Raw genomic sequence first — 57671 nt, 5'->3', positions numbered from 1 at the left:
GGCGCGACAGGAGTAGCGTGGGTCCTCGTCTGCCACCCGATGCGCCCACACAACCCGGTTGTGCGGGGGGTGAGCCGCAACCTCCTTCTTCCGGCTGATAATGTTCGCCCCGTCATGGCCGATGACCAATCTTCCAAGCCCCCCGAGCCTTCGGGGGCTGATGCGGGTTGGGCTGCCCTCGGTTACCTGCTCGGCGGAATGCTCGTGTGGGGAGGCATGGGGTGGTTGGTCGACCGTTGGCTGGGCCTGCCGAACGTCGGGCTGCTGATCGGACTGATCGGTGGCACGGCGGCCGGGGTGTACTTGACCGTGAAGAGGCTGGGCGCGTGACCATGCCCGACCGACGGAGGATGCGAGTTGTCTGAGCTGCCGACCGTTCTCGCCTCGGAGTTCCCTCCGGGCGTCGAGAGCTTTGACTATCCCAGCCTGATCTCCTCGCTGAACGGCACAGAGTGGGCCTCGGCGTTCACCAAGATCACGCTGCTGGTCTGGATCGCCGCCGCGATCACGCTGGTGTTTTTCCTGGTCACCTACCGCAACCCGCAGTTGGTGCCGTCCAAGAAGCAGTGGCTCGCCGAGTCGGTCTACGGCCTGGTGCGGGACAACATCGCCAAGGACATCATCGGCAAGGAGGGCGTGCGCTTCGCGCCGTACCTCACCACGCTCTTCGTCTTCATTCTCATCAACAACCTCTGGGGCATCTTCCCGTTCGCGCAGATCTCCCCGATGTCGCACATCGCGTTCCCGATCGTGCTGGCCGTCGCCTCGTGGCTGCTCTATAACGCGATCGGCATCCGCAAGCACGGCTTCTTCGGCTACATCAAGCACAGCGTCTGGGTCCCGGGCGCTCCGCTCTTCGTGCAGCCGATCCTGGTGCCGATCGAGTTCGTCTCCAACCTGCTGCTCCGCCCGGTCACCCTGGCGGTGCGACTCTTCGCCAACATGTTCGCCGGTCACATGATCCTGCTGGTCTTCACCCTCGGCGGGGTCGCGCTCTTCCAGGCGCAGTCGGTCTTCCTCAAGCCGGTCGCACTGCTGAGCTGGGGCATGGCGATCGTGATGACCCTCTTCGAGCTGGGCATCCTGGTTCTCCAGGCATACGTCTTCACCCTGCTCACCGCGACGTACCTCCAGAGCTCGCTCGCCGAAGAGCACTGATCTTCCGCACGGCACGAGCTCGCGCAACATCACCGATCGACAACTAAACATTCAACCTAAACGTGCGCGTGATGGTCACGCGTTCAACGCAGGAGGAAACAACATGTTCCTGGCCGAGATCCAAGGCAACCTCAACGCCATCGGCTACGGCATCGCCGCCCTGGGCCCCGGCATCGGCGTTGGTCTGGTGTTCGCCGCCTACATCCAGGCGACCGCACGTCAGCCCGAGAGCGCCGGCCTGACCCGCGTCTACATGTTCATGGGCTTCGCCGTGATCGAGGCGCTGGCGCTGCTCGGCCTGGTGCTCGCGTTCGCGCTCAACACGTCAGCCTGACCGGGGTCGAGTACGAAGCTGACTCGGCGACCGTCCCGCAATGGTCGGTCACTGGCGAAGGGAAATGTCCATGTACGTAGCCGCGGAGGGCGGCGGGCACGGGAATATCCTGCTCCCGCCTCTGGCTGAAATCATCGTCGGTCTCGTTGCGTTCGGCGTCGTCCTGTTCATCCTGGTCAAGTTCGTCTTTCCCCGCATGGAAGCGATGTACCAGGCGCGGGTCGAGGCGATCGAGGGCGGCATCAAGCGGGCCGAGGCGGCACAGGCCGAGGCCAACAAGCTGCTCGAGCAGTACAAGGCACAGCTCGCCGAGGCGCGCACCGACGCCGCGAAGATCCGCGACGACGCCCGCGCCGACGCCGAGGGCATCCGCCAGGACATCCTCGCCAAGGCTCGGGAAGAGTCCGACCGCATCATCGCGGCCGGCAAGGAGCAGCTCGCGGCCGAGCGCCAGACCATCGTCCACCAGCTGCGCACCGAGGTGGGCACGCTCGCGGTCGACCTGGCTAGCAGGATCGTCGGTGAGTCGCTCGCCGACGAGGCGCGGCGCAAGGGCAGTGTCGACCGGTTCCTGACCGAGCTCGAGAGCTCGGGGGCGCGCTGATGGAGTCCGCCACCAGCCGGGAGTCGTACGCGGCGGCGGCCGAGCGTCTGGCCGCCTTCGCGGGCGGAGCCGACGCGCCGGCGATCGCCGCGGCGGCCGACGAGATTCTCTCGGTGGCCGACCTGCTCCGGCGTGAGCCGCGGCTGCGGCGGGCGCTCTCCGATCCGGCCCGCACCGGCGAGGAGCGCGCGGGGCTGTTGCGCGGTCTGCTCGCCGGCAAGGTCGGGCAGGACGCCGGCGAGGTGTTGAGCGTCATCGCGGGCGGCCGTTGGTCGGCTCCGTCGGCGGTGCTCGACACGACCGAGCGGATCGGGGTAGAGGCGGTGCTGGCCGCGGCCGAGCGCGCCGGCGAGCTGGCCGAGGTGGAGGACGAGCTCTTCCGCTTCGGGCAGATCATCGACGGTGACCCGCAGCTGGGCGCGGCCATCGGCGACGCGACGGCCGACCCGGACCGCCGCAGCGAGCTGGTTAAGGCGCTGCTGACCGGGAAGGCCAGGTCGGCCACGATCCGGCTGGCCGAGCTGGCGGTGCGGGGCTTCGGCGGACGTTCCGTCGGCGCGGCGCTGAGCCGGCTCGTCGAGCTCGCCGCGGAGCGGCGCGACCGGCAGCTGGCTCACGTGACCGTGGCGACCCCTCTCACCGAGGAAGAGGAGCGTCGACTGGGCGCGAAGCTCACCGAAATGTACGGTCGAGAGGTCGCCCTGAAGTTCACGGTCGACCCGGCGGTCCTCGGTGGGATGAGCGTGCTGATCGGATCCGATCTCTACGACGGAACTGTGCGGCGCCGCCTCATCGACACCCGCAAAGCGCTCTCCGGGCGCTGATTCTGACCACGCCGTTCCGGGATCATCCGGGCCTTAGACATAGAGGAAGCAGACGATGGCCGAGCTGACCATCTCGTCAGACGATATCCGTGGCGCCCTTGAGCGCTACGTCTCCTCCTACACGCCGGAGCTGTCTCGCGAAGAGGTCGGCACGGTTGCCGATGCCGGTGACGGCATCGCCCACGTCGAGGGGCTTCCCTCGACCATGGCCAGCGAGCTGCTCGAGTTCGAGGACGGCACGCTCGGCGTGGCGCTCAACCTCGACGTCCGCGACATCGGTGTCGTCGTACTCGGCGACTACTCCGGCATCGAGGAAGGGCAGCGCGTCAAGCGCACCGGCCGCGTGCTCTCGGTGCCGGTCGGCGACAAGTTCCTGGGCCGCGTGGTCGACGCGCTCGGCACCCCGATCGACGGTCTGGGTGACATCGAGAGCGAGGGCTACCGCGAGCTGGAACTGCGCGCGCCCAACGTGGTGTCGCGGCAGAGCGTCAGCGAGCCGATGCAGACCGGCATCAAGGCGATCGACGCGATGACCGCGATCGGCCGTGGCCAGCGTCAGCTGATCATCGGTGACCGGCAGACCGGCAAGACGACGGTCGCTCTGGACACGATCATCAACCAGCGGGCCAACTGGCAGTCCGGTGACCCGAAGAAGCAGGTCCGCTGCATCTACGTGGCGATCGGCCAGAAGGCCTCGACGATCGCCTCGGTCAAGGGCACGCTCGAAGCGCACGGCGCGATGGAATACACCACCATCGTCGCCTCGCCCGCCTCCGACCCGGCCGGCTTCAAGTACATCGCGCCCTACGCCGGTTCGGCCATCGGCCAGCACTGGATGTACGGCGGCAAGCACGTCCTGATCGTCTTCGACGACCTGACGAAGCAGGCGGAGGCCTACCGGGCCGTCTCGCTGCTGCTGCGCCGTCCGCCGGGCCGTGAGGCCTACCCCGGTGACGTCTTCTACCTGCACTCCCGTCTGCTGGAGCGTTGCGCGAAGCTCTCCGACGAGCTGGGTGGCGGCTCGATGACCGGTCTGCCGATCATCGAGACGAAGGCTGGTGACATCTCGGCCTTCATCCCGACCAACGTCATCTCGATCACCGACGGACAGGTCTTCCTGCAGACCGACCTGTTCAACCAGGGCGTCCGGCCGGCGATCAACGTCGGTACCTCGGTCTCCCGCGTCGGTGGCGCGGCGCAGCCCAAGCCGATGAAGAAGGTGGCCGGCCGTCTCCGCCTCGACCTCGCGCAGTACCGCGAGCTCGAGTCGTTCGCCGCCTTCGCCTCGGACCTGGACAAGGCGTCGCGTCAGCAGTTGGAGCGCGGCTCCCGCCTGGTCGAGCTGCTCAAGCAGCCGAACTACTCGCCGTTCCCGCCGGAGGAGCAGACCGTGTCGGTCTGGACCGGCACGGAGGGCAAGCTCGACGACGTCCCGGTGGACCAGGTGCGCAAGTTCGAGGGCGAGTTCCTCGACTTCGTGCGCCGGAACTACAAGGACACGCTCGAGGCGATCGCGGGCAACACCTGGAACGACGACATCACCTCGAAGCTCGATGAGGCGATCGTGAAGTTCAAGGAGCAGTTCCTGTCGCGCGGCGAGGGCGAGCAGGGCCGGTCGGACGTTCCCGCGACCGAGAGCCTGTAGGGGGCGTAGATGCCGGCCCAGGTTCGCGTTCTCCGCGGGCGGATCCGCTCCGCGAAGAACATGAAGAAGATCACCAAGGCGATGGAGCTCGTCGCGACGAGCCGCATCGCCAAGGCGCAGGCGCGGCTCGAGGCCTCCCGGCCGTACGCCGAGGCCATCACTGGCGTGCTCACGGCGCTGGCGGTCAACGCCACGGTCGATCACCCGCTGCTTACCGCCCGTCCGCAGGTGCGGCGGGCGGGAGTGGTGGTCGTGACGAGCGACCGCGGCCTGGCCGGTGGCTACAGCTCCAACGCGATCAAGACGGCTGAGGCGCTGGTGGAGCGCCTTCGGCAGGACGGGAAGGAAGCCGTCCTCTACGTCGTTGGACGTAAGGGCGTGACGTACTACCGCTTCCGTAACCGTCCGATCGAGGCGAGCTGGACCGGATTCTCGGAGCAGCCGTCCTTCGACGACGCCCGCACCATCGGTGAGACGCTGATCGAGGCGTTCCAGCGGGGTATCGACGACACGGACACCGACACCGGTGCCGACCGCGTGCTCGGCCTCGACGAGCTGCACATCGTCTACACGGAGTTCAAGTCGCTCATGACCCAGACTCCGGTGCCCCGGATCATCGGTCCGATGGAGATCGAGAAGCCGGAGGGTGCGCTGCCGGCGTACGAGTTCGAGCCGGAGCCCGAGGCACTGCTCGACGCGCTGCTGCCGAAGTACATCAACACCCGCATCTACGCGGCGTTGGTGGAGTCGTCGGCGAGCGAGTCGGCGGCGCGTCGGCGCGCGATGAAGAGCGCGACCGACAATGCCGAAGATGCGATCGAGAAGTACACCCGTGAGATGAACTCGGCCCGACAGGCCGGGATCACCCAGGAGATCAGTGAGATCGTCGGCGGCGCGAACGCGCTGGCCGCGGCGGGAAGTGAAGTGTGATGACAGCGACTGTTGAGACCAAGACGGCGACCGGCCGCGTGGTCCGGGTCATCGGCCCGGTCGTCGACGCCGAGTTCCCGCGCGATGCGATGCCCGAGATCTTCAACGCTCTGCATGTCGACGTCGAGCTGGCTCAGGGCAAGAGCACGCTGACCCTCGAGGTGGCCCAGCACCTGGGCGAGAACCTCGTACGGGCGATTTCGATGCAGCCCACCGACGGCCTGGTCCGCGGTGTCGAGGTCCGTGACACCGGCTCCGCGATCTCCGTCCCGGTTGGGGACGGTGTCAAGGGCCGCGTGTTCAACGCGATCGGCGAGTGCCTCAACCTCAAGGAGGGCGAGACGCTCGACATCAAGGAGCGGTGGGGGATCCACCGCAAGGCCCCGGCCTTCGCGGACCTGGAGCCGAAGACCGAGATGCTGGAGACCGGCATCAAGGTGCTCGACCTGCTCGCCCCGTACGTCAAGGGTGGCAAGATCGGCCTGTTCGGCGGCGCGGGCGTGGGCAAGACGGTGCTCATCCAGGAGATGATCATCCGCGTTGCCAACAACTTCGGTGGTACCTCGGTCTTCGCCGGCGTGGGTGAGCGCACCCGCGAGGGCAACGACCTCATCACCGAAATGACGGAGTCCGGCGTCATCGACAAGACCGCGCTGGTCTACGGCCAGATGGACGAGCCGCCGGGCACGCGTCTGCGGGTCGCGCTCTCCGCGCTGACCATGGCGGAGTACTTCCGCGACGTGCAGAAGCAGGAAGTGCTGCTCTTCATCGACAACATCTTCCGGTTCACCCAGGCCGGTTCCGAGGTGTCGACCCTGCTGGGTCGCATGCCGTCGGCCGTGGGTTACCAGCCGACGCTGGCAGACGAGATGGGTGAGCTGCAGGAGCGGATCACCTCGGTGAAGGGTCAGGCGATCACCTCGATGCAGGCGATCTACGTGCCGGCCGACGACTACACCGACCCGGCGCCGTCGACCACCTTCGCCCACCTGGACGCCACCACCAACCTGGAGCGTTCGATCTCCGACAAGGGCATCTACCCGGCGGTTGACCCGCTGGCGTCCTCGTCGCGGATCCTCGCCCCGGAGTACGTGGGCCAGGAGCACTACGCGGTGGCCACCGAGGTGAAGCGGATCCTGCAGCGTTACCGCGACCTGCAGGACATCATCGCCATCCTCGGTATGGAAGAGCTCTCCGAGGAAGACAAGATCACCGTGAACCGGGCCCGCCGGATCGAGCGGTTCCTGTCGCAGAACACCTTCGCCGCGGAGGTCTTCACCGGCATCAAGGGTTCGTACGTGCCGGTCAAGGACACCGTCGAGGCGTTCCGGAAGATCAGCGAAGGGGAGTACGACCACTTCCCCGAGCAGGCCTTCTTCATGTGCGGTGGCCTCGATGACCTCGAGCGCAACGCGCGTGAGCTGATGAAGAACGACTGATCACCGATCACCCCGAGCAAGGCGCTCTCCGGTCACGGAGGGCGCCTTGATCGTTTTCTGATCTGGCGTTTTCCGTCTGCCGCGCTACCGTCGACGCAACGTTTGGGACCCCGGGCTCGTATATGTCCATGGGGGCGACGGAAGGAGGCGGCGGTGGTCGGCGACACGGGCAAGGGCGGCGCGCGACGGAAACGGTCGGCGCTGCCGCGGTGGGCCCGGTGGTGCACGGCGCTGGGTGCCGCGCTCATGCTGATCAGCGGCGTCGTCCTGGTGGGCGCCGAGGCGTTGCTGGCCCGCTACGCGGGCGCCGTGCGCAGCGACGACCTTTTCGACGACACGGGGAAGCAGGAGGCGCGCAGTGACATCACCGGCCCGCTCAACCTGCTGCTGGTCGGCATCGACCCGCGGGCGTCGAGCCCCAACACCCCGCCGCTCGCCGACTCGGTTCTGATCCTGCACGTGACGCCGTCGATGGAGCAGGCCTACCTCTTCTCAATGCCCCGGGACCTCATTGTCGAGATCCCGCGATTCGACAAGGCAAACTTCCCCGGCGGCAGTGACCGGATCAACTCCGCCATGGCGTACGGCAGCAAGGTTCCCGGCCAGGACAAGCCGGACCCCGCCCGTGGCTTCGCACTGCTCGCCAAGACCGTTTCGCAGCGGACCGGCATCGCCCGCTTCGACGCCGGCGCGATCATCAACTTCACGGGCTTCCAGAAGATCGTCGACGCCATGGGCGGCGTCACCATGTACATCGATGGTGATGTCAAGTCCGAGCACCGGGAGCCGGACGGGCGGCACCGTCGAGGTAATCCCGCCGGGGAGGGGTACATCGGGCCGCAGGCGGAATACAAGAAGGGCACCCGGCATCTGGAGGGCTGGCAGGCGCTCGACTACGTCCGGCAGCGGAAAACCCTCCCGGACAGCGACTACGGGCGCCAGCGTCACCAGCAGCAGTTCGTGAAGGCCATGGTGAACCAGGCATTCAGCCGCGATGTGGTGACCAACCCGTTCAAGCTCGACTCGGTGCTGCGCGCCGCGGGTCAGTCGGTCATCTTCGACGGCCACGGGCACACGGTGGCCGAGTTCGGCTTCGCGTTGCGCAACATCCGGTCCAGCTCGATCGTGATGATGAAGCTCCCCGGAGAGTCGATCATGAATGGCAGCGACTATCAGGGGGAGCGCCTGCAGCCGCTCGCGGAGGAGTTCTTCGCCGCGCTCCGCGGCGGCTCGGTCGAGACATTCGTCGTCAGCCATCCTGAGCTGCTGAACCAGGAGAAGTAGTCGCCACTGTGCCGCAGGCCACCCGCCTTAGGCGATCGGGGCGGGCGGGATTAGACTCGGGCGATCCGCCGCCCACAAGGAGACAGCGTGGCAAAGCAGCTGCACGTCGAGCTCGTAGCCGTCGAAAAGAAGGTCTGGACCGGCGAGGCCGAGATGGTCATCGCGCGGACCACCGAGGGCGAGCTCGGTGTCCTCCCCGGGCACGCGCCCCTGCTGGGGCAGCTCGCCGAGCCCGGCCAGGTGCGCATCACGCTCGGCGGTGGCGAGCAGGTCGCCTACGACGTCGCCGGCGGTTTCGTGTCCGTGACGGCCGAGGGTGTCACCATTCTCGCCGAAGAGGCCGTGCCGGCCACCGCTTCTGCGACGCACTGACGCGCGACGTCACGATGCGGGCCCTGGAGTGGATCGGAGCAAGTCTCCTGATCCTGCTTGCCGCGGTGACGGTCCTTGTCGCCCGCCGGGCCGTGCTGGTGCGGGCGGGCGGCACCATCAAACTCAACGTCCGCGTGTCGACGATGCTGCACGGCCGGGGTTGGTCCCCGGGCTTCGGACGGTTCGTCGGCGACGAACTCCGCTGGTACCGGTTGTTCAGCTTCGCGGTCCGGCCCAAGCGCGTGCTCTCGCGACGGGGGCTCGCTGTGGAGCGGCGGCGACTGCCCGAGGGGCAGGAGCGGCTCGCGATGTCCGCTGACTGGATCATCCTGCGCTGTGTCAGCCACCAGGCTCCGATCGAGATCGCCATGGCGAAGTCGACGGTGACGGGTTTCCTTTCGTGGCTCGAGGCCGCCCCTCCGGGGGCGGTCTCGCCGCGTATGGCCCAGGACTGGCCCGCCGCCTGACCCGCGCCGTCCCCGCGTGACTGGCCCTCCCCGCACGTCCCCGCAAACTCTCCGTCGATCAAGGACGAATTCGCACGGCTTGATCTTCAATCGTGTGAATATGCCCTTGATCGACGGGTAGCCCCTTGGGGTGGGGAGCGGCCGCCACGAGTTCGACCTCGTAGCCGTACCCGTCCGCCAGGTAGGCCGCGTACACGTCCGGCCCGCCGGCATACGGATGCCGCTCCGGGAAGAGCAGCGACCACCCATGCGCCGGCGCCTGCGCCACCAGCCGGTCCACGGCGGCCGCCGGGCCGGCGTGGAACGCCAGATGGTTGAGCCCCGGCGCGAGCCGGTCGTGCACCCGCCCGGAGAGCGCCGGGGACTCCTCCAGCACGACGTAGCTGGGCCCGTGCCGCCAGGAACGGCCGTTCGCCCATTCCTGGTACGGCGCCCAGCCCAGCTCGCCCAGGAGCCAGCCCCAGCTGCGCGTCGCCGCCCCGAGGTCCGGCACCCACACCTCGACGTGGTGCAGCCCGCCGGATTCACCCGCCTGCGTGCTCACTCCTCGCGCTTGCCGCCGGGCACCCACAGGACGTCGCCGTCCGGGTTTGCCGTTCTCGACAAGATGAACAGCAGATCCGACAGCCGGTTGAGATACTTTGCCGGGAGGACACTGGTTCGTTCCGGTTCTTGACTGACCAGCGCCCATGCCGCGCGCTCGGCTCGCCGGGCCACTGTGCGTGCCACGTGCAACAGCGCCGCCCCCGCGGTGCCGCCCGGCAGGACGAAGGAGTCAAGCTTGGACAGCCGTGCGTTGAATTCGTCGCACCAGCCTTCGAGGCGGGTGATGTACTCCTCGGTGACCCGCAGCGGCGGGTACGCCGGATCGGGCTCGACCGGGGTGGCGAGGTCGGCGCCCACGTCGAAGAGATCGTTCTGGATCAGCGTGAGGATCGCCCGCGGCTCATCGTCGAGGTGGCCCAGGGCGAGCGCGACCCCGAGCGCGGCGTTGCACTCGTCGACGTCGGCGTACGCGCCGATCCGCGGACCGGTCTTCGCGACCTGCTCGTTGTTGCTCAACCTGGTCATGCCGGCATCGCCGGTCCTGGTGTAGATGCGCGTGAGGTGGACGGCCATGGGCCACAGCGTACGGACGCCCGCACCGCCGGCGGTGACCGGCGGAGCAGAGCCGGCGGCGGATCCCGTGCCGGGCGACGGGATGATGCCGGAGCGGCCTGCCCCGGCGGTCGGCGGCTGGCCCGGTCCGGGCGGGGCGGACGGGGGCGGGGCAACAGACGCTCCTACGATGACCGACGTGGACGTGATCAGGGTCAACGGTGGTGCCCGCTTGGCGGGGCAGGTCCACGTCGTGGGCGCGAAGAACTCGGCGCTCAAGTTGATGGCCGCCGCGCTGCTCGCCCCCGGCAAGAGCGTCATCAGCAATGTGCCCCGGATCACCGACATCGCGATCATGGGTGAGGTGCTGCGTCGGCTCGGCTGTGAGGTCTCGTTCGCGGACGACGATCCGGTGGGAGTGGGTCCGGCGCGGGCCTCCTCGGTCATCATCGACGTGCCCGAGGAGTTGAGCAGCGAAGCCGACTACGACCTGGTGCGCCGGTTGCGCGCCTCGATCTGCGTGCTCGGGCCGCTGCTGGCCCGGTGCGGGACCGTCCGGGTGGCGCATCCCGGTGGTGACGCGATCGGGTCGCGCGGGCTCGACATGCACGTGGCGGGTCTGGCCCGGATGGGCGCGGACGTCTCGGGGGAGCACGGGTTCGTCATCGCCGAGGCCCCCGACGGCCTGCACGGCGCGACCATCTGGCTGGACTTCCCGAGCGTCGGCGCGACCGAGAATCTGCTGATGGCCGCGGTGCTGGCCAAGGGCGTCACGGAGATCGACAACGCCGCGCGCGAGCCGGAGATCGTCGACATCTGCCTGATGCTGTCGCAGATGGGGGCCAACATCGAAGGTGCGGGCACGTCGACGTTGCGCATCGAAGGGGTCGATGAGCTGCACCCGGTGCGGCACGCCACGGTGGGCGACCGGATCGTCGGCGGCACCTGGGCGTTCGCGGCGGCGATGACCCGCGGCGACGTGACGGTGACGGGCGTGAGCCCGCACTTCCTGGAGATCGCGCTCGACAAGGTCATCTCGGCGGGCGGCCTGGTGGAGACCCGGACCGACGCGTTCCGGGTGCAGATGGACCGGCGCCCCATGGCCGTCGACGTGGTGACCCTGCCCTACCCCGGCTTCGCCACCGATCTGCTGCCGATGGCGATCGGACTCGCCGCGGTGAGTGAGGGCGCGTCGCTGGTCACCGAGAACATCTTCGACGGGCGATTCATGTTCGTGAACGAGATGGCGCGGCTCGGCGCCGACATCAAGACCGACGGGCACCACGCGGTCGTCCGCGGGCGGGAACGGCTCTCCAGCGCCCCCGTACGGGCGACGGACATCCGCGCTGGCGCCGGGCTCGTGATCGCCGGGCTCTGCGCCGACGGCGTGACCGAGATTTCGCACGTGCATCACATCGACCGCGGCTACCCGAGCTTCGTGGACGACCTGCGGGCGCTCGGCGTGGAGGCGGAGCGGGTGGTCGCGCCGGAGGAGCCGTCCTTCACGCTGTGACGGTCCGCGGCCGGCGGAGTCTCCCGTCCGCACCGGCCCCTTCGGCGCCGGCCTACCGCCAGGGCGAGGTGAAGCCGTCGGGCTCGTCCTGGGCCCGCCGGACGAGGTTGCGCGCGCGTTGGAGATCCTCCGCGAAGACGAGGATGCGGATCCGGGCGTCGAGGTCGGTGGCGTGCGTCGAGCGGATGCCGGCATGGGCGAGGAAACGACGCACCGCGATCGCGACGACCAGTTGGTCGGCGTAGGCGGCGACCTCGAGCAGGCCGAAGTCGTCGTCGGCGCCGACCCGCGCCGACGGGCGGGGCTGCGGCCAGAACATCCACCACAGTGCGGCCGCGAGCACGCCGACGACGGCGAAAGTGATCAGCGGCTCGGCCAGATGCCAGCCGTCCTGCAGCGGCATGGGCACATTGTGCCAGCGCGCAGGGTTGTCGGGGCTCAACTCGGCCAGGACATGGCCGGCTGAGTGGTCGTTCAGTACGGACCGTTAGGGTGCTGGCAACTGCACACCCCACGGCTAGGGAGAAACAGATGGCGGGTCGACTGGCGGTCATCGGAGCCGGTCTGATGGGTTCCGGTATCGCGCAGGTGGCAGCCCAGGCGGGCTGGCAGGTCACCATGCGCGACCTGGACGACGCGGCGACGGGACGGGGGCTGGACGGCATCCGCAGGTCGCTGGAGAAGTTCGCGGCCAAGGGTGCGATCGGGGCCGGGGACGTCGACGCGGCGATGGGTCGCATCACGGTCACCACCGACCTGGAGGCCGCGGCGGACGCCGACATCGTGGTCGAGGCGGTCTTCGAGCGACTGGAGATCAAGCAGGATGTGTTCCGGGCGCTGGACAAGATCTGCAAGGCCGATGCGGTGCTGGCGACGAACACCTCCGCCATCCCGGTCACCCAGATCGCGGCCGTGACCCAGCGGCCCGAGTCGGTGGTGGGAACGCACTTCTTCTCGCCGGTGCCGATGATGAAGCTCTGCGAGCTGGTCCGCGGTTACAAGACGTCCGACGCGGCCCTCGCGACGGCCCGCGCCTTCGCCGAGGGGATCGGCAAGACCTGCGTCGTGGTCAACCGGGACATCGCCGGCTTCGTCACCACCCGGCTCATCGCGGCCCTGGTCGTCGAGGCGGTCAAGCTCGTCGAGTCCGGTGTCGTCTCGCCGGAGGACCTCGACATCGCCTGCAAGCTCGGCTTCGGTCACGCCATGGGGCCGCTGGCGACCACCGACCTCACCGGGGTGGACGTGCTGCTGCACGCCGCGAAGAACATCTACACGGACACCGCCGACGAGAAGTTCTTCCCGCCGGAGCTGCTGCAGCGCATGGTCACGGCAGGCGACCTGGGCCGCAAGACCGGCCAGGGCTTCTACTCCTACTGACCACGACAAGATCACGACGATCTTGGAGTTATGGCTCCAGAAGTCGGACAAATCCGCGCCATAACTCCAAGATCGTTGCGATCATGCGGCCAGCGCCCGGGCGATGAAGTCGAACGCGGCCGGGGTCACCGTGCTCCAGTAGCCGAAGTCGTGCCCGCCCTCGTCGTACGCCGACACCACCGGCCGCTCCGGCAGCGCGTCGGCGAGCGCCCGTACGTCGTCGTAGAAGTCGTCCGATCGGCCGCACCACAACCCGACCGGGGTGCCGCGCAGCCGGGCCGCACCGGCGAACACGTTGTCGCCGGGCCGGACCGCTGGCGAGAACGCCGCCACCGCCCGGACGAACCCGGGGAACGCCTCGGCCAGCAGCAGTGCGCCGAAGCCCCCCATCGACCAGCCCCACACGGCGATGCGGCGTGTGTCGAAGCCCCGCTCGGCGCACCAGGCCGGGATCTCCTCACGGACCATCCGCTGCGGGTCGTCGTCGCCGGACGGGCGCCACGACAGCCGGTCGCCGGTCGCCCCGGCCAGCACGAAGGGTGGGCGGCCCCGCCGTACCGCGTCGGTGAGGAACCGGCCGAATCCGAAGCCGGGAAAGTCGTCGGCGGTGGCGGATGCGCCGTGCAGCACGAGGCAGACCGGCAGACCGCGGCCGTCTCCGTACCCGTCGGGGACCGCGGTGTAGAAGGTGACCCGCCGCCCGCGCGCGGCGGAGTCGCGCTGCTCCAGCCGCTCGTCGCCGCGGGGCGCGTCGGGGATCACGGGGGCGGGTCCGGCGCCGAGCCGGGGACGGACCACGCGGTAGCCGACCAGGCCGAGCCCCGTCACGCCGGCGCCGGCCGCGGCGCCGGCCAGCAGTGCGCGACGGGAAACACTCACGCGCCTCACTATGGCAGACGCGTCCGCTTGGCAAGATCCGCGTGATCAGGCGGCACCGCGTCGCCACGCCGGCGACACGCATGAATTGCTCCCTGATCACGCGGATCTCGCGGGGGTCAGCCGTCGCGCTTGGTGGTCCAGCGGAAGGTGGTCAGGCAGAGCACCAGGCCGATGACGCACCACGCGCCCAGCACCAGCGCGACCCGGCCCAGCTCGAACGAGCCCGCCGGCTCCTGGGCGGCGAAGGACTCCGGCAGGAAGACCGCGCGCAGCCCTTGGCACATCCACTTCAGCGGGAAGATCGCCGCGACCTGCTGCATCCACGTCGGCAGGCCGTTGAAGACGAAGAAGACGCCGGACATGAACTGCAGCACCAGCGCCACCGGGGTGACCACGGCCGGGGCGCCGCGTCCGCTGCGGGCCAACGACGAGAACGCGATGCCGCAGAGGGTGCAGGCGGTGATGCCGAGCACCGACACCCAGCCGAAGGTCAGCCACTTGCCGGCCGTCTCCGGCAGTTTCAGGCCGTAGAAGAGTGTGCCGACGGCGAGCAGGAGCAGCGTCTCGGCGACGCCGATGACGGCCACCATCACGACCTTGCCGGCGAAGTACACCCACTTCGGCATCGGCGTGCCGCGCAGCCGCTTGAGCACGCCGCGGTCGCGCTCGATCGGGATCTGGATGGCGAGGCTCTGGAAGCCGACGGTCATCAGCCCGGTCGCGATCATGCCGGTGACGAAGTACTGGGTGAACTTCACGCCACCCTCGAGCTCCCACGTGAAGATCGAGGCGAAGATGATGATCATGATTACCGGGAAGGCGAGGGTGAAGACCACCGACTCCCGGCTGCGCAGGAACTGCTTGATCTCCAGGCCGCCCTGGCGCAGGCCGAGGGAGACGGGTGTCGTACTCATCGCTGCCCAATCATCGTCAGGTAGATGTCCTCGAGGGTCGGCCGGCTCACGGTGAGGCCGGGCACCTCGCCGCCGAAGCGTGCGGCCAGATCCGCGACGAACGACGTCGGTGTCGCGGTCTCGGCCTTCTCCACCGCCCCTTCCGGGGTACGCCACGCGACGGTCGCCAGCGCGGTCTCCCGGTTACCGAGTCGACCGGGGGTGTCCAGCGCGACCAGGCGGCCCCCCGCGATCACCCCGACCCGGTCGGCGAGCGCCTCGGCCTCCTCCAGATAGTGCGTGGTCAGCACGATCGTGGTGCCGGCGGCGGCGAGACCCCGGATCAACTCCCAGAACTCCCGCCGCGCCTCGGGGTCGAAGCCGGTCGTCGGTTCGTCCAGGAAGAGCAGTTCGGGGCGGCCCACGATGCCCAGCGCCACGTCGAGCCGACGCTTCTGGCCGCCGGAGAGGGCGTGCGTGCGGGAGTCGGCCTTGCCGGCCAGCCCCACCCGATCGATGACGCCCTCCGGGTCATCGGGCTCCGGGTAGAAGGCGGCGAAGTGGTGCACCACCTCACGTACGGTCAGCTCGTCGAATTCACCCGTTCCCTGCAGCACGATGCCGACGCGGCTGCGCCAGGCGGGGTCGGCGCGTGCCGGATCCACCCCGAGCACGCTCACCTCGCCCGCGTCCCGTTGGCGGTAGCCCTCCAGGATCTCCACCGTGGTGGTCTTGCCGGCGCCGTTCGGCCCGAGTAGCGCGAACACTTCGCCCCGGCGCACCGCCAGGTCGAGGCCGTCCACGGCGGCGTGATCGCCGTAGGACTTGCGCAACCCCCCTACGGAGATCGCGAGATCGTTAGTCATGGCGTCCACTATCGCGCGCCGCGGCCACCGGGCCGTGCACCGCTGTGTGGTTTTTCACCGACCCATGTGACTGAACGGTAACTTAGACTCCGGACATGGACGAGAAGGCGATGCAGAGCCGTCTGCCCGAGCGCGACCGGCCATGGGTGATGCGGACGTACGCCGGCCACTCGTCGGCCGCCGCGACCAACGCCCTCTTCCGCCGCAACCTGGCCAAGGGGCAGACCGGCCTGTCGGTCGCCTTCGATCTCCCCACCCAGACCGGGTACGACCCGGACGACGAACTCGCCGCCGGCGAGGTGGGGCGGGTCGGTGTGCCGGTGGCGCACCTCGGCGACGCGCGGGCGCTCTTCGACGGCATCCCGCTCGCCGAGATGAACACCTCGATGACCATCAACGCCCCGGCGATGTGGCTGCTGGCCCTCTACGCCGCGGTCGGCATGGAGCAGGGTGGCGCGCCGGAGATGTTCGCCGGCACCACGCAGAACGACATCGTCAAGGAATACCTGTCCCGCGGGACGTACATCTTCCCGCCGGCCGCGTCGCTGCGGCTCACCGCCGACGTCATCGCGCACACCGTCGTGCACATGCCGAAGTGGAACCCGGTCAACATCTGCTCCTACCATCTGCAGGAGGCGGGGGCGACGCCCGTGCAGGAGGTCGGGTTCGCGCTCGCCACCGCCGTCGCCGTCCTCGACGCCGTACGCGATTCCGGGCAGGTCCCCGAGGAGCGGCTCGGCGACGTGGTGCAGCGGATCTCCTTCTTCGTCAACGCCGGCGTGCGGTTCGTCGAGGAGATGGCGAAGATGCGCGCGTTCGCCGCGCTCTGGGACGAGATCACCCGAGACCGGTACGGCGTCACCGACGCCAAGCAGCGCCGCTTCCGCTACGGCGTACAGGTCAACTCGCTGGGCCTGACCGAGGCGCAGCCGGAGAACAACATCCAGCGCATCGTGCTGGAGATGCTCGGCGTCACGTTGTCGCGCAACGCACGCGCCCGGGCGGTGCAGCTGCCGGCCTGGAACGAGGCGCTCGGACTGCCGCGCCCGTGGGACCAGCAGTGGTCGCTGCGCATGCAGCAGGTGTTGGCGTTCGAGTCGGACCTGCTCGAATACCCGGACCTCTTCGACGGCTCGCACGTCGTCGAGGCGCTCGTCGCGTCCATCAAGGACGGTGCGCGGATCGAGCTGGAGAAGATCCTTGAGCTCGGTGGTGTCGTCGCCGCCGTCGAGACCGGTTACCTCAAGAGCGCCCTGGTCGCCTCGCTCGCCGAGCGACGCCGCCGGATGGAGGACGGCAGCGACGTCGTCGTCGGAGTCAACCGCTTCGTGGAGACCGAGCCGTCGCCGCTGACCGCCGCCGGAGCGGAGGCCGTGGAGCAGGTCGACCCGGCCGTCGAGGCCGCTGGTGTGGCGTCCGTACGGCAATGGCGCGCCGCCCGCGACGCGTCGGCGGTGGATGCCGCGTTGGCGCGGCTGAGCGCGGACGCCGCCGATCCGACCGTCAACCTCATGCCGGCCACATTGGAGTGTGTCCGCGCGGGCGTCACGACGGGCGAGTGGGCGGGGGCGCTGCGCGGGGTCTTCGGCGAGTACCGGGCGCCGACCGGACTCAGCGGCAACCCGGGCGGCGGCGGCGACCCGTCGCTGGTCGCGGTCCGGAACCGGGTGCGGCAGACCGCACAGGAGCTCGGCAGTGGTCGGCTGCGGCTGCTCGTCGGCAAGCCCGGGCTGGACGGGCACTCCAACGGCGCCGAGCAGATCGCCGTACGGGCCCGCGACGCCGGGTTCGAGGTCATCTACCAGGGCATCCGGCTCACCGCGGCGCAGATCGTGGCCGCGGCGGTGGAGGAGGACGTGGACCTGGTGGGGCTCTCCGTGCTCTCCGGGTCGCACCTGGCGGCGGTGCCCGCCGTCCTCGACGGGTTGCGCGCGGCCGGTCGCCCCGATCTGCCGGTCGTGGTCGGCGGCATCATCCCCGTCAGCGACGCGGAGCAGTTGCGCGCGGCGGGCGTGGCCCGGGTCTTCACGCCGAAGGACTTCGCGCTGACCGGCATCATGGACGAACTGGTCACCGTGGTCCGCGCGGCCAACGGCCTCGCGGTCTGATCAACGGGGGGCGCTGGAGCCAGCACCTCGGAGAGGGGAGCGGGCACCAGGCCGCGCTCGCGTAGCCCGGCGAGGATGTGCGGCAGCGCGTCATCCGTCATCGCGGCGTTCGCCTCGGTCACGTGCATGATGACCACCGAGCCCGGCTTGACCTGCGAGAGCACCGCCTGCACGATCGGCTGCCAGGCGGTCGCGAACGGATCTCCGCTCACCACGTCGCCGTCGATCACGGTCAGCCCCAGCGGTGCGAGCGCGCCCAGCGCCGCGCCGTCGTGGCAGAGGCCGGGGAAGCGGAAGTAGCGGGTCTGCCGGCCGCCGTACGGCTCGACGACGCTGAACGTCTTCGCCACGTCCCCGGTCATCCGGGTGCTCGGCACCCGCGGCAGGTTGTAGCAGCCGGCCGTGAACGCCTCGTGGCCGTAGGTGTGGTTGCCCAACTCGAAGCGGGGGTTGGCGGCGAGCCGCTGGGTGAGATCCGGGTAGCGCTCGACCCATTTGCCGGTGAGGAAGAACGTCGCCGGGATCCGCTCCCGCTCGAGCAGGTCGAGGATGCGCACGTTCGCGTAGGACTTCACCTGCCCGCTGCGCAGGTTGTACAACATCGCGTCCGTCATGTCGGCGTCGAACGTCAGGGCGACGCGGTTTCCCGTACGCGGTCCGTGGTCGACCACGGGCGGCCGGGTGCCGGGCCGGGTCGCGCCGGGCACCGTCCGGACCGGCGGCGGGGTGGCCCCGGAGTCCGGTGGAAGCGCGGTCGCCGCCGGGCCCGTCGGCGAGGGCGGGAGAACGGTCGGCGGCCGGGCCATCGACGGCGAGCGCGTGGTGGCAGTCGATGTGATGACGGCGGTCGCGTGGTCGGTGGCGCGCCGCCAGGCGATCCCCGTGCCGGCTACGGCGGTGCCCGCGACCGCTACGGCGAGGATGGCGGCGAGTGGCAACAGAATCCGACGAAGACGCACGGGGCGATGATGGCAGCCACGATCCCACTCAAGCCTGGGCCGAACGGCGCTTTCTCCGCCCTCCGGTGAGACGCGAAATCCCTCCCGAATCTCAGGTCCGAAACCGCGCGGCGCGTGCCGCCTGCCGCTCCCGCTTTCGCTCCCGTCGACGGCGCAGGACCCACGGCACGAAGAGCACGAAACCGACCAGGAACACCAGCACCAGCACCGGCAGCAGGATCGCGGCGACCGAGACGATCACACTGGTCGCGTCCTCGGCCGTGCTCGCGACCGGGGCGCCGAAGCCCGCCGTCGTCGCGTTGATCACCGGTCGCGCCGCCGCCTTCACGCCGTGCACTCCGAGCGCGATGAGCACCCCGGCCGCGATCGGCACCCATTGGTTGGAGGAGAAGAACTGGCCGGGATCGGAGACCGTCACCGTCTCCGAACTCGACCCCGCGCCGAACGCGAGACCGCCCGCCGTCGGCCGCACGAACGTCTGCACCACATCGTTGACGTGATCGACCACCGGCACCTTGTCCGCGACGAACTCCACGGCCAGCAGCAGCGCGAGGATCGCCATCACCCACCCGTTGCCGAGCCACTGCCAGCCGGCGGGCAACTGCATCAGGTCGGTGTAGCGGGCGAGCAGGCCCATGGTGAGCAGGGGAATGTAGGCGTTCAGTCCCGCCGAGGCGGCGAGGCCGGATCCAGTCAGCGCTTCGAGCACATCAATCAGCATCTCACCGGCGCGCCAGCCGCGACCACCGAGCTGATCGGCGCCTCAGTTACCCTCGTCGGGTGCGGTTGGTTATTGCGAGATGCTCGGTGGACTACGTGGGACGGCTCTCGGCGCACCTGCCGCTGGCCACCCGGCTGCTGATGGTCAAGGCGGACGGATCGGTCTCCATCCACGCCGACGACCGGGCCTACAAGCCGCTCAACTGGATGAGCCCCCCGTGTCGGATGGAAGAGGCGCCCGGGGTGTGGCGGGTGGTCAACAAGGCCGGCGAGGAGCTGCGGATCACCCTGGAGGAGATCTTCCAGGACACCTCGTACGAGCTGGGGGTGGATCCGGGTCTGCGCAAGGACGGCGTGGAGGCGCACCTCCAGGAGCTGCTCGCGGCCAACCCGACGGCGCTCGGTGACGGGTTCACGCTGGTTCGTCGCGAGTACATGACCGCGATCGGACCGGTCGACCTGCTGTGTCGGGACGCGGCCGCGGGGACCGTCGCCGTCGAGGTGAAGCGACGCGGCGAGATTGACGGTGTCGAGCAGCTGACCCGCTACCTCGAGCTGCTCAACCGTGATCCGCTGCTCGCGCCGGTCGCCGGCGTCTTCGCCGCTCAGGAGATCAAGCCGCAGGCGCGGGTGCTCGCGACGGACCGCGGCATCCGCTGCGTCGTCGTGGACTACGACAAGCTGCGCGGCATCGAACGCGACGAGCTCACGCTCTTTTAGAGCCGGCCGGTCCGGCTCCCCGCCAGGCGGAGCCGGACCGGCCGTGTCCTGGTCAGCCTCGGCCGTAGATCATCTTGATGGTTTTGGCGATCCGCCCCACCTGTGCCGGCGTGCGCTCGAAGGTCATCGCCGGCATCAGCGACGGCCCGCGGCGCTTGGTGATCGCCTTCGCCCGGCCGAACTCGCGCAACCCGTCATCGCCGTGGATCCGTCCGAAGCCGGAATCGCCGACCCCGCCGAAGGGGAGCGTCGACATGCCGACGAAGGTGATGACGGAGTTGACCGCGGCCATGCCGGAGCGCAGCCGCCGCGCGATCGACATCGCGTTCCGCCGGCCGAAGACCGAACCGCCCAGCCCGTACGGCACCGCGTTGACGAGCGCGACCGCCTCATCGCTGTCGCGCACCCTGCTGATGGTGAGCGTCGGCCCGAAGGTCTCCTCCCGGACGGCGGCGGAGTCCTCGGGGACGTCGACCAGGATCGTGGGGTGCACGTACGGCGGCTGGACCGCTTCCGGCCCACCCAGCACCGCCCGTCCGCCCCGCGCGATCGCGTCGTCGATGTGCCGGCGGATGATCTCGATCTGGCTCGGCATCGTGATCGGACCGATCTCGGCGTCCTCGCCGTCGCCGACGGTGAGCCGACCGGCCTTCTCCACGACCTTCGCGACGAACGCGTCGTAGACCGGCTCGACGGCGTAGACCCGTTCGATGCCGATGCAGGTCTGGCCGGCGTTCATCAGCCCACCCCACACGCACGCCTCCGCGGCCGCGTCGAGGTTGGCGTCCGCGTCGACGATCATGGCGTCCTTGCCGCCGGCTTCGATCAGCACCGGCGTCAGGGTCTCGGCGCAGGCGGCCATCACCTTCTTGCCGGTGGCGGTGGACCCGGTGAAGGCCACCTTGGCCACGCCGGAGCGGCACAGGGCGGCGCCGACGTCACCGAGCCCGTGCACGACCTGGAGGACGGGGTGCTCGGGCACCACCTCGGCGAAGGTGTCGGCCAGCCACTGTCCGACGGCCGGGGTGTACTCGCTGGGCTTGAAGACCACGGCGTTGCCGGCCGCGAGCGCGTACGCCAGCGAGCCGATCGGCGTCACCACCGGATAGTTCCAGGGCCCGATCACGCCGATCACGCCGTAGGGCTGGTATTCCAGGTGGGCGGAGAATTCGGCGAGGACGAGCCTCGAGCGCACGCGGCGCAGGCCGAGGACCCGTCGCGCGTTGCGGGCGGCCCAGTCGATGTGCTCGATGGCCGCGGTGGTCTCGACGATGCCGTCGGCGACCGGCTTGCCGCCCTCGCGGTTGACCAGCTCCGCGATCTCGGTCATCCGGTTGGCGATCAGCGACCGCCAGCGCAGCAGCCGTTCCTTGCGGCCGGCGTGCCCCAGGCCCGCCCACCACCGCGCGGCCTCGCCGGCGCGGGCGACGCTGCGCCGCACGTCCTCCTCGTCCGCGACGGGGAACCGGCCGGCCTCGGCGCCGGTGGCCGGGTTGGTCGAGACCAGCTCACCGTCTTCGATCACCGGCACGCCGGGTGCATGAACAGCGGTCATCGGGTTGCTCCTCCACGACGGTGGGGTTTCCGGGAGTGTAAACCCGCAAGCTACTCGCCGGTAAGGTCTAGGTAGCGCTCGCCGTGCGTCCGGGTCACCGTCCGGTCACGGACGTGTTCTCCCCGGGCGCCCCGGTCGATGACCGGCGGCTCCGGGTCCGATTCATTCGGTCGGCTCTGTTACCTCCCGATGGAACTCCCCGCCCGTCTGGGTCAAGATGAGGCGGCCCCCGCCCCTCCTGTACGAAACCCGCCCCTGCTGTGCGAAAGGCGATGCGAAGCCCGATGTCCGATCAACCCCCGCTGCAACCATTGCTGACGGTGCTCAGCGGACCGTTGCAGGGCGCCCACTTCCGGCTGACGGACGCGCGCTGGGTCATCGGCCGCGAGTCCGGAGTGGACATCCTGATCGACGACTTCAAGGTGAGTCGGCGGCACGCGGTGCTTGAAGTCGTCGACGGCCGGGCGACGTTGACCGATGGCGGTTCGACCAACGGCACCTGGCTCAACGGGGGGCGCGTGCACGGGACGGAGGAACTCCGCGACGGTGACCGCATCCGGCTCGGCAGCGTCGAGCTGCGCTTCTACGACCCGGCCAGCGCGCTGACCGACCCGGTCGGCGCCCCGTTCCGCGCGCCCGGGCCACGGCAACTCGGCGCGGCTGTCCCGCGTGCGGTCTCCGGGGCCCTCGGCGGGCCGACCGAGGCGATCCCGACCCGGCGCGGCCCGCGGCGGCTGCTGATCGTGGTCGGTGGCCTGGTGCTCGCCGCGTGGGTGACCTGGGCCTACTTCATCCTGCGCTGACCCCGCCCTGACCCCGGCCTGCGCTGACGTCGGCGCACGCCCACATCGGAGCGTCGGGCCGTGTGGTGCGCCGACACCTGGTGGCTACCGCCGGCGGCTGGCATCATCACCCGATGGACATCCAGCAGGTACGCGTCGTCGCGCGCGGGATCACCCAGAACGTCCACGTCGCGGGTCCCCTCGACGGCATTCCCGTCCTGCTCATCCATGGCAACTGCTCCTCGGGCGCCTTCTGGTATCCGCTGATCCGCCACCTGCCACCGACGCTGCGCGTGGTCGCGCCGGACCTGCGCGGCTACGGCGCGACCGAGGTCGCCCCGGTCGATGCCACCCGCGGGCTGCGCGACTTCGCCGACGATGTCGCCGCGCTCCTCGACGACCCTGCTCTCTTCGGCGCGGCCGGAGTGCGCCCCCTGGTCGCCGGTCACTCGATGGGCGGGGGAGTGGCGATGCACCTGTTGACCGAACGCCCCGAGCGGGTCGCCGCTTTGTTGCTGGAGGCGCCGGTCTCGCCGTACGGCTTCGGCGGCACCCGCGATGTCGACGGGACGCCCACCAGTCCCGATCACGCGGGCACCGGTGGCGGCACCGCCAACGCCGAGTTCGTCAAGCGGATGGCCGCCGGTGACCGCGACGCCGACGGACCGGCCAGTCCCCGCAACGTGCTGCGCACGGTGTACGTCGCGGATCCGGCGAGCCTCGGCGGGGACGAGGAGCTGCTGCTGGACAGCCTGCTCTCCACCGCGGTGGGGGACGGAAACTATCCGGGCACCGCTACCGCCGCGCAGAGTTGGCCCGGCGTCGGGCCCGGTGAGCAGGGGGTGCTCAACACGATGGCGCCGGGATACTTCCGGGTCGCCGACGAACTGGTCGCCGTCCCGGCCAAGCCCCCGATCACATGGGTGCGGGGGGACGCCGACGCGATCGTTTCGGACACGTCCCTGTTCGACCTGGCGTACCTCGGCTCTCTCGGCGTCGTTCCCGGCTGGCCGGGCGCGGACGAGTGCCCGCCGCAGCCCATGCTGGGGCAGACCCGCGCGGTGCTGGAGCGGTACGCGGCGGCCGGGGGCAGCTACCGCGAGATCGTGTACGCGGGCTGCGGCCACTCCCCGCACGTGGAGCGTCCGGCGGAGTTCGCGAGCGCCCTGTTGGAGTCTCTGCCGGTGCGGTGAAATTCCCCACGCCATCTCGACATCGCCACGCTACGTGGCAGACTCGCGCGCATAACCTTAGCGGTCGTTAACGCGGCCGCCGGTCGGACGGCGCTTCGCCCCCGGCCGGTGACGAGCGGAGGGGTGTCGTGGCGCGCGAGTTCAACACCATTGGTGTGGTCGGGTTGGGCACCATGGGTGCCGGCATCGTGGAGGTGTTCGCCCGCAACGGCATCGCGGTGGTGGCGGTCGAGATCAGCGAGGGCGCGCTGGAGCGCGGGCGGATCACCCTGACCGGCTCGACCGACCGGGCGGTCGCCAAGGGCAAGCTGAGCGCCGAGGACCGCGACGACCTGCTGTCCCGGGTCACCTTCGCCGTCGGGCTCGACGCGCTGCACGACGTCGACCTGGTCATCGAGGCGGTGCCCGAGCACCTCGACCTCAAGCAGCGGATCTTCGCCGAGCTGGACCGGATCTGTAAGCCGGAGACGATCCTCGCCACCAACACCTCCTCGCTGAGCGTCACCGAGATCTCGGTCGCCACCCACCGGCCCAACCAGGTCATCGGCATCCACTTCTTCAACCCGGCGCCGGTGATGAAACTGGTCGAGGTGATCCGCACCGTGGTCACCGCCCCCGACGTGGTCGCCGACGTCGAGGCGCTCTGCACGCGGCTCGGCAAGGTCGACGTGACCATCAACGACCGCGCCGGATTCATCGCCAACGCCCTGCTCTTCGGCTACCTCAACCACGCCGTCTCGATGTACGAGTCGCACTACGCGACCCGCGAGGACATCGACGCGGCGATGAAGCTCGGCTGCGGCCTGCCGATGGGCCCGCTGGCGCTGATGGACCTGATCGGGCTGGACACCGCCTACGAGATCCTGGACACGATGTACCGCCGGGGCGGGCGGGACCGACGGCACGCCCCGGTGCCGCTGTTGAAGCAGATGGTCACCGCCGGCCTGCTCGGCCGGAAGTCCGGGCGCGGCTTCTACACGTACGAGAAGCCGGGCTCGCCCGTGGTCGTACCCGACGAGCAGACGCCGCTCGCCGCGGACGCAGCGCTCGCCGACGGCGCACGCGCCATCGCGAAGGTCGGTGTGGTCGGCTCCGGCACGATGGCCACCGGCATCATCGAGGTCTTCGCCAAGGCCGGCTACGAGGTCGTCTCGGTGACCCGCGGCGCGGAGAAGTCCGCCAAGGTCTTCGAGGCGGTCAAGACCTCGCTCAACAAGGGCGTCGTGCGCGGCAAGCTGAGCGAGGCCGACCGGGACGCCGCGCTCGGCCGGATCACCTGGTCGCCGACGCTCGACCACCTCGCCGACGTCGACCTCGTCGTGGAGGCGGTGGTCGAGGAGCTGAGCGTGAAGAAGGCGCTCTTCGCCAGCCTCGACGAGATCTGCAAGCCCGGCGTCGTGCTGGCCACCACCACGTCGAGCCTGCCGGTCGTCGAGGTCGCGATGGCGACGCAGCGTCCCGCCGACGTGGTCGGTCTGCACTTCTTCAACCCGGCGCCGATCATGCCGCTGGTCGAGGTGGTCCGGACGATCCGGACGTCGCCCGAGACCGCCGCGACGGCGCGCGCCGTCTGCGCCGCGCTCGGCAAGACCGGCGTGGTCTGCGCCGACCGCTCCGGGTTCATCGTGAACGCGCTGCTCTTCCCGTACCTGAACGACGCGGTGAAGATGCTCGAGGCGAGCTACTCCACCTCCGACGACATCGACTATGCGATGAAGCTCGGCTGCGGTTACCCGATGGGCCCGTTCGAACTGCTCGACGTGGTGGGGCTGGACGTGTCGCTCGCCATCCAGCGCGAGCTCTACCTGGAGCTGCGCGAGCCGGGCTTCGCGCCGGCGCCGTTGCTGGAGCACCTGGTCACCGCCGGCTACCTCGGCCGCAAGACCCGGCGCGGCTTCCGGGATTACACGAACCGCTGAGTCAACAGCAGGACCGGGCGGTGGCGTCTGAAGGGTGTGACCTTCGAGGAGTACGTCATCGCCCGGGGGCCTGCGCTCGTGCGGCTGGCTCGGCTGCTGACCGGGGACGACCACCGGGCTGAGGACCTCACCCAGGACGTGCTGGCCCGGGCCTACCCGCGGTGGGCCCGGATCTGCCGTGCCGACCACCCTGACCTCTACCTGCGCCGGATGCTCGTCAACGCGCGCAACTCGTGGTGGCGGCGGCGGGTCAACCGCGAGCTGTCCCTGCCCGCCGTGGACGACAGGGCCCTCCCGGGGGACCCGGGCGCGGACGCGGCCGACCGTGACGCGATGTGGCGGTTGATCTCGGCCCTACCGGAGCGGCAGCGGGCGGTCCTGGTGCTGCGCTTCTACGAGGACCTCGACGACACCGCGATCGCCACCATTCTCGGCTGCTCGCCGGTCACCGTCCGCACGCACGCGATGCGGGCGCTCTCCACGCTCCGGGACCGGGTCGGTCACGCCGGCTGGCCCGTCCCCGAGCCCGTGCTGCACGAAAGGGGCCGAGGATGAGCTACGAGGTAGAGAACCGGCTGACGGTCGCGCTGCGCGGACGGGCCGACCATGAGGTGGACGCGGACACTCTGCTGCGGGGGGCGCTGACGCGTGGCCGGATGCGGCAACGCCACGGCCGGCTGGGCGTCGCCGTCGTGGCAGCGGGTCTGGCCGGGACGATTGTCGCGGTGCTTGCCGCGGCGCCGCAGACCGTGTGGCCGGGGGGGCGGCAGTCGGGGCCGGGTGGCGGACTCCCCGCCGATCACGGCGTCCTTCCGGCACTGGCGGCAGCACCGGAAGCACCGGCCGCGGCCGACCGCGCCGATCTTGTCGGGGTTGACCCGCGGATCCTGCGCTTCGCCGTCGTCGAGGCGCCGTGGCCGGTATCGGCCGCTACCTGGGGCAGCCTCGGCGGAGTCGAGTCGATGCTGCTCTATCTGTCGTTACCCGAGTCGTCGCCCGGGGCGGGTCCGAGGCGGGAGGTAGGAATCGCCGACGCCGTTGCCGGGGAACCTGGCGCGACCCGGCAGAGCTTCGTCGCCATCGAGCTCGCCCAGGGCAGGGTGCCGGAGGTGGCGTACGCAGGGATAAGTCCGGGGGCCGAGCTGACCGGCGAACGGCAGGTGCGGATCGGCGCGCGGTCGGGCACGGCGCAGGAGTGGAGCGAGCGGGGTTACGTCCAGCGGGTGCTGCGGTGGAATCCGGTGGACGGGCTGGAGATGCGCGTCACCAGCACCGGAGTGAGCACGGACGAACTCGTCGCGCTGGCGGAGTCGGTCCGGCTGGACCAGGCCACGCGGTGCAGCGCGCCGGTGCGGGTCACCGCGCTGCCGCCGCAGGCCCGCCTCCTCGGCTGTCAGTCGGCGTGGCGGTGGGCGAACGGACGGGCGTTGACCACCGCGACGCTGACCGTCGGGCGTGACGGCGCGGCTGTCGGCATCACGATCGGCTCGGATCCGGTGCCGGCGGCGAGCCCGACCACCGAGCCGACGGTGTTGCCGAGCGGGACGTTGCCCGCGTTGGACCCGAGCGCGGATCCGGCGCTCACCTACGGCCTGGAGGGGCACCGGGTCGACGTCACCGTCACGGGGGCGTACGGCCACGCGGAGGTGGGGCAGGTGCGCGCGGGACTGCGTCGGGCGGGCGATCCGACGGACCCGTCCAGTTGGCCCACGGACCCGCTGCGGTGACCCCGCCGGTCTTGCGGTTGTGGTGCCGCGCAAAAGCGACGAGTCATCACTGATCGCCCACGAAACTGCAAGATCGCGAGGAGGGCGGCGCGCGGTCGCGCCCTGGGGCGGATCATGACGGCGCCCCGTACTCTTGGTAATCATGAGTCCGCGTCGCAACCGCCCCTCCCGGCCGACGCACTCCGGACGGCCGGCGTCCGGGCCGCGCGACGGCTCGGAGCTGGACGAGGACCGGGTGCGCCAGGGCGTCCAGGGCGTGCAGGCGTGGAGCGACGGCGACTGGATGGTGCGCGGGATCGCCGGCCCGGCGGCCACGAAGACCTACCGTTGTCCCGGCTGCAACCAGGAGATCCGCCCCGGCGTCCCGCATCTGGTCGCCTGGCCCGCCGATGGGCGGGGCGACCTGACCGACCGGCGGCACTGGCACAGCGGCTGCTGGCGGGCGCGCGACCGACGCACGCCGGTCGTCGAGCGCTCCCGCAACGCGCCGCGCTACGGCTGACCGACCCCCCCGACCCGCCGTAAGCCGGTCGTCCGACCGGAGAAAGACTGGAGCTGTGAGCACTCCGATCCGCGCCGCCTCCGTCCTGCCCGCCCGGCGGCAGGACATCGAGCTGCAGACCGCCGACGGCCTGACCCTCGTCGGCGAGCTGGCGCTGCCGGCCGACCGCGATCCGGTCGCGACCCTGATCTGCCTGCACCCGCTCCCGACGCACGGCGGGATGATGGACAGCCACGTGCTGCGCAAGGCAGCGTGGCGACTGCCGGCCCTGGCGGACCTCGCCGTGCTGCGCTTCAACACCCGGGGCACGAGCAGCGTGCGGGGGACCAGCGAGGGCACGTTCGACGGCGCGGTGGGCGAGCGGTTCGACGTGGCCGCCGCCATCGAGTATGCGGAATTCGCCGAGTTGCCCGCCCTGTGGTTGCTGGGGTGGTCCTTCGGGACGGACCTGGCGCTCAAGTACGGGTGTGACCCGGCGGTGACCGGCGTGATCCTGCTCTCCCCGCCGCTGCGGTTCTCCGCTGAGGAGGATCTGGCGGTCTGGGCAGGGTCCGGGAAGCCGCTGACCGCGCTGGTGCCGGAGTTCGACGACTATCTGCGCCCGGCGGAGGCGCGTGACCGCTTCGCGACGATCCCGCAGGCCGAGGTGGTCGGGGTTCCCGGGGCCAAGCACCTGTGGGTGGGCGACGCGGAGACGGTCCTCGACGAGGTGGTGCGCCGGGTGGCGCCGGGCACCGCCGTCCCGTTGCCGGCCAACTGGGATGGCCCGATGGAGTTCGGCGACGCGAGCGCGTACGCGGATCGCACGGTGGCGGCCTTCGCCGAGGTGCCGGTGACGGGGCCGGAGCAGCGCGCCGCGTCGGAGTCTTAGCCCGCGGTTAAGGGCCTCTTAGATCTTCGCTATTGGTCAACTTGGTGACGGGACTGCCGATACTGTCTGCGACAGAACGCTCACGTTGGCAGGGGGGCTGTCTTGAGCAGGCACAGGTTGCATGCCGTCGCGTCGCGCGGCGGTCGTCGTCGGAGGGTCCTGATGGGCCTGCTCGGGGCTGGTGTCGTGACGGGGATGCTCGCCGGCGCGCTGCCGCTGCTCGCCGCCGATGACGGGATCTCCGCGGTCGCCGACACCACCGCGACCTCGGTCGTTCAGGATGGCGACAACGGCCGCAAGTCCACCTTGGCGACGTGCCCGACCCTGTGCGAGCGCAACGTCCGGGGTGGTCGGGACGCGCTGATCCAGTTCGCCGTGACGTCCGTGCCGCGCAACGCGGTCGACGTACGGGTCCGGCTGCGATTGCACGCCTGGGAGAACCGTGCCGCGAAGATCACCGCACACCGTTCGTCGAATGACGCGCGTGCCGCGCGGCCGGGACGGCAACAGCCGGGCCCGGCGTTGGCCTCGATCAACCGGGTGGTGCAGGGCTTCAACGAGTGGGACGTGTCCGCTCTGATCAAGGGGAACGGCACCTACACCATCTCGCTGCTGCAGGAGCGCGACAACAACCGTGTCTACTGGGCATCGACCGAGAATCGTGACAGGTCGATCCGCCCCCGCCTCGTGCTGACCTACAAGGTGAAGCCGAATCCCACGCCGTCGGCGACGGCGGTGAAGCCGTCGCCCACCGTGCGCCCGTCCACTCCGCCGACGCCCTCGCCGACGGTCACCAAGCCGACGCCCAGCGCGACCCCGACTCCGCGGGCCGACTGTGGCACGATCTCGGCCAAGCTCGTGCCGTCCTGTGGTGCGTGGTGGGGCATGTACTCACCGACAAGCGCCGCGAAGGCGTGGAATCACGGTGCCGCGGTCGCCGACATCGAGGCGCAGATCGGCCGCAAGTTCGACGTCGTGCACCGCTACCACGACTTCTCCAATGCGGGCAGTAACGGAGCCTTCCCGGACGTCTACGAAAAGGCGCAGATGGCCCAGGGGCGCCTGATGTTCTTCGCCTGGGAGTCCCGGATCTTCTCGTCGGGCAAGACGTTGACGTGGGCGGACGTCTACAGCGGGCGGTACGACTCGACGATCGACGAGGTCGCCAAGCGCATCCGGGCGACCGGGGTCCCGGTCTTCATGGGCTTTGACCATGAACCCGAGGACGAGCCGGCGAAGGGGAGCGACGCGGACTTCGTCAAGGCCTGGCGTCACGTCCACGACCGGTTCGCCAAGGCCGGCGCCGACAACGCGGTGTGGGTGTGGACGATGATGGGCTGGTCCGGGCATTACGGCCGCTATGCCGGCCTCTATCCGGGCGACCGGTACGTGGACTGGGTCGGTTACGACCCGTACAACTTCTACGCGTGCAACGGCAGCAAGTCCTGGAAGAGTCCGTCCGCGACGGTGGGTTCGTTCTACCGGTGGCTGGACGAAAACGGGATCGGCGCCGGGAAGCCGCGGATGCTCGCCGAGTTCGGGACGAATTTCGATCCCGCCGATCCGTTGGCCAAGCAGCGGTGGTTCGAAGAGTTCCCGGCCGCGGTGAAGGCCCATCCGAAGATCAAGGCGGTCGTCTACTTCAACTCCGCCGGGTCGACCACCACCACGGGGACCTGCAACATGACCCTCGGCCACAGCGCGCCGGCGCTCGCCGGATTCGTCAAGGCGAGCAAGGATCCCTACTTCCGCCAGCCGCTCAGTCTCCCGGGGCTGATCAAAATCAAATAACATCCATGTACGGTTACCGCCCGTTCCGTCCGGGGATGCGCATAGTCACGAATTCTGTTCATTGTCATCTTTGAGATAGTCGCACCGGCCGATCGGCGGATTACGCGACCATACGGATGGGGAGCACGCTACGCGGGTTCATTTCCCCATCCGGAGGGAAGCGTGACCGTGTCCCAGCGTCATTGGCGGCACAATGCAGTCCGTTTTGGACGGACTGCATTGCTGGCCGTAACGGTATCGTGTCTTGCGGTGACGATGGTCGCCGGGACGGCATCCGCCGTCGTTGTTCCGACGCCTGCCGCGGCTACTCTCGTGTCGGCGAATCCGGCTGACCAGACCCCGCACGCCAAAGACGGGGAGGTCCGCGCCTTCGCCGAGATCGGCAACGTCGTCTATGTCGGAGGCAGTTTCACCCAGGTGAAGGCGGCCTCGGCGACGACCTGGGGCGTGAAGAACTATCTCTTCGCCTATGACCGGTCGACCGGCGCTCTGTCGACGACCTTCCTCCCGGTGTTGGACGGCGCGGTCAACACCCTTGTCGCCAGCCCCAACGGCCACCTGATCGTAGGTGGAGCATTTAAGACGGTCAATGGCGTCGCCCGTAAGAACCTTGTGGCGCTCGACGCCGCGACCGGTCAGACGGTGGCCAGCTGGGCGGGGCGGGGCGACGGTGGCACGGTTCGCGATCTCGCCCTGCACGGCAACTGGCTCTACGTCGGCGGCGCGTTCTCGTGGGTGAACGGCACGGCGCACTCCGGCGTGGCCCGGCTCAACGCCTCCACGGGCGCCATCGATCCGACCTTCGTGATCAACGCGACCGTCGGACGTCACAACACGAGCTTCTACGTCTGGACCCTCGACGTGTCGCCCGACGGTCTCACGCTGGCCGTCGGCGGCAACTTCATGCAGGTCAACGGTGTCGCGCGCAACCAGATCGCACTGGTCGGCCTCGCCGGCACGCCGACGCTGCTCGACTGGAGCACGGAGAAGTTCGTGCCGCCCTGTGCCGCACCGCAGACCTTCGTGCACTACGTGCAGGACATCCAGTTCGGCGAGGACGGCAGCTACTTCATCGTCGGCAGCAACGGTGGCGGGGGTTGGCCGGCGGCCTACTGCGACGCGCTCACCCGCTGGGAGACCCCCACGAGGGGCAGCAACCTCCTCGCGACCTGGGTCAACTTCACGGGTAACGACACGATCACCTCGGTCGAGGTCGCCGACGGCGTGGTCTACCTCGGTGGCCATTTCCGCTGGCTCAACAACCCCAACCGCAGCGACGCGGCCGGCGACGGCGCGATCGACCGGCTCGGCATCGGTGCGGTGAGCCCGGCGACCGGTATGCCGGTCAACTGGAACCCGCGCCGCAGCGCGGGGTCCGCCCTGCCGGCCGGGGCAGTGAGCTGGGGCTCGACCGTGCCGGTGCTGTGGCGCGGGTCGGACGGTGTCTACTTCGGTCAGAACTCGGACGGCATGGGAGACGAGTACCACGGGCGGTTGGGCATGTTCCCGATCGCGGGCGGTCGCAGCTTCGTCCCGAAAAACCCGCCCACGGCCGCCAGCGGTTATCTCTACCTCGGCACGGCCAACGGTCAGTTGACGAAGGTTCCGTTCGACGGCGCCACGCTGGGCGCGGCGACGGTGACGAGCCAGCCCAACTTCACCCGGGCGGGAGCGGCCTGGCGGGTGGCGGACCGGATCTACTGGGGGCACACGGTCAGCGGCACGCCGACGGGCAGCAGGCTGGACGCCTCGATGTTCGACGGCACGACGGTCGGCGCACCGTGGCAGGCCTCCGGCTACAACGACTGGTACAGCGCCACCGGCATGGCCGGGGCCTTCTTCCTCAACGGCCGCCTGTACTACACGAGGTCCAACAGCACGTCGCTTCTCTACCGGTACTTCGAGGTCGACGGCGGCTACCTCGGCGCCACCGAGTTCACCGTCCCGACCGTGGGCCTCACCTGGTCCACCGTGCGGGGCATGGCGTGGGTCAACGGCAAGATCGTCTACGGCGCGACGGACGGGCGGCTGCGGTCGGTGCCGTTCGACCCCACCGCCGACGTCGCGGTCAACGGCGCCTCGGCCGCAGTGCTCGCGGCGCCCGCCGCCGGGCTGACCTGGTCGACCCCGACGATGTTCTTCGCGGCCGAATGAGCCCACGTCCATCCTCATGAATATCCGGTAAGTTGTTCTGTTGTGGGCCGGCGACGGAGCCTTCGTCGTCGGCCCGCGGCGTCTTAGGGGGAGGAGATGCCGGGTGGGGCCATCTACGTCCGTGAAAGGGCGGTTGGTGCGGCTGGTTTTCGCGGCCAAGCGCACCTACTACCGCCTGCGCTACCCGCGCCTGCGGCTCGGCCACGACGTCGAGATCCGCGGCCGTGTCCGTCTGCGGCGCGGCGTCCGTGTGACGATCGGCGACCGTACCCGGCTCAACAAACTGGTGCGCTTCGCCGGGCCGGGGGAGGTGCGGGTGGGCTCCGACTGCCTGCTCAACGCGACCTGGATCGGCACCTGGACCTCCGTGACCATCGGCGACCGCTGCCTGCTCTCCGACTGCGAACTGCTGGACAACGACTTCCACAACCTCGACCCCGGGCAGCGGCATGACCCGCCGGTTCCCGCGACGCGGGCGCCCATCGTGGTGGAGGAGAACGTGTGGATCGGCGCGCACGCGCTGGTCATGAAAGGCGTCCGGATCGGACACGACAGCGTGGTGGGCGCCGCCACGGTCGTGCGGACGGACGTGCCCGAGCGGGCGGTTGTCATCGGCAACCCCCAACAAACAGTGAAGAAGTTCAATGACTGACCGTGCTGCTCCTTCCTGGCCCGTCGACCGCCGCCGTTCCGCGGACCCGCAACGCGCCGTCACCCTCACCGATCTGGTCCGCGTCCCGTTCAGCCGGTGGCGGACCGTCGCGGTGACCGCGCTCGCAGGTCTCGCGGTGGCGGTCGGCTACGTGGTGCTCGTGCCGGCGACCGTGACCGCTTCGGCGGTCGTCGCCGTCCGTCCCGTGGTCACCGACGCCTTCACCCCGTCGGGCGCCGGGGCCGACCGGTCGGTCAACATGAACGTCGAGAGTGGCATCGCGACCAGCACCGAGGTCATCCAGCTCATCGCGAAGGAACGCGCCGCCGCGCCGGTCGATGTCCGGGACGCCCTTCAGATCGAGGTGCCGACGGGCGGCCAGATCCTGCGCTTCTCCTACACGGACCGCTCGGTCGACGTGGCGGTCGCCACCGTCAACCTCGCTGCGGAGACCTATCTGCAGGTGCGCAAGGCGATGTACGAAAAGCAGCGGACCGCGATGCTGCAGTCGTACGACGGCAGCATCGCGAAGGTGGTGCAGCAGCAGACGGGGCTCCAACGCCGGATCGGGAACAGCGACACCGGCGCCGCCGCCGCAGCACTGGCGGAACTCGGCGCGGTCAACACCCAGCTCGCCCAACTCAACTCCGCGCGCACCGAGATCGCCTCGATCGACGTCACCCCGGGCTGGGTCACCCAGTCCGCTGAGCCGTTGACGACGCCGAAGACCAACCGACTCCTCTATGTGCTCGCCGGACTGCTGGGCGGTCTGCTGCTCGGCATCGTGCTGGCGTACGTGCTGGAGTCGACGCAGCGCGTGGTGCGCACGGCGGCGGACGCGCACGACGCGGCCGGCCTGCCGCTGCTCGGCACCGTGCGCAGCCGTGGATTCCGCATGAAGACCAACGCCGTCGACGCGGACGTCCGCTACGTCGCGATGGCGATCGCGGAGCGCTTCAAGAACGCCGTACGTACCCCGGTGGTGGTCATCGCGTCGCGCGCCCGGGAGGACACGACGCTGATGACCGCCAGCCTTGCCGTGGCGTTGGCCGCGGACGGCAAGGACGTCTATGTCGGCGACGACAGCGGCCGGCTCGGCCAACTGCGCACCGTGCTGATGGCGGACCGTCGGCCCGCGCCCGCCACGCCGGTCATGCCCCGGCAGAACCGGACGTCGCCCGGGCTCACCGGTGGGCACAACGGGGCGGCCGGGTCGGACGCGACGTCGACCCACGTCGACGCCGACGCGACGGTCACCCTTCCGCGGATCACGGCGGCCATGGCGGACGAGTTCCTGGGCACGTCGACGGCGGACGGAGTGGCGACCGCGACGATGGCCCAGGTTCCCGTGCGTACCGTCTCCGCCGAGGTCGTCACGGTCGGCACCGGACGCGTCCAGGTCGGGCCCTACCAGGCCGCGCCGGAGACCGAGATCGTGCTCTTCAACGCGCCCCCCGCGGAGTCCGATGAGCGCGGGGTGCGTGAGGCGCGCAGCGGCACGGCGATCGTCGTCGTGGAGCGCAACCGGACCAAGGTCGAGGACCTGCGCAGGCTGGTCGAGCGGCTGCGGGCGGCCGGCGCGGATCCGTTGGGTTACGTGTTCACCCGCAGTGGCCGTGGCTGATCTTCCGGCGGCTCGGCTGCCCGGCCCTGACCGGCTGCCGCTGCTGCCGCTGTGGCCGTTGTTCCTGATGTTCGGGCTGACTCCATTGTGGTGGGCCACCGGCACCTTCTATCTCGGCTGGCCCCTGCTGGGCGGCCTGCTCTTCGCCCTGATGGCGACCCGGGGGCGCGTGCCGTTGCCTCCGGCCACCACGTTCTGGCTGCTCTTCCTGGCGATGGTCGTGCTGAGCGGCATCCGGTTGGCGACGGTCTCCGCGCTGCTGACCTTCGGTCTGCGGCTGTCCTTCTACGTCACGGCGCTCATCGTCTGCGCGTACGTCTACTCCGCGGCGCGCGAACGCGACGTCCTCACGCCGGTACTGGCGCCGCTGGGCGCGTTCTGGCTCGGGATCGTGCTGCTGGGCTGGCTCGGTGTACTGGCGCCGCGGTTCGCGATGACGACGCCGATGGAGCTGATCCTGCCGGGCGGGATCACCTCCAACCCGTTCATCCGGGACATGATCCACCTGCACACGGCCGAGTACAGCCTCCGGTCCCTGAATCCCATCTACCGACCGGCCGCGCCCTTCGCCTACACGAACAACTACGGCAGCGCGTACGCGCTTGTCCTGCCCTGCGTCGTCGCCTTCGTGATGCTGCGGCGGCGCGGACTCTTCCGTACGGTGCTGCTGATCTCGCTCCCGCTGTCGCTGCCGCCCGCGTTCCTCACCCTCAACCGGGGCATGTTCCTCAGCGTCGGCGTGGGCCTCGCCTTCCTCGGGGTGCGGGCGACGCTGCGGGGCAATGTCCGGGTGGCGGCCTCGATCGTCGGTGTGGTCGTGCTCGGCGCGTTGGCGATGGTCTTCATCCCCATCGGCGAGCTGATCAACCAGCGGGTCAGCTCCAGCGACACCAACACGGACCGCCTCTCGCTCTACGTCGAGGTGCTGCGCCGGGTCGGCCAGTCGCCCCTGTTGGGCTTCGGTGCGCCCGCCAACGTCGACACCGTTTCGGCCGAGGCCCCGATCGGCACCCAGGGCCAGCTCTGGATGGTGCTGTTCAGCCACGGCGTCCCGGCGCTGCTCTTCTTCATCGGGTGGTTCGTCGCGGCGTTCGTGATCTGTCTGAAGGCGTCCTCGCCCGCCGGGCAGTGGCTGGCCGTCGTGCCGCTCATCGGCCTGGTCCAGCTCCCGTTCTACGGGATGGTCAACCAGAACCTGACCGCCGCGTTCTTCGCGGTCGGATTCGCGTTGGCGTTGAGCGAGCGGGAGCGGGCGCTCGCGCGGTGGCGGCCGCCGCTGCCGCGGAATCGGCGCCGGTCCGCGCCGGTGCCGGCGTCCGGGTTGTTGTTGTCGCGGGGAGGAGCGGCGTGACCACGAGCGTCGAGCGGGAGGCGCGCGACGCCGGCGGAAGCCGGCCGGTATCGGGCGAGACCGGCCGGAGCGCCCGCAGCGGCGCCATCGGCCTGGTCGGCGCCGCGGCGAGCGGGCTGTTCGGCTTCGTGCTCGCCGTGGTGATCACGCGCGGGTACGGCAGCGCCGGCGCCGGGGCCTTCTTCGCCGCGATCGGAGTCGTCACCGTCGCTACCGCGATCTGCACGCTGGGCGCGGAAACCGGGATCATGTGGGCGCTTCCCCGGCGACGGCGCGGCCCCGACGGCGACGCGGCCCGGGTGCTGCCGGTAGCTCTGGCGCCCCCGATCATCGCCTCGGTGGCCGTCGCGGTCGCCGGCGTGATCGCCGCCGACTGGCTGGCGCCCCGGTTGCTGGACAGCTCCGGTTCGGCGGGGCGACCCCTCATCGAGGCGAGCTTCTCGGCACTTCCGGTCGTCGTCGCCATGACGCTGCTGCTCGCGGCCCTGCGCTGCGTGCGTTCGATCGAGGCGTACGTCGTGGTGCAGTTCCTGCTGCTCCCGATCGGTCGGCCCGCGCTGGTCGGGGTTTTCGTCCTGGTCGGCGGCGGGGTCGTGCTCGGCATGATCGGCTGGCTGGTGCCGGCGGTCGTGGCTCTTGTGACCGCCGCCCTCCTCGTCGGCCGGTCCCTGGGCATCGGGCGCGGTGTCGGGCTGCGCCCTCTCCGCTCGGACTGGCGTACCTTCTGGGGTTTTGCCCTGCCGCGCGCGGCGTCCGCGGCCATCGATGCCGGCAGCATGTGGGTCGGCGTGCTGATGACCGCGGCGCTGGCGAGCCAGGCGGAGGCCGGGATCTTCGGCGCGGTCGGCCGGTACGTGCTCGCGGGGCAGCTGGCGATGCAGGGCCTGCGGGTGGCGGTCTCGCCGCAACTGTCCCGGCTGCTCGGCCGGGGGCAACGGGACGAGGCGGCTCAGGTCCACCGTCAGATGACCACCTGGTCGCTGGTCCTGTCCCTGCCGGTCTACCTGCTGCTCGCCGTCTTCGGGTTGGGCTTCCTGCAACTGTTCGGCCCTGACTTCACCTCCGGGGCCGCCGCGATGACGGTGCTCGCCGTCGCGATGCTCGTCAACGTCGCGGTGGGCAATGTCCAGTCCCTGCTGCTGATGGGGGGACGCAGCGGACTGCACCTGAGCGCTACGGTCGCCAACGTGCTGGTCAACCTGACGCTCGGCTTCGCGTTGATCCCCGGGCACGGTGCTCTCGGCGCCGCGGTGGCGTGGGGCGTCGGCATCGTGGTCGAGAACCTCATCGCGGCCGTGGCGGCGCGGCGGGTGGTCGGTCATCCGCTCTTCACCGCCGGGATGGCCCGCACCGCGTTGATCGCCGTCGTCGCCGTGGGGGCGGCCAGCGCACTCGCTGTAACCATTGCGGGACAAGGGGTTGAGGGTCTGGCGGTCGCGCTGGGCATCCTGGCCGTGGGGTGCGTCAGCTATCTGACGATCCCCCGTGTCCGTCGCCGGTTGTGGGACATCCTGAAGCAGATCCGTGGCGGCGGGGCTGGTTCCCGCGCGTCCGCAGACGTCGCCCTTGGCGACACTGGCATGAAGGGCAGGTGACGGACGTCGTGTCATCTATTCGCGACCGGGTGAAGCAGGCGATACCGGCGCAGGTGACGGCGCGCGTGAAGGAGTCGCTTGTCCACTACGGAGTGCGCACAAGCGACCGCCGTCCGCTGCCGGACTTTCTCGTCGTGGGCACGAAGCGTGGCGGCACGACGTCGCTGTGGAACTACCTGATCCAGCACCCGCTCGTACCGCGGCTCTTCCCGGCGTGGAACACCAAGTCCTCGCACTACTTCGAGGAGAACTGGGCACGGGGCGAGGCGTGGTACCGGTCGCACTTCCCGACCGTGCGGCAGCGCGAGGCGCTGGAGAGCAAGCACGGTGGCCCCGCGCGGGTCGGCGAGGCGTCCCCGCTCTACATGTTCCATCCGCTCGTCCCGCAGCGGGTCCACGGGCTCATGCCCACGGTCCGCCTCATCGTGCTGCTGCGCGACCCGGTCGAGCGCGCCTACTCGCACTGGAAGGAACGGCGCACCGAGGGCAAGGAGCCGCTGGACTTCGCGGAGGCGCTCGCGCGCGAGGACGAGCGGACCATCGGCGAGTGGGACCGGATCGTGGCCGACCCGAATTACTTCAGCGAGCCGTACGACTGGTACACGTACCGTGCCCGCGGACGCTACCTGGAGCACCTGGAGCCGTGGCTGGACCGCTTCGACCGCTCCCAGTTCCTCTTCCTCCCGAGTGAGGAGCTCTACCGGGACGCGCGGGGCACCTATCAGCGGGTGCTCGACTTCCTCGAACTGCCCCCGCACGAACTTCCCAACTTCAAGGTCTACAACGATCGTCGCTCCGCGCCGCTGGAGCCGGCGCTCCGCGCGGAGCTCACCGAGTACTACCGCCCGTACAGCCAGGCGCTGCAGCGTCGGCTCGGCATGAGCTTCGATTGGGCCGGGCTGTCGACGTGACGGTCTCACCGGACGTGCGGTCCGCCGACCCGCGCGAGCGGCAGGACGGGTTGGGCTGGGTGACCCGGGCGGTCTTCCCGGGCCGCGGCGCGCGGCTGTCCATCGGGTCGCGGTCCGCATCCGCTCCCGATCCGGGTTGGCGCACCGTCGCCCGTTACGCCGTGGTTCCCTCCGCCGCCCGTGCCCGGTTCCTGCTGCCGTTGGGGCGACGTCGGGTCACGGCAGCCTCGGTGCTCGCCTACAACGCGCTGCGTCCACCCAAGGTGCGCGCCGCCCGCGCGGCGCTCGGCACGGCGGCCCGGCTGGGCGTGCTGGAGCTGGCCCGGATGCCGGTCCTCATCGTGTCTGTACCGGACGATGCCGACCCCACCGAGCTGGTGCTCGCCGAACACCTTTCCGCGGCGCTCGGGCGGGGGCCGCTGTACGGCGCTTTCGGGGTACGGGCGCCGGATCCCAACCACAAGCCGACGCTGCAACTGTTCGACGCGGACCGTCGGCCCCGGGGCTACGCGAAGATCGGCTGGAACGGGGCGACCCGCGCGCTCGTCCGCGCCGAGGCGGCCGCACTGCACGAGCTGCCCCGACCGGGCGCCACCTCCGACTACCCGCTGGTGCCCCGCGTGCTCATGCACGGTGACTGGGCGGGGCAGGCGCTCGCAGTCGTCGAGCCGCTGCCGCCCGACGTACGCGGGGTGGACCCGGCCGAGCCGCCCCGACTGGCCGCGCTGCTCGCGGTGGCGCGCCGTGGCGGGGCGCCGGGCACCCCCCGCGAGCTGGCGGGATCGCCGTTTCTCGGCCGGCTCTCCGACCTCGCCACGAAGGCCGCCGAGGCCGTCGATGCCGGCGCGCGGGCCGTCCATGCCGTGCGGCGGCTGACCGAGCGGCACGGCGCGACGCTCGCGGAGTTCGGCGACTGGCACGGGGACTGGGTCCCGTGGAACCTCGGTACGCATGCCGGTCGGTTGGTGGCCTGGGACTGGGAGCACAGCGGGCCGCACGCGCCGATCGGCTTCGACCTGGCCCACCAGGGTTTCCAGTGCGCGCTCATCCTGCGCTCCGGACCGGTGCCGGATGCCGTACGCGCGGCGGACGACCTGGTGGGACGCTACGGCGAGCAGCTTGGTCTGGGACCGGATCAGCGTCGGTTCGTGGTGGACGCCTATCTCATCGAGATGTGGCTGCGTACGTGGCGGTTGGCCGATGGCGGGGCGGGATGGAACCGGGCCCTGCACCCCGCACTGCTCGACGTGATCGAAGACCGTCTTAGTCGCTAGTTCAGACATTGTCCGGCTTGGCTGGGATTTGTCGAAACTTTCACTACAGTAGTCGGACAGACATCTCTGCGTAATCGTTGGCGGCGGTTTGGTGTCTGAGTTTTGACGCATTGCCGACGGAGTTGGCATCGTGTTCGTCTTAAAAGGGATCATGTGTTTGCGCGTCTCAGCAGGTCGGGACGGTTGAACTCTGGAGGGCTGCGTGGCCGATATCGTGGGTAAGGCGGAAGATGACGCCCTTATCCTGTTCGTCGGTTCGAGCGGGGGGCATCTTGCGCAGCTGTTGGCGCTGGAGCCGTGGTACCGCAGGTGGCAGCGGTGCTGGGTCACCTTCGACACGCCTGACGCGGCCTCGCTTCTGGAGGGCGAGGACGTCACGTGGGCGTACCACCCGACGACGCGGAATATCCGAAACCTTTTCCGTAACGCTTTTGTCGCGCTGCGTATATTCCGTAAGAGAAACATTGCGGCGGTCGTGACAACGGGTGCGGGCGTTGCTCTACCCTTCGTGATCATCGCGCGACTGCGCGGAATACCTGCCGTCTATATCGAGGTATACGACCGAATTGACACTTCCACGATGACTGCGCGGTTGTGTCGCCCCTTCCTCTCCGCGATGCTCGTGCAATGGGAGGAGCAGCGGCGGGTGTACCCCGAGGCGACGGTAGTGGGGACGCTGCTGTGAACCCGGACCGTGCGCAGAACGGGTACGACCCCACTCGCCGGGAGGCCCCCACCGTGGAGAACGCGCCGCTCTCTGCCCAGCCGGCCGCCGTCCGGGCGCGGATTCCGCGCCAGCGGACCGGTGGATTCCATCCCAGGCCCACCGTGCTGGTCGCGGTCGGCACGGACAAACACCGGTTCGACCGGCTCATCGGCTGGCTGGACGACTGGTACGCCGGCAGCGCGGCACGGCCGACCATGGTGATCCAGTACGGCCACAGCCGGCCGCCCACCATCCCGGGGGCCGTCCCGTTCCTCGGCCACGGCGACCTCCAACGTGCCATGGCCACCGCGACCCTCGTCGTATGCCACGGCGGGCCGGCCACGATCCTCGAGGCCCGTCGGCACGGCCACCTGCCGATCGTGGTGCCCCGCGACCCGGCGCACGCGGAACACGTCGACAACCATCAGCAGCTCTTCGCCCGCCGGCTGGGCGCCGCCCGGATGGTCGCGCTCTGTGAATCGCAGGCGGCGCTCACCGCCGCGCTCGACGCCGGGCTGGCGCAGCCCCGGAGCTTCACCGTGACCGCCGACGCCGACGTGCAGGCGGCGCGGCTGGCCGCGGTCGCCCGGGTCGGGCACATCGTGGAGGACCTCGTCGCCGCGGCGAAGCCACGTCGAGCATCTGCGCGGCACTGACCCGCCACCCCGGCCCCACCGAGAAGGAAACGATGAGCGATTACCCGTCCGTCAGCGCCGTGGTGCCCACCCGCGACCGGCCAGAGCTCCTCCGTGCCGCGCTCACCGCGATCCTCGCCCAGGACTACCCGGGCACGATCGAGGTGGTGGTCGTCTACGACCAGTCCGAACCGGACGTGTCGCTGGAGACGACCGCGGACCTGCGGCGACAGGTCAGGGTGATCCGCAACTCCCGCACACCGGGCCTCGCTGGCGGGCGCAACACGGGGATCCTCGCCGCGACGGGGGAGCTGATCGCCTTCTGCGACGACGACGACGAATGGCTGCCGGGCAAGCTGCGGGCGCAGGTAGACGCGCTGGCGGCGGCACCGGGTGCCGAGTTCGCCAGCTGCGGCATCCGGGTCAGCTACGACGGCCGTACGACCGACCGCAGCCTCACGATGGACTCGGTGACGCTCGCCTCGCTCCTGCGGGACCGGATGACCGAGCTGCATCCGTCCACGTTCCTGATCCGCCGCGACGCCCTGTGCGACGGCTTCGGCCTCGTCGACGAGGAGATCCCCGGCAGCTACGCGGAGGACTACGAGTTTCTCCTCCGTGCCGCCCGGAGCGCTCCGCTGGTCAACCTGCGCACGCCCTACGTCCTGGTCCGCTGGCACAAGCGGTCCTACTTCGCGCAGCGCTGGGACACCATCGCGAGCGCGCTGCAGTGGCTGCTGCAGCGTTATCCGGAGTTCGCCGGGGAGCCGCGCGGTGAGGCACGGGTGGCGGGTCAGATAGCGTTCGCCCAGGCGGCGTCGGGGAATCGACGTAACGCGGTGCGGTGGGCGGGTAGGACGCTGGTCCGCAATCCCCGCGAGCCGCGGGCCTACCTCGCGCTCGCGGTCGCCAGCCGCGCGGTACGTCCCGACACGGTGATGCGGTCGCTGCACAAGCGCGGCAGGGGCATCTGACCCACTCCCGCGGTACCCGGTCAGCGGCTCCCCGCGGTCCCTCACGCCACTGCGGGGGCGACACGGCGGGGCCGCCGTGCCGGAGATGATGCCGGGGTCTGTCGGGAGCCGCGGCTAGGACCGGGGCGACGGTTGGCGGAAGTAGGGATCGCCGGCGAGCGTGGCGAACCCACGCCAGTTCCCGGCCGAGTTGGTGACGCGGGTGTCACAACCGCCGGGATTCGAGTTGAACGAGACGATGGCCTTGATGCGTTCCGCCTTCTTGACCACGTCTCCGAGCCCGACGTACCAGTCGTGCCGGTCCACCCCGTGGCTGCCGAACTCGGAGAGCATCACGGGTTTCCCGTCACCGATGCCGCTTCCGTCCAACCAGGTCAGGAACGGCATGACACTCTGCTCGGGTGTCTTGAAGCCGCCGCCCTTGCAGGTGTTGAAGTCGTAGGGGTCGTAGCTGATCCAGTCGACGTAACGGTCGCCGGGATAGAGCCCGTGATACCACCCCGTGTGTCCCATGTAGCCCATGATCCACCAGATCCAGACCACGTTCTCCGCGCCGGCGCGTTGGAAGACGTCGTGGACGTGCCGGTAGGCGGCGACGAAATCGGCGGCTGTCCCCGCCACCTGCGGCCCCTTCTCCAGCTCCTGCTCCGGCTCCTGGTTGAAGGAGAAGAACACCTTCGCCCCGAAGTCGCGCATGCGCTCGCCGAGTCGCGTCAGGTAGGCGTCGTGGCTGCCGTCGGCGATCGAGCGCCACGACACGTAGCTGTTGTCGGAGAAGTTGCGGGCCCGTAGGTCGATGAGGAGCAGCCGATCCCCGTCACGCCATTGCGTGTCCCAGGCGTCCGGGAACTGTTGTCCCCACCCGTAGTAGCGGGTCACCAGATCCAGGCGGCGACCCAGCCGATCCTCCAGGCTCGCGAGATTGGCGCCCAGATCCGGTGTGACCGTGCCGTCGGCCCGGGTGCGTGGCCAAATCCCCAGCCAGGCCCCGCAGGCCGGCTCCAGGATCTCCGACGCCCGCGCGCAACCCGCGGACCGGTCATCATCGGTCGCGCACACCGCCGCCGTCGCGAGGACCGTCGCCGCGGCGACCGCGGCGGCCACGACCCGGCGGCGGAGCCACCCCCGTGTCCGCGATGGGCTCGAACCCACGGTCACCCCTTCCGCGGCAGCTCAACGCGCCGACCCTGCTCCACGTCGTGGATCAGGTTGGAAGACTATTCACCGTACGGTGCGGGCGGCGGTGTCTGTCCGGAACGTGACAGGTCGTAGCCGGCCCAGGAGCCTCCTGGTCAGCGCTGCTGCTGGCGGGGGAGGACCACCTCGCGGAAAATGAGCTGGATGGCCGCGACGGCGGGGATCGCGACCAGCGCACCGATGACGCCGAAGAGGGCCACACCGAGCAGTGCGGCGACGATCGCGGCGACGTCACTGACCTCCACCGAGCGGCGCATCACCTTCGGGTAGATGAGGTAGTTCTCCACCTGCTGGTAGATGATGAAGAACACCAGGCACGCGATGCCGGCCGGCAGCGACGTCGCGAAGCCCACCAGGCTGACGATGACCGCGCCCAGGGTCGCGCCGATCTGCGGAATGAGGTCGCAGACGGCCACCACGATCGCGAGGGCGAACGGATAACGCAGATCCACGATCGTCGCGAAGACGAACGTGGCGAGCCCGGCGACGAGGGCGATGGCGAGCGCGCCGACCATGTACGCCCCGACCTTGGCGAGAATCTCGTCGCCGATGAGCCGGACCCGCTGGCGACGGGAGGCCGGCGCCAGCGAATAGGCGATCGTCTTGATGCGATCGAAGGCGGCCAGGAAGTAGATCGTCAGCACCAGCACGGTCAACACGTTGAAGAGGGTGCCGAAAACGAGCCGGGCTCCGCCGAAGACGCCGCCCAGCGCCTGCCCGACGATGTCCGGGTTCGCCACGGACTGGACGCGGTCCATCAGGTGGTAGCGCTCGACCAGATCGTTGACCGCCTTGTTGCGGCGCAGTTCCTCCAGGTACGACGGCAGATGGTCGATGAACTCCGCAGACTGGGTGAGCAGGGGCGGCACCAGCGCGAACAATCCGCCGCAGAGCAGCGACAGGACGGTCAGCGCGACGATCGCCACGGCGAGACCGCGGGGCAGCCCCCACGACCGGAGCCGGACGACCGCGGGGTTCAGCCCGATGGCGAGGAAGAGCGCGACGAAGATCAGGACCAGCATCGACGCGGCGTTGCGGACCGCGAGAAATGCGGCGTACGCCAGCAGCACGCCGAGCGCGCCGGTGAAGCCGACGAGGAAGGGGCCACGCCGCAGGGGCGGGCCCGGATGCCCGTACCGTCCAGACGGGGCGTCAGCCGGGTCGCCCGTGGCCGGGGCGGTGTCAGCCGGGGGAGCCGCGTCGTCCTCCACCGCGGGGGAGGAGTTCCGGTGCTGGCCGGCGGAGTGTGGCCTCGACGACGTCGTCTGGTCCTCGTCGGGCCTGCCCGGTGGATCGCCGCCTTCCACCGCTCGCGACTGCTCGTCCGCCACCGGGCCCTCCGACCTGTTCGCACTGTGGAGGTGTCGACAGCCCGGCCACCATCCCGCCCGGGATCGATGTGCGTCCGGTCACCCCTCGTCGGCAGGGTAACGGCACCGGCCACCCGGGGCCACCCGAGGGGACAGGGTGTGGGGGCCTAGTCGGCGTCGGCCCCCACCCGCTCCGGCGTCGCGCCGCGATCCGCGGCCCCATCCGCCGGTTCGGTCTGCGTCTTCCCCGACCCCGCTGCGGTTTCCGACTTCCCGGCAGCCGCCCCCACCGGCTCGGGCGTCTCTTCCACCGCCACCGGCTGGTCGGCCGCGACCGCCTTCTTCCCGTCGGCGCGGGTGGCCGCCCGCTGCGTCTCGGCCAGTTGACGCTCCGCGAGCTCCGCCGCGCGTTGCGCCTCCGTCAACCGGTTGCGCTCCGCGAGCAACTGCTGCCGCAGCTCGGAGAGGCGCCGCTCCACCTGGTCGGACTCCTGCCGCGACGTCACCATCTGGTGCCGGACGTCGGCCAGCGACTGCTGCGCCTCGGCCACCTCCTGCAGCACCTCCATGAGCTGCTGCCGCGCCTCGATCACTTCGCGTTGCGCGGAGGCGAGGTGCTGCTGCGTCGCCGCGAGCTGCCGTTGCGCCGTCGCGGCGTGCTCCTCCGAGTGCCGACGCAGGCTGACGGCGCGTTCCTCTGCGGCCTTTCGTACGCCCGCGGCCTGCTCCTCGGCCTGCCGCCGCACGCTGACCGCCTGCTCCTCGGCGCGCTGGCGTACGTGGATGGCGTACTGCTCGGCTTCGGTGCGTTGCGCGCCGCACTCCTCCTGCGTGGTGTTCCGCCACTGCGCGACCTCCTGCTCGGCGGCGGCACGCAGGCCGGCCAGCTCGTGCTCGGTGGCGGTGCGACGCTGGTTGAGCTCCCGGGTCACCTCGGCGAGTTCCTGCTCCGCCGCGGCCTTCCGCTCGTTGATCTCCTGCTCGGTCGCGGCGCGCTGCTGCGTCAGCTCCTGCTCCGTGCCGGCCCGCCACTGCGCGATCTCCTGCTGGGCGGCCGCGCGCGCCGCGGCCACCTCCTGCTCGGTGGCGGCCTGACGCTGGGCGATCTCCTGCTCCACCGTGCTGCGCCACTGACCGAGTTCGTGCCGCGTCTGCGTCCGGGTCTGCTCGACCCAGGCCTCGGTCTCCGACCGGGTCCGGTGGACGTACGCCTCGGTCTCGGCGCGCGTGCGGTTCACGTACTGTGCCGTCTGCTCTGCGGCGTGGGCCGCTTCCCGCTGCGCCTCCGCATGCGCGGCCTCGCCCGCCGCGACGAGTCGCTCCGCTTCTTCGCGCGCCGCCGCGATGGTGTTCTCGCCCGCGACCCGGAGCCGTTCGGCTTCTTCCCAGGCGGCGGCGATGCCCGCCTCCGCGTCCGCGCGCCGCGCGGCGTCGACCTTTTCCTCGTCCGCCCGGCGCGCCGCCAGCGCGAGTTCGAAATCGCGGATCGCGGCCGCGGACTGCTCGCGGGCTTCCGCGACCAACCGGTCGGCCTCGTCCCGGCGCGCCTGGATTTCTTCGGCGGTGTCGGATCTGATCGCCTGGGCCTGCTCCTCGGCGAGCGTCAGGATGTGCTCGACCCGGGGCCCCAGGTGGCGGAAGGAGACCTGATCGATGAAGCTCGTCTGTTTGCGCAGCTCGCTCAGCTCGATCTGGAGCTGCTCGACCTGCGCGGCGAGCGTGTGCATCTCCACGTACGCCTGCTCGCGTTCGGACGAGAGCGTCGCGAGCTCGCTCTCCGTCCGGGCGACGTACCGGTCGACCTGCCGCCTGTCGTAGCCCCGAAGCGCCGACTCAAAGCTCGGCTCCGAGGTCACGTCCCCGTCAAGAGTGAACAGTTCCTCGCCGTGCGCCATGGCTCCATCCTCACACGCCTCGTCGGGTCCCGCGGCGATACTCACGCTCGTGACAGCGCTCCGGTAGCTCCTACTGAAATGCCGGCCGCGAAGCTTTGTCCGGGCGGGTACGACGAGGGCCGCACCGGGCGTTTTCCGGTGCGGCCCGTCAGCCGTTTCAGCCCCGTTTCACGCCCGTCGTCCGGTCGGTCGACCGGGGTGGGCGCATCCGTCGTCCCGACCGTTCAGCTCGCGGCGCTGGCGTTGGCCCGTTCGCCGGAGTCGCCCTTGTCCGCTTTCGGCGCCTCCGCTTTCGGCGCCTCCGCCTTGGCGGCCTGCTGCGGCACGCCCGGCACGATGCCGGCCAGGCCGGAGAGCATCTGCCCGAGCTGCGCGGTGACCGCGTCCTTCTGACGCGTCAGGTCCTCAACCTGGCGGCGGGCCGTCTGCGTGGTCAGCTCGGCCTCCGTGCGCGCCTCGTTGAGCACGCGGTGCGCCTCGGAACGCGCCTCGTTGAGAGTCTTCTCGGAGAGCGCCTTGGCCTTTTCGATCGTGTCGGCGGCGCTGCGCTCGGACTCGACGCGGCGCGCCTCGGCGCGCTGCTCGATCTCCTTGGCGCGGTCCTCCGCGGCGCGGGCGCGCTCCTCAGCCTCGGCGACGAGCTTCTGCGTCTGCCCGACCTGCGCGGCGTGCCGCTCGGACTCCTCGCGCTCGGCCTTTTCGCGCCGCTCGGCCAGCTGCAGCTCCAGGGCCTGCAGGTCCTTGTCGCGCTTGTCGCGGGCGTCCGTGAGCAGCTTGGTCGCCTCGGCGCGCTTCTCCTCGGCCTCCCGGGCGGCCTTCGCGCGCTGCTGCGTGATCTCCCGCTCGGCCGTGGCCCGCAGGGTCGCGACCTCGCGCTCGACGGTCGACTTGAGCTCGGCCACCTCGTGCGCGGTGACGGTGCGCAGCTGCTTGGTCTCGCGGTCGGCGTCAGCGCGCAGCATGTCGGCCTCGCGGCGGGCCTGCACGCGCACCTCGGCGGCTTCCCGCTCGGCGGCGGTGCGGAGAGTGCCGGCCTCGCGCTCGGCATTCGCCTTCATCGCGGCAGCCTCGGCGCGGGCCTTGTCGGTGATCTCGCGGGCCTCGAGGCGCGCCGCCGAGAGAATGCCCTCCGACTCGCGCTTGGCCTCGCCGCGGTGGTCGTTGGCCTGCTCCTCGGCGAGCCGCAGGATCTGCTCGACCCGGGTGCCCAGCCCGGACAGGGTCGGCCGGTTGTTCTCTTCGAGCTGCTTGTTGGTGTCGGTGAGCTTCTGCTCGATCGAGTTCAGGCGCTGCTCGGCCTGGCGAAGCCGGCGCTGCGCGTCGTTCATCCGCTGCTCGGCCTCACCGCGCGCCTGCTCGGACTGGGTGAGGGCGGCCACCAGCCGCTGCAGGTGATCATCCACCTGGCTGCGGTCGTAGCCACGGAGCACGACGGTGAAGTCGTGCGGCGCGTTGGCGTTGTCGAAGAACGCAAGGGAGGACTGCTGCTGGGGCATTGGGACATACTGGCAGACACACCAGGGGGGGTCGCAAGAGCGTAGGACCCATGTCGCGCTTTGGCTGCAAGGTCATTTCTCCGGCGTGTCACGACCCCGCAACAGCTCCGGCATCTGTGGGTGAACCCACGACGGCGAGCCGTCGTGGGTTCACCCACAGATATGAGGAAGGATTCCTTCCCCCGGAGGGGTCAGTGGCCGCGGAATCGGTTGATCGCGTCCTCGTGCCGGCTGCGCAGCTCGCCGTCGCGCACCCCGAGGCCGTCGGTGGGCGCGAGGCACCGCACGCCGACCTTGCCCTGATGGGCATTGCGGTGCACCTCGTACGCGGCCTGGCCGGTCTGCTCCAGCGGGTAGGTGCGCGACACGGTCGGGTGGACGCGGCCGAGGGCGATGAGTCGGTTCGCCTCCCACGCCTCGCGGTAGTTGGCGAAGTGGCTGCCGACGATGCGCTTGAGGTTCATCCAGAGATAGCGGTTGTCGTACTGATGCAGGTAGCCGGAGGTCGAGGCGCAGGTGACGATCGTGCCACCCTTCTTGGCCACGAAGACGCTTGCGCCGAACGTCTCCCGACCCGGGTGCTCGAACACGATGTCCGGGTCCTCGCCACCGGTGAGTTCGCGGATGCGCTCGCCGAAGCGCCGCCACTCGGTCGGGTCCTGGGTCTGCTCGTCGGACCAGAAGCGGAAGCCCTCCGCGGCGCGGTCGATGACGAGTTCGGCGCCCATCCGCCGGCACAGCTCGGCCTTGTCCGGGCTGGAGACCACGCAGACCGGGATCGCGCCGCCGTTGAGCGCCATCTGCGTCGCGTAGCTGCCCAGGCCGCCCGAGGCGCCCCAGATCAGCACGACGTCGCCCTGCTTCATGTTCGCCCCGTGGTGGGAGACGAGCTGGCGGTAGGCGGTGGAGTTGACCAGCCCGGGGCTCGCCGCCTCCTCCCAGCTCAGGTGACGCGGCTTCGGCATGAGCTGGTTGGCCTTGACCACCGACATTTCGGCCAGTCCGCCGAAGTTGGTCTCGAAGCCCCAGATCCGTTGCTGCGGGTCGAGCATCGTGTCGTCGTGCCCGGCCGCGTCCTCCAGTTCCACCGAGAGGCAGTGGGCGACGACCTCGTCGCCCGGCTTCCACCGGGTGACACCGGGGCCGACCCGCAGCACGACGCCGGCGGCGTCCGAGCCGACGACGTGGTACGGCAGGTCGTGCCGCTTGGTCAGCTCGGAGAGCCGGCCGTAGCGCTGGAGGAACTTGAAGGTCGGCAGCGGCTCGAAGATGCTGGTCCAGACCGTGTTGTAGTTGATCGCGCTCGCCATGACGGCGATGAGGGCCTCGCCGGGCGCGAGCTCCGGCGTGGGCACCTCCTGCAGGTGCAGCGCCTTGCGCGGGTCGCGGTCCTTGGTGGGGATGCCGTCGAACATGGTCGTCTCGTCGGCGCGGACGACGATGCCCTGGTAGCTCTCCGGCACCGGCAGCCCGGCGATCGCGGCGAGTTCCCTGGCGGGATCCGCCGAGCCTTCCGCACTCATGATCGCGTCGAGGATGTCCTGCACGGGGGGTGACCTCCACTTCGTCCGCGCCGCGGCCGGCACGCTGCGGCGTAGGGGCATCTTGGGACGGCTCGTCGGTCGGCGGCTATGTGGACACACGACACATCCGGGCCGGTAACGCCGCTGTTGAGGGCAGGTTACTGAACGGTAGCTAGGGTACGGAAGGCGTTTGTGAAATAGAGCATCGACGGCTGCGCGAAGCTGCGCGTTGCTGCCCTTCCGCGCTCCCGTTCAGGCGTCGCGGCCGTCAGTGCGCGTCCGCGGAGGCGGGCTCGACCAGTTCGACCAGGACCCCGCCCGCGTCCTTCGGGTGGACGAAGTTGATCCGCGAATTCGCGGTGCCGCGGCGCGGAGTCTCGTAGAGCAGGCGCATTCCGCGCTCGCGCAGCGCCGCGCAGGTCGCATCGACATCGGCCACCGTGTACGCGACCTGCTGGACGCCCGGTCCGCTCCGCTCGAGGAACTTCGCGATCGTGGAGGACGGCGAGAGTGGGGCCAGCAGTTGCACGCAGCCGCCCTCGGTCGACGGGCCGACGGCCATCATCGCCTCACGCACGCCCTGCTCCTCGTTGGTCTCGACGTGCACACAGCGCATGCCGAAGACGCGGCCGTAGAACTCGATCGCCGCATCGAGGTCGGCCACGGCGACGCCGACATGGTCGATGCGGAGGATTCCGATGCTCTGCGCTGATGCGCCTGTGACATAGTCCGCAGCGGACTCGGCAGGGGAGTTGTCAACCATGCGGGTTAGTCTGACCGAACCATCGTTAAGTTGGTGCCGGCCCCCCGGCCCGTCCCATTGTGCGGAGGCGGTATCCCCATGAGCTCGGTGATCGTCAGCGGCGCGCGTACCCCGATGGGGCGGCTGCTCGGCAACCTCAAGGACTTCCCGGCCACGAAGCTCGGCGCGGTCGCGATCAAGGCGGCGCTGGAGCGCGCCGGGGTCGCCCCCGAGCAGGTGCAGTACACGATCATGGGCCAGGTGCTGCAGGCCGGCGCCGGCCAGATCCCGGCCCGCCAGGCCGCGGTCGAGGCCGGCATACCGATGTCGGTGCCCGCGCTGACCATCAACAAGGTGTGCCTCTCCGGCCTCGACGCCATCGCGCTGGCCGACCAACTCATCCGCGCCGGCGAGTTCGACATCGTGGTCGCCGGCGGCATGGAGTCGATGACCAACGCCCCGCACCTGCTGGTCGGCCAGCGCGCCGGCTACAAGTACGGCGACGTGGTCATCAAGGACCACATGGCGCTCGACGGCCTGACCGACGCGTGGGACTGCTGCTCGATGGGGGAGTCGACCGAACGGCACGGCGCCAAACACGGGATCACCCGCGAGGAGCAGGACTCGTTCGCCGCCGCCAGCCACCAGCGGGCCGCCGCCGCGCAGAAGAACGGCGCCTTCGCCGAGGAGATCGCCCCGGTGTCGATCCCGCAGCGCAAGGGCGACCCGATCGTGGTCGGCGAGGACGAGGGCATCCGCCCCGACACCACCGCCGAGTCGCTGGGGAAGCTGCGCCCCGCCTTCAGCAAGGACGGCACGATCACCGCCGCGAGCTCCTCGCCGATCTCCGACGGCGCCTGCGCCGTCGTCGTGATGAGCAAGGCCAAGGCCGAGGAGCTCGGGCTCAGCTGGCTCGCCGAGATCGGCGCGCACGGCAACGTGGCCGGGCCGGACAACTCGCTGCACTCCCAGCCCTCCAACGCGATCGCGCAGGCGCTGCAGAAGGACGGCCTGACCGTCGCCGACCTCGACCTGATCGAGATCAACGAGGCGTTCGCCGCGGTCGGCATCCAGTCCACCCGTGACCTGGGCGTCAACCCCGAGATCGTCAACGTCAACGGTGGCGCGATCGCGCTCGGCCACCCGATCGGCATGTCCGGCGCGCGCCTCGTACTCACGCTCGCTCTGGAGCTCAAGCGGCGTGGGGGCGGCACCGGTGCGGCGGCGCTCTGCGGCGGCGGCGGTCAGGGTGACGCACTGATCATCCGGGTCCCCAAGGCGTGACGACGGCAGTTCTCGGAATGATCGTGGAGGCCGCCCGACGGCCTCCACGATCATGGAACGGGGTGGCATGAGCGCATCCGTACGGCGCAGCCGGGACGTACCGATGCTGGTCGACAGGGCTCGCGAGGGTGACCCCCGCGCGGTGGCCCGGCTGATCACGCTGGTCGAGTCGGGGGACGAGGTGTTGCCCGAGGTCGCGGCGGCGCTCGCCCCGCACACCGGCCGGGCGCAGGTCGTCGGTCTCACCGGCTCGCCGGGCGTCGGCAAGTCGACCACCACGAACGAGCTGGTCCGGGTGCTGCGCGCGCAGGGCCACCGGGTCGGGGTGCTCGCGGTCGACCCGTCCAGCCCCTACACGGGCGGGGCGATCCTCGGCGACCGCGTGCGCATGCAGGACCATGCCACCGACCCGGGCGTCTACATCCGTTCCATGTCCAGCCGTGGTCACCTCGGCGGTCTCGCCGCGGCGACGCCGCAGGCGGTCCGGGTGCTCGAGGGCGCCGGCTGCGACGTCGTGCTGATCGAGACGGTCGGTGTGGGGCAGGCCGAGGTGGAGGTCGCCTCGCTGGCCGACACCACGCTGGTGCTGCTCGCGCCCGGCATGGGCGACGCCATCCAGGCGGTCAAGGCCGGCATCCTGGAGATCGCCGACGTGTTCGTGGTCAACAAGGCCGACCGGGACGGCGCCGACGCCACCTACCGCGACATCCAGGGCATGATCGGGCTCGGCGAGCGCGGTCCGGGGGATTGGCGGCCGCAGGTCGTGCGGGCGGTGGCCGCGCGGGGCGAGGGGATCGACGACATCGCGACCGCGATCGACAAGCACCGTGGCTGGCTGGTTGAGCACGGCGAGCTGCGGCTCCGCCGCGAGGCGCGGGCCGCCGCCGAGGTCGAGGCGATCGCGATGGGCGAGCTGCGCGCCCGGCTGGGCTCACTGCGCGAAGGTACGGAGCTCGCGACCCTCGCCGGGAAGGTCGCCGCCGGCGAACTCGATCCCTACGCCGCCGCCCGTCGCCTGCTGGACGAGCTCGCCCCCTGAGGCGATCTCGTCCGCGCCCACCCTGATCGCCCGTGGCGCCGCCGGGCCGGGTCTTTCCACGGTGGACACCGGCCTATACGCTCCCGCCAGTCCCGACCCGGATAGGCATGAAAAGGGAGACGCCATGACCGATGTCGCATCCGAGATCCCCGTGCAGCGCCGGGAGGCGACGGCGGAGGCCGAGCTCCAGCGTGGGCCGGGAGCGATCGAGCAGCTCGGCGAGACGGTCGGCGACGCGGTGGAGCGCGCCGGTGCGGCGGTCGAGCGGGCGACGGCGGCCTCCGGGCGGATCGCGTCGCAGGTGGTCGACCGGGTGCGCAACACCGCGGAGCTGCCGGCGGACCGGGGCGCCACGAGCATCGCCGACGAGGTCGTCGAGAAGATCGCCGGCATCGCCGCACGCGACGTGCCCGGTGTCTACGACCTGGGTGGCGATGTGGCCCGGTTCTTCGCCTCCGTCAAGGAACGCGTGGGTATGGCGGACTCGGCGGAAGACGCCGATCGGGGCATTTCGGTGCGGCTCGACGGGAACACGGCCGCCATCGACGTCACCCTGGTGCTGGAGTACGGCTTCGTCGTCCACTCCGTGACGGAGAAGGTGCGCGCCAAGGTGGTGACCGCGGTGGAGAACCTGCTCGGGCTGAGCGTCATCGAGGTCAACATCCGGGTCGACGACATCCACGTCGAGGACACCGGACCGGTCGGCGACGACGAGAGCCGGGCCGTCGATTACCAGGTCTGACCCGGGAGTTACTTGCGGGTTCGGCATGCCTTAGGGATCGTTCAGGGTGACGTCCTAGACTCGACACCAGGTCGAGGACTCAAGGAGGAGCCCCCGGATGGACGCCCACGAGATCGCCGCCGGCCGCGCGCGCTGGCAGGCCCGTTACGACGCGGCCCGCAAGCGCGACGCGGACTTCACCACGCTCTCCGGCATGCCGGTCGACCCGGTGTACGGGCCACCGCCCGGCGCCGACGTGCCGGGCTTCGACCGGATCGGCTGGCCCGGCGAATACCCGTACACCCGGGGTCTGCACCCCACCGGCTACCGGGGGCGGACCTGGACGATCCGGCAGTTCGCCGGGTTCGGCAACGCCCAGCAGACCAACGAGCGCTACAAGATGATCCTCGGCGCGGGCGGGGGCGGCCTCTCGGTCGCCTTCGACATGCCCACGCTGATGGGACGTGACTCCGACGACCCGCAGGCGCTCGGCGAGGTCGGGCACTGCGGGGTGGCGATCGACACCGCCGCCGACATGGACGAACTCTTCGACGGCATCGACCTGGCCGGCGTCACCACGTCCATGACGATCTCCGGTCCGGCCGTGCCGGTCTTCTGCATGTACCTGGTCGCCGCCGAGCGCCAGGGCGCGGATCTGTCCAAGCTGGACGGCACCCTGCAGACGGACATCTTCAAGGAGTACATCGCGCAGAAGGAGTGGCTCTTCGACCCGGAGCCGCACCTGCGGTTGATCGGTGACCTGATGGAGTACTGCGCGCGGGAGATCCCGCGCTACAAGCCGGTCTCGGTCTCCGGCTACCACATCAGGGAGGCCGGATCCACGGCGGCGGAGGAGCTGGCCTTCACGCTCGCCGACGGCTTCGGCTACGTCGAGCTGGGGCTCTCCCGCGGGCTGGACGTCAACGTCTTCGCGCCGGGGCTGAGCTTCTTCTTCGACTCACATCTCGACTTCTTCGAGGAGATCGCCAAGTTCCGGGCCGCCCGCCGGATCTGGGCCCGGTGGCTGCGCGACGAATACGGCGCCACCAGCGAGAAGGCGCTCTGGCTCCGCTTCCACACGCAGACCGCCGGGGTGTCGCTGACCGCGCAGCAGCCGGTCAACAACGTCGTCCGTACGGCGGTCGAGGCGCTCGCCGCCGTGCTCGGCGGCACCAACTCGCTGCACACCAACGCCCTCGACGAGACGCTCGCGCTCCCCACCGACGAGTCCGCCGAGATCGCTCTGCGCACGCAGCAGGTGCTGATGGAGGAGACGGGGGTGACGAACGTGGCGGATCCGCTGGGCGGCTCGTGGTACGTCGAGGCGCTCACCGACAAGATCGAAGCCGAGGCGGAGAAGATCTTCGCCCGGATCCGGCAGCTCGCCGGCGATGGGCCCCACCGGATCGGGCCGATGACCTCCGGCATCCTGCGCGGCATCGAGGACGGCTGGTTCACCAGCCAGATCGCCGAGTCGGCGTTCGTCTACCAGCAGGCCCTGGAGAAGGGCGAGAAGAAGATCGTCGGAGTCAACTGTCACACCGGCACGGTCGCCAAGGAGCTGGAGATCCTGCGCATCTCGCACGAGGTGGAGATCGAGCAGAAGCGGCTGCTGGCCGATCGGAAGAGCGGTCGGGACAAGGCGGCGGTCGAGGCGGCGTTGGAGCGGATGATCGCGACCGCCCGGAGCGGCGAGAACATGGTTCCGGCGATGCTCGACGCCGTACGCGTGGAGGCGACGCTCGGCGAGATCTGCGACGCCCTGCGCGCGGAATGGGGCGTGTACCGGGAGCCGGCCCGCTTCTAGGCGACGATCCCGCCGATCAAGGATGTTCGCGTCGATCAAGGACATATTCACACGATTGAAGATCAATCCACGAGAACATGTCCTTGATCGACGGGGTCGCGGGGGTGCCGCGCGGACCGGGCGGTGCGACATGCGGGATCCGCGACCGGGTCGGGAAAGAGACGATGAGGGTTGGCCGTACCGCATGCGAGACTAGGTAACCATGAGCGACCCACGCACGACCCCGTCGATTTTCACCCGCGGCGCGGTAGACCTCAGCGCATTGCGCAGCGCCGCCCAGACCGCCACCCGCCCCACGGCCGAGGTGCCGGACGCGCACGGCCCCACGGGCGCGGCCGGCGGCGCGGCGCCGGGTGGAGTCGCGGTCATCGACGTCACGGAGGCGACCTTCCAGTCCGAGGTGCTGGAGCGCTCGCTGACCGTCCCGGTCGTGGTCGACTTCTGGGCGGAGTGGTGCGAGCCCTGCAAGCAGCTCTCGCCGGTGCTCGAGCGCCTGGCCACCGAAGACGCCGGCGCCTGGGTGCTCGCCCGGATCGACGTTGACGCCAACCCGCGGTTGGCGCAGATGTTCCGGGTGCAGGGCATCCCGATGGTCTACGCGGTCGTCGGCGGACAGCCGATCGACGCGTTCTCCGGCGTCGTGCCCGAGTCGCAGTTGCGGCAGTGGCTCGACGCCGTGCTCAAGGCGGGCGGAGTGGAGGTGGCCACGCCCGAGGACCCGCGCCTCGAGGAAGCGGACGAGGCGCTGATCACGGGCGATCTCGACGTGGCGGAGCAGGCGTACAAGAAAATCCTCTCGGAGTCCCCGGCGGACGCCGCGGCGGAGGCCGGCCTGGCCCACGTCGCGCTCGCCCGACGGGTGAACGGCGTCGACCCCAACGAGGCTCTCGCCACCGCCGAGACGCTCCCCGACGACGTCCCGTCGCAGTTGCTCGCCGCCGACATCGAGGTGCTCACCGGGCACGCGGAGCGGGCGTACGCCCGGCTCGTCCGGTTGGTGCGCCGCACGGCCGGCGACGACCGGGAGACGATCCGGAAACACCTCGTCTCGCTCTTCACGGTGGCCGGTCCCGACGATCCTGCGGTGGCAGGTGCCCGGCGGGCACTCGCCAGCGCCCTCTTCTAATCCGTCCATGCGCCGGATCGCTGTCCTCGACGCGCCGTCCAATCTCGGTCTGCGACCGCCGACCGAGACGTCGGTGCCGGGCTGCGCCAAGGCGCCCGGCGCGCTGCGCGACCACGCACTGCTCGCCCGGCTCGGCGCGCGTGACGCCGGCTGCCTGACCCCGCCCCGCTACGATCCGGCGGACTGGCGTCCCGGCGACGGCGTCTGTCACGCCCGGTCCATCGCGCACTACTCGGTGGCGCTGGCCGAGCGGATCGGCGAGATCATCGACGCCGGCGAGTTCCCGGTCGTGCTCGGTGGTGACTGCTCGATCCTGCTCGGCTCCGGGCTCGCCATGCACCGGCTCGGTGAGGCCGTCGGCGGCCATGTCGGGCTGGTCTTCGTCGACGGTCACTCCGACTTCCGGCACCCCGGCAACGCCTCGTACGTCGGCGCCGCCGCCGGGGAGGACCTGGCGCTGGTCACCGGGCGCGGGCAGGCGGATCTCGCGGCGATCGAAGGCCGGCGCCCGTACTTCCGGGACATCGACGTGGTGGTGCTCGGTCTGCGGGCGCAGGACGAGTACCGCCTCGACCTGAAGGCGGCGGGCATCGTCAACCGGCCGGTGCCGGCGCTGCGGGCGGAAGGGGCGGCGCGGACCGCGCAGTGGGCGCGGGACCAGCTCGCGGACTGCGCGGGCTTCTGGGTGCACGTCGACGTGGACGTGCTCGACCCCGCGGTCATGCCGGCGGTGGACGCCCCCGACCCCGGCGGGATCGCCTTCGGTGAGCTGGAGCTGTTGCTCGCCGGCCTGGTCGACACCCCGCACTGCCTGGGGGTGGAGATCACCGTTTTCGATCCCGACTACGACCCGGACGGCGCGTACGCCTCGGAGATCGTCTCCACGGTGGTGGCCGGGCTGGCCCCGGTCCAGGACGCCGACGCGGAGCCGTTCCGCCCGATCGCGCCGCCGGCCCCCGTGCCGGACCGGCTCCGGCCGCTCCCTGCGGCGGCCGGACCGGGGCGGCTACGACGTCCGGCGTCGCCGGTCGACGGCGTGCCCGCGCCCCGCTCCGCTCGATCTTGCAGTTGTGGTGCCTCGCATAGACCGTGAATAGCGATGATTCTGGCACCACAGCTGCA

At 70.3% G+C, this 57671-nt stretch carries 52 protein-coding genes and 2 pseudogenes; 39 read left to right on the top strand and 15 right to left on the bottom strand.

Annotated features, from left to right (window positions below):
• Window positions 1–198: 198 nt before the first annotated feature.
• From AB0J06_RS06980 to AB0J06_RS06930, 11 genes are all read left to right on the top strand, one after another.
• A complete protein-coding gene (locus AB0J06_RS06980; protein ID WP_357425509.1) occupies window positions 199–330 on the top strand; it encodes a hypothetical protein in 132 nt (43 codons plus the stop codon).
• Between the two features lie 27 nt (window positions 331–357).
• Window positions 358–1158 carry a F0F1 ATP synthase subunit A gene (gene atpB / locus AB0J06_RS06975; protein ID WP_357425507.1) on the top strand — a complete coding sequence of 267 codons (801 nt, stop codon included), beginning with the start codon at window positions 358–360 and terminating at the stop codon, window positions 1156–1158.
• Window positions 1159–1261: 103 nt separating this feature from the next.
• Window positions 1262–1492 carry an ATP synthase F0 subunit C gene (gene atpE, locus AB0J06_RS06970; protein ID WP_357425505.1) on the top strand — a complete coding sequence of 77 codons (231 nt, stop codon included), beginning with the start codon at window positions 1262–1264 and terminating at the stop codon, window positions 1490–1492.
• Window positions 1493–1562: 70 nt separating this feature from the next.
• Complete coding sequence (locus AB0J06_RS06965; RefSeq protein WP_357425705.1) at window positions 1563–2096, top strand: F0F1 ATP synthase subunit B; 534 nt, start codon at window positions 1563–1565, stop codon at window positions 2094–2096.
• Window positions 2096–2920 (top strand): F0F1 ATP synthase subunit delta, encoded by an 825-nt coding sequence (locus AB0J06_RS06960; protein ID WP_357425503.1) that lies wholly within the window; start codon window positions 2096–2098, stop codon window positions 2918–2920. The genes AB0J06_RS06965 and AB0J06_RS06960 overlap by 1 nt, the downstream gene beginning before the upstream one ends.
• A gap of 55 nt (window positions 2921–2975) precedes the next feature.
• Window positions 2976–4565 carry a F0F1 ATP synthase subunit alpha gene (gene atpA / locus AB0J06_RS06955; RefSeq protein WP_357425501.1) on the top strand — a complete coding sequence of 530 codons (1590 nt, stop codon included), beginning with the start codon at window positions 2976–2978 and terminating at the stop codon, window positions 4563–4565.
• A gap of 9 nt (window positions 4566–4574) precedes the next feature.
• On the top strand, window positions 4575–5495 hold the full coding sequence (locus tag AB0J06_RS06950; RefSeq protein ID WP_357425499.1) for a F0F1 ATP synthase subunit gamma: 921 nt from the start codon (window positions 4575–4577) through the stop codon (window positions 5493–5495).
• On the top strand, window positions 5495–6934 hold the full coding sequence (gene atpD, locus AB0J06_RS06945) for a F0F1 ATP synthase subunit beta (protein ID WP_357425497.1): 1440 nt from the start codon (window positions 5495–5497) through the stop codon (window positions 6932–6934). The genes AB0J06_RS06950 and atpD overlap by 1 nt, the downstream gene beginning before the upstream one ends.
• Window positions 6935–7087: 153 nt before the next feature.
• Window positions 7088–8218 carry an LCP family protein gene (locus AB0J06_RS06940; protein ID WP_357425495.1) on the top strand — a complete coding sequence of 377 codons (1131 nt, stop codon included), beginning with the start codon at window positions 7088–7090 and terminating at the stop codon, window positions 8216–8218.
• Between the two features lie 87 nt (window positions 8219–8305).
• Entirely contained in the window at window positions 8306–8590 is a 285-nt protein-coding gene (locus AB0J06_RS06935; protein WP_357425493.1) for a F0F1 ATP synthase subunit epsilon, read from the top strand.
• Between the two features lie 14 nt (window positions 8591–8604).
• Window positions 8605–9057, top strand: a complete 453-nt coding sequence (locus AB0J06_RS06930; RefSeq protein WP_357425491.1) for a DUF2550 domain-containing protein — start codon at window positions 8605–8607, stop codon at window positions 9055–9057.
• Window positions 9058–9199: 142 nt separating this feature from the next.
• Here the strand turns inward: AB0J06_RS06930 and AB0J06_RS06925 are convergent.
• A pseudogene (locus tag AB0J06_RS06925) lies at window positions 9200–9601 on the bottom strand (VOC family protein); the annotation flags it as partial.
• Window positions 9598–10176 carry a cob(I)yrinic acid a,c-diamide adenosyltransferase gene (locus AB0J06_RS06920; protein ID WP_357425489.1) on the bottom strand — a complete coding sequence of 193 codons (579 nt, stop codon included), beginning with the start codon at window positions 10174–10176 and terminating at the stop codon, window positions 9598–9600. The gene AB0J06_RS06920 and the pseudogene AB0J06_RS06925, both read right to left, overlap by 4 nt.
• 169 nt (window positions 10177–10345) lie before the next feature.
• Between AB0J06_RS06920 and murA the strand changes: the two genes are divergently transcribed.
• Window positions 10346–11668, top strand: coding sequence for a UDP-N-acetylglucosamine 1-carboxyvinyltransferase (gene murA / locus AB0J06_RS06915; protein ID WP_357425486.1), 1323 nt, complete (start codon window positions 10346–10348; stop codon window positions 11666–11668).
• A 52-nt stretch (window positions 11669–11720) separates the two neighbouring features.
• On the opposite strand, the gene AB0J06_RS06910 is transcribed toward murA, so the two are convergent.
• Window positions 11721–12071, bottom strand: a complete 351-nt coding sequence (locus tag AB0J06_RS06910) for a hypothetical protein (protein WP_357425484.1) — start codon at window positions 12069–12071, stop codon at window positions 11721–11723.
• A 128-nt stretch (window positions 12072–12199) separates the two neighbouring features.
• On the opposite strand from AB0J06_RS06910, the gene AB0J06_RS06905 reads away from it, so the two are divergent.
• Entirely contained in the window at window positions 12200–13048 is an 849-nt protein-coding gene (locus AB0J06_RS06905; protein ID WP_357425482.1) for a 3-hydroxyacyl-CoA dehydrogenase family protein, read from the top strand.
• An 81-nt stretch (window positions 13049–13129) separates the two neighbouring features.
• Here the strand turns inward: AB0J06_RS06905 and AB0J06_RS06900 are convergent, their stop codons facing one another.
• The 3 genes from AB0J06_RS06900 to AB0J06_RS06890 all read right to left on the bottom strand — a co-directional run bounded on the left by AB0J06_RS06900 (window position 13130) and on the right by AB0J06_RS06890 (window position 15686).
• Window positions 13130–13927, bottom strand: a complete 798-nt coding sequence (locus tag AB0J06_RS06900) for an alpha/beta hydrolase-fold protein (protein ID WP_357425480.1) — start codon at window positions 13925–13927, stop codon at window positions 13130–13132.
• A gap of 116 nt (window positions 13928–14043) precedes the next feature.
• Window positions 14044–14841 (bottom strand): ABC transporter permease, encoded by a 798-nt coding sequence (locus AB0J06_RS06895; protein ID WP_357425478.1) that lies wholly within the window; start codon window positions 14839–14841, stop codon window positions 14044–14046.
• Window positions 14838–15686 (bottom strand): ABC transporter ATP-binding protein, encoded by an 849-nt coding sequence (locus AB0J06_RS06890; RefSeq protein WP_357425476.1) that lies wholly within the window; start codon window positions 15684–15686, stop codon window positions 14838–14840. The genes AB0J06_RS06895 and AB0J06_RS06890 overlap by 4 nt, the downstream gene beginning before the upstream one ends.
• A gap of 95 nt (window positions 15687–15781) precedes the next feature.
• Here AB0J06_RS06890 and AB0J06_RS06885 point away from each other — a divergent pair, with 95 nt between their 5' ends.
• Window positions 15782–17794 (top strand): protein meaA, encoded by a 2013-nt coding sequence (locus AB0J06_RS06885; RefSeq protein ID WP_357425474.1) that lies wholly within the window; start codon window positions 15782–15784, stop codon window positions 17792–17794.
• A gap of 239 nt (window positions 17795–18033) precedes the next feature.
• On the opposite strand, the pseudogene AB0J06_RS06880 reads toward AB0J06_RS06885, so the two are convergent.
• Both AB0J06_RS06880 and AB0J06_RS06875 read right to left on the bottom strand, forming a co-directional pair.
• Window positions 18034–18600, bottom strand: a pseudogene (locus AB0J06_RS06880) (polysaccharide deacetylase family protein); the annotation flags it as partial.
• A gap of 244 nt (window positions 18601–18844) precedes the next feature.
• Window positions 18845–19462, bottom strand: a complete 618-nt coding sequence (locus AB0J06_RS06875) for a DUF4126 domain-containing protein (RefSeq protein ID WP_357425471.1) — start codon at window positions 19460–19462, stop codon at window positions 18845–18847.
• A gap of 71 nt (window positions 19463–19533) precedes the next feature.
• Between AB0J06_RS06875 and nucS the strand changes: the two genes are divergently transcribed.
• Entirely contained in the window at window positions 19534–20193 is a 660-nt protein-coding gene (gene nucS, locus AB0J06_RS06870; RefSeq protein ID WP_357425469.1) for an endonuclease NucS, read from the top strand.
• 52 nt (window positions 20194–20245) lie between these two features.
• Here nucS and AB0J06_RS06865 read toward each other — a convergent pair whose 3' ends face one another.
• The gene (locus AB0J06_RS06865) at window positions 20246–21748 is read right to left on the bottom strand and encodes an aldehyde dehydrogenase family protein (RefSeq protein WP_357425467.1); all 1503 of its coding nucleotides are present in this window, start codon (window positions 21746–21748) and stop codon (window positions 20246–20248) included.
• Between the two features lie 284 nt (window positions 21749–22032).
• Between AB0J06_RS06865 and AB0J06_RS06860 the strand changes: the two genes are divergently transcribed.
• The 18 genes from AB0J06_RS06860 (at window position 22033) to AB0J06_RS06775 (ending at window position 42409) form a co-directional block, all read left to right on the top strand.
• Window positions 22033–22551, top strand: a complete 519-nt coding sequence (locus AB0J06_RS06860; RefSeq protein ID WP_357425465.1) for an FHA domain-containing protein — start codon at window positions 22033–22035, stop codon at window positions 22549–22551.
• 113 nt (window positions 22552–22664) lie between these two features.
• Complete coding sequence (locus tag AB0J06_RS06855) at window positions 22665–23723, top strand: alpha/beta hydrolase (protein WP_357425463.1); 1059 nt, start codon at window positions 22665–22667, stop codon at window positions 23721–23723.
• Window positions 23724–23851: 128 nt separating this feature from the next.
• Complete coding sequence (locus AB0J06_RS06850) at window positions 23852–25642, top strand: 3-hydroxybutyryl-CoA dehydrogenase (RefSeq protein ID WP_357425461.1); 1791 nt, start codon at window positions 23852–23854, stop codon at window positions 25640–25642.
• 36 nt (window positions 25643–25678) lie between these two features.
• Entirely contained in the window at window positions 25679–26197 is a 519-nt protein-coding gene (locus AB0J06_RS06845; RefSeq protein ID WP_357425459.1) for a SigE family RNA polymerase sigma factor, read from the top strand.
• Window positions 26194–27369 (top strand): hypothetical protein, encoded by a 1176-nt coding sequence (locus AB0J06_RS06840; protein ID WP_357425457.1) that lies wholly within the window; start codon window positions 26194–26196, stop codon window positions 27367–27369. The genes AB0J06_RS06845 and AB0J06_RS06840 overlap by 4 nt, the downstream gene beginning before the upstream one ends.
• Window positions 27370–27511: 142 nt before the next feature.
• Window positions 27512–27871 (top strand): hypothetical protein, encoded by a 360-nt coding sequence (locus AB0J06_RS06835; RefSeq protein ID WP_357425455.1) that lies wholly within the window; start codon window positions 27512–27514, stop codon window positions 27869–27871.
• 55 nt (window positions 27872–27926) lie between these two features.
• Window positions 27927–28742 carry an alpha/beta hydrolase gene (locus AB0J06_RS06830; RefSeq protein ID WP_357425453.1) on the top strand — a complete coding sequence of 272 codons (816 nt, stop codon included), beginning with the start codon at window positions 27927–27929 and terminating at the stop codon, window positions 28740–28742.
• Window positions 28743–28904: 162 nt separating this feature from the next.
• Complete coding sequence (locus AB0J06_RS06825) at window positions 28905–30533, top strand: glycosyl hydrolase (protein ID WP_357425451.1); 1629 nt, start codon at window positions 28905–28907, stop codon at window positions 30531–30533.
• 255 nt (window positions 30534–30788) lie between these two features.
• Window positions 30789–32687, top strand: coding sequence for a delta-60 repeat domain-containing protein (locus tag AB0J06_RS06820; RefSeq protein ID WP_357425703.1), 1899 nt, complete (start codon window positions 30789–30791; stop codon window positions 32685–32687).
• Window positions 32688–32808: 121 nt separating this feature from the next.
• Window positions 32809–33339: an acyltransferase gene (locus AB0J06_RS06815; protein ID WP_357425701.1), complete on the top strand. Its 531-nt coding sequence runs from the start codon at window positions 32809–32811 to the stop codon at window positions 33337–33339.
• A complete protein-coding gene (locus AB0J06_RS06810; RefSeq protein WP_357425449.1) occupies window positions 33332–34963 on the top strand; it encodes a lipopolysaccharide biosynthesis protein in 1632 nt (543 codons plus the stop codon). Before AB0J06_RS06815 ends, AB0J06_RS06810 begins: the two co-directional genes overlap by 8 nt.
• Window positions 34956–36314: an O-antigen ligase domain-containing protein gene (locus tag AB0J06_RS06805; RefSeq protein WP_357425447.1), complete on the top strand. Its 1359-nt coding sequence runs from the start codon at window positions 34956–34958 to the stop codon at window positions 36312–36314. Before AB0J06_RS06810 ends, AB0J06_RS06805 begins: the two co-directional genes overlap by 8 nt.
• Window positions 36311–37909, top strand: a complete 1599-nt coding sequence (locus tag AB0J06_RS06800; protein WP_357425445.1) for a lipopolysaccharide biosynthesis protein — start codon at window positions 36311–36313, stop codon at window positions 37907–37909. The genes AB0J06_RS06805 and AB0J06_RS06800 overlap by 4 nt, the downstream gene beginning before the upstream one ends.
• Before the next feature lie 8 nt (window positions 37910–37917).
• A complete protein-coding gene (locus AB0J06_RS06795) occupies window positions 37918–38820 on the top strand; it encodes a sulfotransferase domain-containing protein (RefSeq protein ID WP_357425699.1) in 903 nt (300 codons plus the stop codon).
• Window positions 38817–40094: a hypothetical protein gene (locus AB0J06_RS06790; protein ID WP_357425443.1), complete on the top strand. Its 1278-nt coding sequence runs from the start codon at window positions 38817–38819 to the stop codon at window positions 40092–40094. The genes AB0J06_RS06795 and AB0J06_RS06790 overlap by 4 nt, the downstream gene beginning before the upstream one ends.
• Window positions 40095–40305: 211 nt before the next feature.
• Window positions 40306–40779, top strand: coding sequence for a UDP-N-acetylglucosamine--LPS N-acetylglucosamine transferase (locus AB0J06_RS06785; protein WP_357425697.1), 474 nt, complete (start codon window positions 40306–40308; stop codon window positions 40777–40779).
• Between the two features lie 101 nt (window positions 40780–40880).
• A complete protein-coding gene (locus AB0J06_RS06780) occupies window positions 40881–41456 on the top strand; it encodes a glycosyltransferase (protein WP_357425695.1) in 576 nt (191 codons plus the stop codon).
• A 32-nt stretch (window positions 41457–41488) separates the two neighbouring features.
• Complete coding sequence (locus AB0J06_RS06775) at window positions 41489–42409, top strand: glycosyltransferase family 2 protein (RefSeq protein ID WP_357425441.1); 921 nt, start codon at window positions 41489–41491, stop codon at window positions 42407–42409.
• A 114-nt stretch (window positions 42410–42523) separates the two neighbouring features.
• On the opposite strand, the gene AB0J06_RS06770 is transcribed toward AB0J06_RS06775, so the two are convergent.
• From AB0J06_RS06770 to mce, 6 genes are all read right to left on the bottom strand, one after another.
• Window positions 42524–43561, bottom strand: coding sequence for a hypothetical protein (locus AB0J06_RS06770; RefSeq protein WP_357425439.1), 1038 nt, complete (start codon window positions 43559–43561; stop codon window positions 42524–42526).
• A gap of 140 nt (window positions 43562–43701) precedes the next feature.
• Window positions 43702–44817 carry an AI-2E family transporter gene (locus AB0J06_RS06765; protein ID WP_357425693.1) on the bottom strand — a complete coding sequence of 372 codons (1116 nt, stop codon included), beginning with the start codon at window positions 44815–44817 and terminating at the stop codon, window positions 43702–43704.
• A 266-nt stretch (window positions 44818–45083) separates the two neighbouring features.
• Entirely contained in the window at window positions 45084–46811 is a 1728-nt protein-coding gene (locus tag AB0J06_RS06760; RefSeq protein ID WP_357425437.1) for a hypothetical protein, read from the bottom strand.
• A gap of 224 nt (window positions 46812–47035) precedes the next feature.
• Window positions 47036–48307 carry a DivIVA domain-containing protein gene (locus tag AB0J06_RS06755; RefSeq protein WP_357425435.1) on the bottom strand — a complete coding sequence of 424 codons (1272 nt, stop codon included), beginning with the start codon at window positions 48305–48307 and terminating at the stop codon, window positions 47036–47038.
• A gap of 191 nt (window positions 48308–48498) precedes the next feature.
• Complete coding sequence (ccrA, locus tag AB0J06_RS06750) at window positions 48499–49854, bottom strand: crotonyl-CoA carboxylase/reductase (RefSeq protein WP_357425433.1); 1356 nt, start codon at window positions 49852–49854, stop codon at window positions 48499–48501.
• A 244-nt stretch (window positions 49855–50098) separates the two neighbouring features.
• Window positions 50099–50593, bottom strand: a complete 495-nt coding sequence (gene mce / locus AB0J06_RS06745) for a methylmalonyl-CoA epimerase (RefSeq protein WP_357425431.1) — start codon at window positions 50591–50593, stop codon at window positions 50099–50101.
• Between the two features lie 78 nt (window positions 50594–50671).
• Between mce and AB0J06_RS06740 the strand changes: the two genes are divergently transcribed.
• From AB0J06_RS06740 to AB0J06_RS06715, 6 genes are all read left to right on the top strand, one after another.
• Window positions 50672–51856 carry an acetyl-CoA C-acetyltransferase gene (locus AB0J06_RS06740; protein WP_357425428.1) on the top strand — a complete coding sequence of 395 codons (1185 nt, stop codon included), beginning with the start codon at window positions 50672–50674 and terminating at the stop codon, window positions 51854–51856.
• A 67-nt stretch (window positions 51857–51923) separates the two neighbouring features.
• A complete protein-coding gene (gene meaB / locus AB0J06_RS06735; protein ID WP_357425426.1) occupies window positions 51924–52895 on the top strand; it encodes a methylmalonyl Co-A mutase-associated GTPase MeaB in 972 nt (323 codons plus the stop codon).
• Window positions 52896–53019: 124 nt separating this feature from the next.
• Window positions 53020–53637 (top strand): Asp23/Gls24 family envelope stress response protein, encoded by a 618-nt coding sequence (locus tag AB0J06_RS06730; RefSeq protein WP_357425424.1) that lies wholly within the window; start codon window positions 53020–53022, stop codon window positions 53635–53637.
• 97 nt (window positions 53638–53734) lie between these two features.
• Window positions 53735–55423, top strand: coding sequence for a methylmalonyl-CoA mutase family protein (locus AB0J06_RS06725; RefSeq protein WP_357425422.1), 1689 nt, complete (start codon window positions 53735–53737; stop codon window positions 55421–55423).
• A gap of 202 nt (window positions 55424–55625) precedes the next feature.
• Entirely contained in the window at window positions 55626–56549 is a 924-nt protein-coding gene (locus tag AB0J06_RS06720) for a tetratricopeptide repeat protein (RefSeq protein WP_357425420.1), read from the top strand.
• 7 nt (window positions 56550–56556) lie between these two features.
• Entirely contained in the window at window positions 56557–57642 is a 1086-nt protein-coding gene (locus tag AB0J06_RS06715) for an arginase family protein (RefSeq protein ID WP_357425418.1), read from the top strand.
• The last annotated feature ends 29 nt before the right edge of the window (window positions 57643–57671 follow it).

This window comes from Micromonospora sp. NPDC049679, assembly GCF_040659735.1.
Lineage (GTDB): Bacteria > Actinomycetota > Actinomycetes > Mycobacteriales > Micromonosporaceae > Micromonospora_I.
Note: the sequence above shows the minus strand (reverse complement) of the source record. Positions and strands in the feature narration are given on the sequence as shown.

Bases quoted from the DNA above. Each gene is read 5' to 3' on its own strand.
- AB0J06_RS06980 (WP_357425509.1), top strand. From the start codon at position 199: ATGCTCGTGTGGGGAGGCATGGGGTGGTTGGTCGACCGTTGGCTGGGC.
- atpE (WP_357425505.1), top strand. From the start codon at position 1,262: ATGTTCCTGGCCGAGATCCAAGGCAACCTCAACGCCATCGGCTACGGC.
- AB0J06_RS06965 (WP_357425705.1), top strand. From the start codon at position 1,563: ATGTACGTAGCCGCGGAGGGCGGCGGGCACGGGAATATCCTGCTCCCG.
- AB0J06_RS06960 (WP_357425503.1), top strand. From the start codon at position 2,096: ATGGAGTCCGCCACCAGCCGGGAGTCGTACGCGGCGGCGGCCGAGCGT.
- atpA (WP_357425501.1), top strand. From the start codon at position 2,976: ATGGCCGAGCTGACCATCTCGTCAGACGATATCCGTGGCGCCCTTGAG.
- AB0J06_RS06950 (WP_357425499.1), top strand. From the start codon at position 4,575: ATGCCGGCCCAGGTTCGCGTTCTCCGCGGGCGGATCCGCTCCGCGAAG.
- atpD (WP_357425497.1), top strand. From the start codon at position 5,495: ATGACAGCGACTGTTGAGACCAAGACGGCGACCGGCCGCGTGGTCCGG.
- AB0J06_RS06930 (WP_357425491.1), top strand. From the start codon at position 8,605: ATGCGGGCCCTGGAGTGGATCGGAGCAAGTCTCCTGATCCTGCTTGCC.
- AB0J06_RS06920 (WP_357425489.1), bottom strand. From the start codon at position 10,176: ATGGCCGTCCACCTCACGCGCATCTACACCAGGACCGGCGATGCCGGC.
- murA (WP_357425486.1), top strand. From the start codon at position 10,346: ATGACCGACGTGGACGTGATCAGGGTCAACGGTGGTGCCCGCTTGGCG.
- AB0J06_RS06910 (WP_357425484.1), bottom strand. From the start codon at position 12,071: ATGCCGCTGCAGGACGGCTGGCATCTGGCCGAGCCGCTGATCACTTTC.
- AB0J06_RS06905 (WP_357425482.1), top strand. From the start codon at position 12,200: ATGGCGGGTCGACTGGCGGTCATCGGAGCCGGTCTGATGGGTTCCGGT.
- AB0J06_RS06895 (WP_357425478.1), bottom strand. From the start codon at position 14,841: ATGAGTACGACACCCGTCTCCCTCGGCCTGCGCCAGGGCGGCCTGGAG.
- AB0J06_RS06890 (WP_357425476.1), bottom strand. From the start codon at position 15,686: ATGACTAACGATCTCGCGATCTCCGTAGGGGGGTTGCGCAAGTCCTAC.
- AB0J06_RS06885 (WP_357425474.1), top strand. From the start codon at position 15,782: ATGGACGAGAAGGCGATGCAGAGCCGTCTGCCCGAGCGCGACCGGCCA.
- AB0J06_RS06865 (WP_357425467.1), bottom strand. From the start codon at position 21,748: ATGACCGCTGTTCATGCACCCGGCGTGCCGGTGATCGAAGACGGTGAG.
- AB0J06_RS06860 (WP_357425465.1), top strand. From the start codon at position 22,033: ATGTCCGATCAACCCCCGCTGCAACCATTGCTGACGGTGCTCAGCGGA.
- AB0J06_RS06855 (WP_357425463.1), top strand. From the start codon at position 22,665: ATGGACATCCAGCAGGTACGCGTCGTCGCGCGCGGGATCACCCAGAAC.
- AB0J06_RS06840 (WP_357425457.1), top strand. From the start codon at position 26,194: ATGAGCTACGAGGTAGAGAACCGGCTGACGGTCGCGCTGCGCGGACGG.
- AB0J06_RS06835 (WP_357425455.1), top strand. From the start codon at position 27,512: ATGAGTCCGCGTCGCAACCGCCCCTCCCGGCCGACGCACTCCGGACGG.
- AB0J06_RS06825 (WP_357425451.1), top strand. From the start codon at position 28,905: ATGGGCCTGCTCGGGGCTGGTGTCGTGACGGGGATGCTCGCCGGCGCG.
- AB0J06_RS06820 (WP_357425703.1), top strand. From the start codon at position 30,789: ATGGTCGCCGGGACGGCATCCGCCGTCGTTGTTCCGACGCCTGCCGCG.
- AB0J06_RS06810 (WP_357425449.1), top strand. From the start codon at position 33,332: ATGACTGACCGTGCTGCTCCTTCCTGGCCCGTCGACCGCCGCCGTTCC.
- AB0J06_RS06775 (WP_357425441.1), top strand. From the start codon at position 41,489: ATGAGCGATTACCCGTCCGTCAGCGCCGTGGTGCCCACCCGCGACCGG.
- AB0J06_RS06760 (WP_357425437.1), bottom strand. From the start codon at position 46,811: ATGGCGCACGGCGAGGAACTGTTCACTCTTGACGGGGACGTGACCTCG.
- AB0J06_RS06755 (WP_357425435.1), bottom strand. From the start codon at position 48,307: ATGCCCCAGCAGCAGTCCTCCCTTGCGTTCTTCGACAACGCCAACGCG.
- mce (WP_357425431.1), bottom strand. From the start codon at position 50,593: ATGGTTGACAACTCCCCTGCCGAGTCCGCTGCGGACTATGTCACAGGC.
- AB0J06_RS06740 (WP_357425428.1), top strand. From the start codon at position 50,672: ATGAGCTCGGTGATCGTCAGCGGCGCGCGTACCCCGATGGGGCGGCTG.
- meaB (WP_357425426.1), top strand. From the start codon at position 51,924: ATGAGCGCATCCGTACGGCGCAGCCGGGACGTACCGATGCTGGTCGAC.
- AB0J06_RS06730 (WP_357425424.1), top strand. From the start codon at position 53,020: ATGACCGATGTCGCATCCGAGATCCCCGTGCAGCGCCGGGAGGCGACG.
- AB0J06_RS06725 (WP_357425422.1), top strand. From the start codon at position 53,735: ATGGACGCCCACGAGATCGCCGCCGGCCGCGCGCGCTGGCAGGCCCGT.
- AB0J06_RS06720 (WP_357425420.1), top strand. From the start codon at position 55,626: ATGAGCGACCCACGCACGACCCCGTCGATTTTCACCCGCGGCGCGGTA.
- AB0J06_RS06715 (WP_357425418.1), top strand. From the start codon at position 56,557: ATGCGCCGGATCGCTGTCCTCGACGCGCCGTCCAATCTCGGTCTGCGA.